Annotated in this window: 50 protein-coding genes; 22 read left to right on the top strand and 28 right to left on the bottom strand. The window is 65.9% G+C overall.

All coding sequences use genetic code 11. The annotated features are described in order from the left end of the window. From cysC to KGM94_RS02880, 3 genes are all read left to right on the top strand, one after another. The coding region (gene cysC / locus KGM94_RS02890; protein WP_300254806.1) for an adenylyl-sulfate kinase at window positions 1–1,786 on the top strand (1,786 nt) is incomplete at its 5' end. A gap of 315 nt (window positions 1,787–2,101) precedes the next feature. Next, window positions 2,102–4,264, top strand: coding sequence for a malate synthase G (locus KGM94_RS02885; protein ID WP_300254803.1), 2,163 nt, complete (start codon window positions 2,102–2,104; stop codon window positions 4,262–4,264). A gap of 201 nt (window positions 4,265–4,465) precedes the next feature. Continuing rightward, window positions 4,466–6,562: a methyl-accepting chemotaxis protein gene (locus KGM94_RS02880; protein WP_300254799.1), complete on the top strand. Its 2,097-nt coding sequence runs from the start codon at window positions 4,466–4,468 to the stop codon at window positions 6,560–6,562. Window positions 6,563–6,569: 7 nt separating this feature from the next. Here the strand turns inward: KGM94_RS02880 and KGM94_RS02875 are convergent, their stop codons facing one another. Beyond that, complete coding sequence (locus KGM94_RS02875) at window positions 6,570–7,214, bottom strand: DUF2865 domain-containing protein (RefSeq protein ID WP_300254796.1); 645 nt, start codon at window positions 7,212–7,214, stop codon at window positions 6,570–6,572. 10 nt (window positions 7,215–7,224) lie between these two features. Then, entirely contained in the window at window positions 7,225–7,992 is a 768-nt protein-coding gene (locus KGM94_RS02870) for a L,D-transpeptidase (protein ID WP_300254793.1), read from the bottom strand. Between the two features lie 219 nt (window positions 7,993–8,211). On the opposite strand from KGM94_RS02870, the gene KGM94_RS02865 reads away from it, so the two are divergent. From KGM94_RS02865 to KGM94_RS02855, 3 genes are all read left to right on the top strand, one after another. Next, the gene (locus tag KGM94_RS02865) at window positions 8,212–9,327 is read left to right on the top strand and encodes an AI-2E family transporter (protein ID WP_300254791.1); all 1,116 of its coding nucleotides are present in this window, start codon (window positions 8,212–8,214) and stop codon (window positions 9,325–9,327) included. Between the two features lie 76 nt (window positions 9,328–9,403). After that, window positions 9,404–9,775, top strand: coding sequence for a DUF883 family protein (locus KGM94_RS02860; RefSeq protein ID WP_300254788.1), 372 nt, complete (start codon window positions 9,404–9,406; stop codon window positions 9,773–9,775). Window positions 9,776–9,793: 18 nt separating this feature from the next. Next, window positions 9,794–10,237 (top strand): hypothetical protein, encoded by a 444-nt coding sequence (locus KGM94_RS02855; RefSeq protein WP_300254786.1) that lies wholly within the window; start codon window positions 9,794–9,796, stop codon window positions 10,235–10,237. Between the two features lie 12 nt (window positions 10,238–10,249). Here the strand turns inward: KGM94_RS02855 and KGM94_RS02850 are convergent, their stop codons facing one another. The 3 genes from KGM94_RS02850 to KGM94_RS02840 form a co-directional block, all read right to left on the bottom strand. Continuing rightward, on the bottom strand, window positions 10,250–10,636 hold the full coding sequence (locus KGM94_RS02850) for a hypothetical protein (protein ID WP_300254785.1): 387 nt from the start codon (window positions 10,634–10,636) through the stop codon (window positions 10,250–10,252). Window positions 10,637–10,849: 213 nt separating this feature from the next. Next, window positions 10,850–11,467, bottom strand: a complete 618-nt coding sequence (locus KGM94_RS02845; protein ID WP_300254812.1) for a nuclear transport factor 2 family protein — start codon at window positions 11,465–11,467, stop codon at window positions 10,850–10,852. Between the two features lie 151 nt (window positions 11,468–11,618). After that, window positions 11,619–12,425: a response regulator gene (locus tag KGM94_RS02840; RefSeq protein ID WP_300254782.1), complete on the bottom strand. Its 807-nt coding sequence runs from the start codon at window positions 12,423–12,425 to the stop codon at window positions 11,619–11,621. 224 nt (window positions 12,426–12,649) lie between these two features. Here KGM94_RS02840 and KGM94_RS02835 point away from each other — a divergent pair, with 224 nt between their 5' ends. Both KGM94_RS02835 and KGM94_RS02830 read left to right on the top strand, forming a co-directional pair. Next, complete coding sequence (locus KGM94_RS02835) at window positions 12,650–12,880, top strand: NepR family anti-sigma factor (protein ID WP_300254779.1); 231 nt, start codon at window positions 12,650–12,652, stop codon at window positions 12,878–12,880. Beyond that, the gene (locus KGM94_RS02830; protein WP_300254777.1) at window positions 12,880–13,428 is read left to right on the top strand and encodes a sigma-70 family RNA polymerase sigma factor; all 549 of its coding nucleotides are present in this window, start codon (window positions 12,880–12,882) and stop codon (window positions 13,426–13,428) included. The genes KGM94_RS02835 and KGM94_RS02830 overlap by 1 nt, the downstream gene beginning before the upstream one ends. A gap of 11 nt (window positions 13,429–13,439) precedes the next feature. Here KGM94_RS02830 and KGM94_RS02825 read toward each other — a convergent pair whose 3' ends face one another. From KGM94_RS02825 to urtA, 14 genes are all read right to left on the bottom strand, one after another. After that, entirely contained in the window at window positions 13,440–15,092 is a 1,653-nt protein-coding gene (locus KGM94_RS02825) for an HWE histidine kinase domain-containing protein (RefSeq protein ID WP_300254774.1), read from the bottom strand. A 279-nt stretch (window positions 15,093–15,371) separates the two neighbouring features. After that, a complete protein-coding gene (gene ureG / locus KGM94_RS02820; protein ID WP_300254771.1) occupies window positions 15,372–15,995 on the bottom strand; it encodes an urease accessory protein UreG in 624 nt (207 codons plus the stop codon). 32 nt (window positions 15,996–16,027) lie between these two features. Further along, window positions 16,028–16,750 carry an urease accessory protein UreF gene (locus KGM94_RS02815; protein WP_300254809.1) on the bottom strand — a complete coding sequence of 241 codons (723 nt, stop codon included), beginning with the start codon at window positions 16,748–16,750 and terminating at the stop codon, window positions 16,028–16,030. Continuing rightward, window positions 16,737–17,363, bottom strand: coding sequence for an urease accessory protein UreE (locus KGM94_RS02810; RefSeq protein ID WP_300254768.1), 627 nt, complete (start codon window positions 17,361–17,363; stop codon window positions 16,737–16,739). Before KGM94_RS02810 ends, KGM94_RS02815 begins: the two co-directional genes overlap by 14 nt. 14 nt (window positions 17,364–17,377) lie before the next feature. Further along, window positions 17,378–17,677, bottom strand: a complete 300-nt coding sequence (locus KGM94_RS02805) for a putative quinol monooxygenase (protein WP_300254765.1) — start codon at window positions 17,675–17,677, stop codon at window positions 17,378–17,380. Window positions 17,678–17,803: 126 nt separating this feature from the next. Further along, window positions 17,804–19,519: an urease subunit alpha gene (ureC, locus tag KGM94_RS02800; protein ID WP_300254762.1), complete on the bottom strand. Its 1,716-nt coding sequence runs from the start codon at window positions 19,517–19,519 to the stop codon at window positions 17,804–17,806. Between the two features lie 144 nt (window positions 19,520–19,663). Next, window positions 19,664–19,969: an urease subunit beta gene (locus KGM94_RS02795; protein WP_300254760.1), complete on the bottom strand. Its 306-nt coding sequence runs from the start codon at window positions 19,967–19,969 to the stop codon at window positions 19,664–19,666. A 50-nt stretch (window positions 19,970–20,019) separates the two neighbouring features. Next, window positions 20,020–20,322 carry an urease subunit gamma gene (locus KGM94_RS02790; protein ID WP_027553946.1) on the bottom strand — a complete coding sequence of 101 codons (303 nt, stop codon included), beginning with the start codon at window positions 20,320–20,322 and terminating at the stop codon, window positions 20,020–20,022. 25 nt (window positions 20,323–20,347) lie between these two features. Beyond that, complete coding sequence (locus tag KGM94_RS02785) at window positions 20,348–21,178, bottom strand: urease accessory protein UreD (protein WP_300254748.1); 831 nt, start codon at window positions 21,176–21,178, stop codon at window positions 20,348–20,350. Between the two features lie 36 nt (window positions 21,179–21,214). Then, window positions 21,215–21,910, bottom strand: a complete 696-nt coding sequence (urtE, locus tag KGM94_RS02780) for an urea ABC transporter ATP-binding subunit UrtE (protein WP_300254745.1) — start codon at window positions 21,908–21,910, stop codon at window positions 21,215–21,217. A gap of 109 nt (window positions 21,911–22,019) precedes the next feature. Beyond that, window positions 22,020–22,781 carry an urea ABC transporter ATP-binding protein UrtD gene (urtD, locus tag KGM94_RS02775; protein ID WP_300254742.1) on the bottom strand — a complete coding sequence of 254 codons (762 nt, stop codon included), beginning with the start codon at window positions 22,779–22,781 and terminating at the stop codon, window positions 22,020–22,022. 4 nt (window positions 22,782–22,785) lie between these two features. Continuing rightward, window positions 22,786–23,955 carry an urea ABC transporter permease subunit UrtC gene (gene urtC, locus KGM94_RS02770; RefSeq protein WP_300254740.1) on the bottom strand — a complete coding sequence of 390 codons (1,170 nt, stop codon included), beginning with the start codon at window positions 23,953–23,955 and terminating at the stop codon, window positions 22,786–22,788. Then, window positions 23,952–25,562, bottom strand: coding sequence for an urea ABC transporter permease subunit UrtB (gene urtB / locus KGM94_RS02765; RefSeq protein WP_300254737.1), 1,611 nt, complete (start codon window positions 25,560–25,562; stop codon window positions 23,952–23,954). Before urtB ends, urtC begins: the two co-directional genes overlap by 4 nt. 72 nt (window positions 25,563–25,634) lie before the next feature. Further along, entirely contained in the window at window positions 25,635–26,957 is a 1,323-nt protein-coding gene (gene urtA, locus KGM94_RS02760) for an urea ABC transporter substrate-binding protein (protein WP_300254735.1), read from the bottom strand. Between the two features lie 493 nt (window positions 26,958–27,450). Between urtA and KGM94_RS02755 the strand changes: the two genes are divergently transcribed. From KGM94_RS02755 to KGM94_RS02745, 3 genes are all read left to right on the top strand, one after another. Further along, window positions 27,451–28,974: a DEAD/DEAH box helicase gene (locus KGM94_RS02755; RefSeq protein WP_300254733.1), complete on the top strand. Its 1,524-nt coding sequence runs from the start codon at window positions 27,451–27,453 to the stop codon at window positions 28,972–28,974. 24 nt (window positions 28,975–28,998) lie between these two features. After that, window positions 28,999–29,289, top strand: a complete 291-nt coding sequence (infA, locus tag KGM94_RS02750; RefSeq protein ID WP_300254729.1) for a translation initiation factor IF-1 — start codon at window positions 28,999–29,001, stop codon at window positions 29,287–29,289. 261 nt (window positions 29,290–29,550) lie between these two features. Continuing rightward, the gene (locus tag KGM94_RS02745; protein WP_300254726.1) at window positions 29,551–29,763 is read left to right on the top strand and encodes a cold-shock protein; all 213 of its coding nucleotides are present in this window, start codon (window positions 29,551–29,553) and stop codon (window positions 29,761–29,763) included. 95 nt (window positions 29,764–29,858) lie between these two features. On the opposite strand, the gene KGM94_RS02740 is transcribed toward KGM94_RS02745, so the two are convergent. From KGM94_RS02740 to KGM94_RS02725, 4 genes are all read right to left on the bottom strand, one after another. Further along, a complete protein-coding gene (locus tag KGM94_RS02740) occupies window positions 29,859–30,437 on the bottom strand; it encodes a TadE/TadG family type IV pilus assembly protein (RefSeq protein ID WP_300254724.1) in 579 nt (192 codons plus the stop codon). A gap of 23 nt (window positions 30,438–30,460) precedes the next feature. Next, on the bottom strand, window positions 30,461–31,042 hold the full coding sequence (locus tag KGM94_RS02735; protein WP_300254722.1) for a TadE/TadG family type IV pilus assembly protein: 582 nt from the start codon (window positions 31,040–31,042) through the stop codon (window positions 30,461–30,463). A 201-nt stretch (window positions 31,043–31,243) separates the two neighbouring features. Continuing rightward, the gene (locus KGM94_RS02730) at window positions 31,244–31,735 is read right to left on the bottom strand and encodes a pilus assembly protein N-terminal domain-containing protein (protein WP_300254719.1); all 492 of its coding nucleotides are present in this window, start codon (window positions 31,733–31,735) and stop codon (window positions 31,244–31,246) included. 208 nt (window positions 31,736–31,943) lie between these two features. Further along, window positions 31,944–32,771: a sterol desaturase family protein gene (locus tag KGM94_RS02725; RefSeq protein ID WP_300254717.1), complete on the bottom strand. Its 828-nt coding sequence runs from the start codon at window positions 32,769–32,771 to the stop codon at window positions 31,944–31,946. 275 nt (window positions 32,772–33,046) lie between these two features. Between KGM94_RS02725 and KGM94_RS02720 the strand changes: the two genes are divergently transcribed. The 9 genes from KGM94_RS02720 to KGM94_RS02680 all read left to right on the top strand — a co-directional run bounded on the left by KGM94_RS02720 (window position 33,047) and on the right by KGM94_RS02680 (window position 41,989). Next, window positions 33,047–33,211: a Flp family type IVb pilin gene (locus KGM94_RS02720; RefSeq protein ID WP_300254716.1), complete on the top strand. Its 165-nt coding sequence runs from the start codon at window positions 33,047–33,049 to the stop codon at window positions 33,209–33,211. Window positions 33,212–33,560: 349 nt separating this feature from the next. Next, entirely contained in the window at window positions 33,561–34,085 is a 525-nt protein-coding gene (locus tag KGM94_RS02715; RefSeq protein WP_300254715.1) for a prepilin peptidase, read from the top strand. Window positions 34,086–34,212: 127 nt separating this feature from the next. Next, window positions 34,213–35,013: a Flp pilus assembly protein CpaB gene (cpaB, locus tag KGM94_RS02710; RefSeq protein ID WP_300254714.1), complete on the top strand. Its 801-nt coding sequence runs from the start codon at window positions 34,213–34,215 to the stop codon at window positions 35,011–35,013. A gap of 17 nt (window positions 35,014–35,030) precedes the next feature. Next, window positions 35,031–36,506: a type II and III secretion system protein family protein gene (locus KGM94_RS02705; RefSeq protein ID WP_300254712.1), complete on the top strand. Its 1,476-nt coding sequence runs from the start codon at window positions 35,031–35,033 to the stop codon at window positions 36,504–36,506. Between the two features lie 19 nt (window positions 36,507–36,525). Then, window positions 36,526–37,263, top strand: coding sequence for a CpaD family pilus assembly protein (locus KGM94_RS02700; RefSeq protein ID WP_300254710.1), 738 nt, complete (start codon window positions 36,526–36,528; stop codon window positions 37,261–37,263). After that, a complete protein-coding gene (locus tag KGM94_RS02695; protein ID WP_300254707.1) occupies window positions 37,260–38,528 on the top strand; it encodes an AAA family ATPase in 1,269 nt (422 codons plus the stop codon). The genes KGM94_RS02700 and KGM94_RS02695 overlap by 4 nt, the downstream gene beginning before the upstream one ends. 21 nt (window positions 38,529–38,549) lie before the next feature. Then, window positions 38,550–40,013: a CpaF family protein gene (locus tag KGM94_RS02690; RefSeq protein WP_300254706.1), complete on the top strand. Its 1,464-nt coding sequence runs from the start codon at window positions 38,550–38,552 to the stop codon at window positions 40,011–40,013. 14 nt (window positions 40,014–40,027) lie between these two features. Beyond that, on the top strand, window positions 40,028–41,005 hold the full coding sequence (locus tag KGM94_RS02685; RefSeq protein WP_300254704.1) for a type II secretion system F family protein: 978 nt from the start codon (window positions 40,028–40,030) through the stop codon (window positions 41,003–41,005). A gap of 9 nt (window positions 41,006–41,014) precedes the next feature. Continuing rightward, window positions 41,015–41,989, top strand: coding sequence for a type II secretion system F family protein (locus KGM94_RS02680; protein WP_300254701.1), 975 nt, complete (start codon window positions 41,015–41,017; stop codon window positions 41,987–41,989). A 60-nt stretch (window positions 41,990–42,049) separates the two neighbouring features. Here KGM94_RS02680 and KGM94_RS02675 read toward each other — a convergent pair whose 3' ends face one another. Then, window positions 42,050–42,856 carry a tetratricopeptide repeat protein gene (locus tag KGM94_RS02675; protein WP_300254698.1) on the bottom strand — a complete coding sequence of 269 codons (807 nt, stop codon included), beginning with the start codon at window positions 42,854–42,856 and terminating at the stop codon, window positions 42,050–42,052. 91 nt (window positions 42,857–42,947) lie between these two features. Then, window positions 42,948–43,151 carry a hypothetical protein gene (locus tag KGM94_RS02670; RefSeq protein ID WP_300254695.1) on the bottom strand — a complete coding sequence of 68 codons (204 nt, stop codon included), beginning with the start codon at window positions 43,149–43,151 and terminating at the stop codon, window positions 42,948–42,950. 199 nt (window positions 43,152–43,350) lie between these two features. On the opposite strand from KGM94_RS02670, the gene KGM94_RS02665 reads away from it, so the two are divergent. Both KGM94_RS02665 and KGM94_RS02660 read left to right on the top strand, forming a co-directional pair. Then, a complete protein-coding gene (locus KGM94_RS02665) occupies window positions 43,351–44,730 on the top strand; it encodes a M17 family metallopeptidase (protein ID WP_300254692.1) in 1,380 nt (459 codons plus the stop codon). Then, a complete protein-coding gene (locus tag KGM94_RS02660; RefSeq protein ID WP_300254689.1) occupies window positions 44,723–45,565 on the top strand; it encodes an NlpC/P60 family protein in 843 nt (280 codons plus the stop codon). The genes KGM94_RS02665 and KGM94_RS02660 overlap by 8 nt, the downstream gene beginning before the upstream one ends. A gap of 4 nt (window positions 45,566–45,569) precedes the next feature. Here the strand turns inward: KGM94_RS02660 and KGM94_RS02655 are convergent, their stop codons facing one another. The 3 genes from KGM94_RS02655 to yejB all read right to left on the bottom strand — a co-directional run. Beyond that, the gene (locus tag KGM94_RS02655) at window positions 45,570–47,207 is read right to left on the bottom strand and encodes an ABC transporter ATP-binding protein (protein WP_300254686.1); all 1,638 of its coding nucleotides are present in this window, start codon (window positions 47,205–47,207) and stop codon (window positions 45,570–45,572) included. 8 nt (window positions 47,208–47,215) lie between these two features. After that, window positions 47,216–48,394, bottom strand: a complete 1,179-nt coding sequence (locus KGM94_RS02650; protein WP_300254684.1) for an ABC transporter permease — start codon at window positions 48,392–48,394, stop codon at window positions 47,216–47,218. Beyond that, window positions 48,394–49,320: microcin C ABC transporter permease YejB (gene yejB / locus KGM94_RS02645; RefSeq protein WP_300254681.1), on the bottom strand; the 927-nt coding region annotated here is incomplete at its 5' end. The genes yejB and KGM94_RS02650, both read right to left, overlap by 1 nt.

Here is a 49,320-nt window from a genome sequence, read left to right as displayed (position 1 = left end):
CGGCAGCCTGCCGGACGGCAAGTTCGAAACGCTCAAGGCGGTCAGCGAGCGGCGCGGCATGCCGTTCGAATGGTCGTTCCTGCTCGACTCGCTGCAAACCGAGCGCGATCAGGGCATCACCATCGACACCACGCAGATCGGGTTCCGCACGCCGCATCGCGACGTGGTGTTGATCGACGCGCCTGGCCATGCCGAATTTTTACGCAACATGATTACAGGCGCGGCACAGGCCGATGCGGCGCTGTTGCTGATCGACGCGTTCGAAGGCGTGCGCGACCAGACCCGCCGCCACGGCTACCTGCTGCATCTGCTCGGCGTGAAGCAAGTCGCGGTGATCGTCAACAAGATGGATCGCGTCGGTTTCGACCAACAGCGCTTCCAGGCCATCAGCGACGAGATTTCCGCGCATCTCGACGGCCTCGGCGTGACGCCGACCGCGATCATCCCGATCTCGGCGCGCGAAGGCGACGGCGTCGGCGCGGCCTCAAAGAGGCTCGGCTGGCACGACGGACCGACCGTGATCGGCGCCATCGATCAATTCGAGCCGGCACGCGCGCTGGAGCAGTTACCGCTGCGGCTGCCGGTGCAGGCGATCTACAAGTTCGACGACCGCCGCATCGTGGCCGGCCGCATCGAGTCCGGAAGTCTCTCCGCCGGCGACGAGATCGTGATCATGCCGGCCGGCAAGATCGCCAGGATCAAGACGATCGAGAGCTGGCCGTTGACGCCGGTGGCGGGGCCGCAGGGCGCCGGCCGCTCGGTCGGCATCACGCTCGACCGCGAATTGTTCATCGAGCGCGGCGACGTCATCGCACATGCAAGCGCAAGCCCGCGCGAGACGCGGCGGCTGCGCGCGCGCATCTTCTGGCTGCACGACAAGCCGTTGTCCAAGGGCGATCAGATCCTGCTGCGCTGCGGACCGAAGGAAAGCCGCGCCACCGTGGTGGCGATCGAAAAGGCCGTCGATCCCGGCGAACTCGCGAGCGTCGAGAACGCGGCGATCGGCCGCAACCATGTCGGCGAGATCGACGTCTCGCTTTCGAAGCCGATCGCGACCGATCCCTACACCGAGAATTTGCGCACCGGCCGCCTCGTGATCGAAGTGTCCGGACGCATCGCCGGCGGCGGTCTGGTACTGTCGGTCGATGCCGGACAGCGCGCCGTTCCCGTCGACATCGTGCCGGTGGAATCGGCGCTGCGCGCCGACGAGCGCTCCGCACGCTATCGCCACAATGGCGCGGTGGTCTGGCTCACCGGCCTTCCCGCTTCCGGCAAATCGACGTTGGCAAGAGCGATCGAGCGGCGCCTGTTCACCGACGGCGGCTCGCCGATCCTGCTCGACGGCGACACGATGCGCGCCGGGCTGAACGGCGATCTCGGCTTCTCCGCCGCCGATCGCAGCGAGAACATCCGCAGGCTCGCCGAGGTCGCGACCCATCTGGCGCGCAACGGCCATATCGCCATCGTCGCCGCCGTCTCGCCTGCGCGCGAGGATCGCGCCGCAGCCCGCCGGATCGCCGATACGCTGTTCCGCGAAATCCACGTCGCGACGCCGGCGGAAATCTGCGAAAGCCGCGATCCCAAGGGCCACTACAAGAAGGCCCGCGCCGGCGCGCTGGCCTCGTTCACCGGCATCGGCAACGACTACCAGAGGCCCGAGGCGGCCGAGCTCACCATCGACACTTCGACCGGCACGGTTGCGGATGCCGCCAGCGCGATCGAGCTGATGCTGAAGACGAGCGGTGTGCTGTTCGACGAGGTGGTCGACCTCGCGGCAAATATCTGAGGCGCAGGTCTATCTCACCAAGCGTGATGGCCGGGCTTGTCCCGGCCATCAACACGTCACCGCGGTTGAGCAAGGACGTGAATGCCCGGGCCTTCGCCACGCCGAAGGAGCTTCGGCCCCGCAGGCGGGACAAGCCCAGTATGATGACGGTGCAAGCAGCTTGTCAGCCCCCTAACTCCCCCACTTCTAGCCCCTTCTCACGCCCCCGCTTTTGAGGCTAAAAGGGCCGCGAAAGCCGCCCTTCAGGGGTATTTTTTTGCTGTTTTCCGACCGAAATCAGCCCAAAAAGCGCCCCTTCCAACGAGAAAGCCCGCCATGAAACGCGTCGACGCCCACGGATTGAAGATCGCCCCGGTTCTCTTTGACTTCATCGCCAAGGAAGCAGCCCCGAAAACCGGGATCGCGCCTGACGCGTTCTGGGCCGGGCTCGCCGCCATCATCCGCGATCTCGCGCCGAAGAACCGCGAGCTGCTCGCGTTCCGCGACACGCTGCAGGCCAGGATCGACGACTGGCACCGCGCGGGCAAGGGCAAGCCGTTCGACATCAACGCCTACACCGCCTTCCTCAAGGAGATCGGCTATCTGCAGCCGGAGCCGGCGACGCAGAGGGTCGAGACCGCCAATGTCGACGAGGAGATTGGCAAGATCTGCGGTCCGCAACTCGTCGTTCCCCTCACTAACGCCCGCTATGCGCTGAACGCCGCCAACGCGCGCTGGGGCTCGCTCTATGACGCCTTCTACGGCACCGACGCGATCCCGCACGATGCGGCCGAGACCGGCAAAGGCTACAGCAAGGCGCGCGGCGACAAGGTGATCGCCAAGGCCAAGGCCTTCCTCGACGCAGCCGTCCCGCTCGCAACCGGCAGCCACACCGACGCCACCGCCTACAGCGTGGTCTCGGGCCAGCTCGCGGTCAAGCTGAAGAGCGGCAACGCCACCGCGCTGAAATCGGCGGCGCAGTTCGCCGGTTACCAGGGCGAAGGGGCCGCGCCGAGCGCAGTGCTGCTGGTCAACAACGGCCTGCACATCGAGGTGAAGATCGACCGCAATCATCCTATCGGCAAGGACGATCCTGCCGGCGTCGCCGACATGATCATGGAAGCCGCCGTCTCCACCATCCTCGACATGGAGGACAGCGTCGCCGCCGTCGATGCCGAGGACAAGGTGCTGGTCTACCGCAACACGCTCGGCCTCATGAACGGCACGCTGTCGGCCGATTTCGAGAAGGGCGGCAAGACGCTGACCCGCGCGCTCAATGCCGACCGCATCTACAAGACGCCGGCGGGCGGCGAGCTCAAGCTGCATGGCCGCAGCCTGCTGCTGATGCGCAACGTCGGCCACCACATGTTCACCGACGCCGTGCTCGACGACAAGGGCGAGGAGATTCCGGAAGGCCTGCTCGACGCCGCGGTGTCCGGGCTGCTCGCCATCCACGACCTCAAGGGCAACTCGAAGGTCAGAAACAGCCGCACCGGCTCGGTCTATATCGTCAAGCCGAAGATGCACGGCCCGGACGAGGTGTCGCTGACCTGCGAGATCTTCGGTCGCGTCGAGAAGATGCTGGGCCTGCCGGAGAACACGATGAAGGTCGGCATCATGGACGAGGAGCGGCGCACCACCGTCAACCTCAAGGCCTGCATCCAGCGCGCCTCCAAGCGCATCATGTTCATCAACACCGGCTTCCTCGACCGCACCGGCGACGAGATCCACACCTCGATGGAAGCGGGTCCGATGATCCGCAAGAACGAGATGAAGGCGCAAGCCTGGATCAAGGCCTATGAGGACTGGAACGTCGACATGGGCCTGATCGACGGCCTGCCCGGCCACGCCCAGATCGGCAAGGGCATGTGGGCGGCGCCCGACAAGATGGCAGACATGCTGGCGCAGAAGCTCGCCCATCCGCAGGCCGGCGCCACCACCGCCTGGGTGCCGTCGCCGACCGCGGCAACGCTGCACGCGCTGCACTACCACCAGGTCAACGTCATCGCCCGGCAACAGGAGCTCGCCAAGGGCGGTCCACGCGCGAAACTCTCCGACATCGTCACCATTCCCGTGTCGAAGTCGAACTGGGCGCCCGACGACGTCAGGCAGGAGATCGACAACAACTGCCAGGGTATCCTGGGCTACGTCGTTCGTTGGATCGACCAGGGCGTCGGCTGCTCCAAGGTGCCCGACATCCACGACGTCGGTTTGATGGAAGACCGCGCCACCTTGCGCATCTCCAGCCAGCACCTGGCGAACTGGCTGCACCAGGGCGTCATCACCAAGGAGCAGGTGATGGAATCGCTGAAGCGCATGGCCGTCGTGGTCGACAAGCAGAACGCGGGCGACACGCTCTACCGGCCGATGGCACCCGCGTTCGACGGAGTCGCCTTCAAGGCGGCCTGCGACTTGGTGTTCAAGGGCCGCGAGCAGCCGAACGGCTACACCGAATACATCCTCACCGCGCGCCGCCGCGAGGCCAAGGCGGCGGGCTGATCCGAGGGATCTCCCCAACACATCGAAGCCCCGGCTCGCGCCGGGGCTTCTTTGTCGAGACGGGTAGCCCGGACGAAGGGGAGCGAAATCCGAGGGCCCCGCTCCATGCCGCGGTAACGATCCGTTAACGCCCGGCCTCGCCGTTACAACTCTGTTTATTCCTTTTTGCGAAAAATCCCCCGGATTCGGGGGATTCCAATCATGCTGAAACGTCTGACCGTTTCAACGCTGCTTCAATCCGTCATCGCTTCGCTGGCCGTCTGCGTGGTGGCCCTGCTGGTGACGACCGCCTGGCAGTCGTGGGAACGGCTGCACTCGACCCGCCACATCTCGGCGGTCGCGCAAGCCTCGACCGACGCCTTCAAGGCCATGCACAATCTGCGCACGGACCGCTCCTCGACGCCGCGCGTGCTGAACGGCGAATCCCCGATCTCGCCCGAGATCGACAAGTTCCTCCGCGGCCTCCACGATGCCGAAATGCCGGCGATCCGCTCCACGGCGGCGCTGCTGCCGTCGATCCCATTCGCCGAGCAGGCGACGCTGCTCGCCGCGCTGAACCAGCAGGTCGACACGCTCTCCGGGCTGCAGACGCAAGCCTGGGACGAGATGCGAAAGCCGAAAAAAGCGCGGCGCGCAATCTTGTCCAGGGACTATACCGACGTCACCGGAGCGTTGCTCGCGACGCTGGAAAAGATCTCAGCCAATCTCACCGCATCCGTCAATCACAACGATCCGCTGATCGACCAGCTCCTGTCGATCAAGCACGCAGCATGGCTGCTGCGCAATACCGCGGGCGAAGCGTCCGATCTCGTCTCGACCGGGCTGGTCGCCACCGGCAGCCTGCCACTCGAGGCGCAGCAGACCTACACCAAGTCCGTCGGCGCGATCGAGAACGCCTGGAGCGGGCTGGAATCCTCGACGCTGGGCATGCAACTCTCGCCGAATCTCGTGGGCGCGATGAACGCGGCCAAGGCCGCCTATTTCAATCCGGACTATCTGGCGCTGCGCGACCGCCTGATCGACCAGATCATGGTCGGCTCGAAGACCGACATGACTTCCGACCAGTGGACGCCGATGACGGCGCAACGCATGGGCACCGCGGTCGCGGTGGCCGAGCGTGCGCTGGATGAAGCCAGGGACTACGCGGCCAGACAGTATGCGGCCGCCGGCCGCGCGCTCGCGCTGCAGCTCGCGATGCTGATCTTCGCCGTGGCCCTCGCGGTCGGGGCCATGATCGGCGTCACGCGGCGCGTCATCACGCCGCTGCACAACATCCGCGACGCCATGCTGAAGGTCGCCGGCGGCGATTTGCTCGTCGACAGCGGCTATCTCGACCGCCAGGACGAAATCGGCGCACTGGCCGGCGCGCTGGAGACCTTCAAGCAGCAGGCAAGCGACAAGCTCAGGATCGAGGCCCAGGAGCGCGAGCGCAACGCGGGCGCAGCGGCACGCCAGCGCGCGGTCGAGGGTTACGTCGGCGAGTTCGAGGGCATGGTCCGCAAGACGCTTGGCGAGCTGAACGAGGCGTCGGGTCAGATGCGCAAGACTTCGGGCGATCTCTCCACCGTGTCGCGCCAGACCAATGAACGGGTGCAGGTTGCCGGAAAGGCCTCCGGTGACGCCTCGATGAGCGTCGACAGTGTGGCGTCGGCCGCCGAAGAGCTCAGCGCCTCGATCAACGACATCAGCCAGCAGGCCGCGCACGCCGCAGGCATCGCCGGCCGCGCCGTGAGCCAGGCTCGCGACACCGACGGCACCGTGCAGGGACTGGCGCAATCTGCGGGACGCATCGGCGAAGTGGTCGGACTGATCAACAGCATTGCGGCGCAGACCAACCTGCTGGCGCTCAATGCCACCATCGAAGCTGCACGCGCCGGCGAGGCCGGCCGCGGCTTTGCCGTGGTCGCCTCCGAGGTCAAATCGCTGGCGACGCAGACGGCGAAGGCAACCGAGGAGATCTCCGAGCAGATCGCCGGCATGCAGAAGGTCGCGGGCGACGCCATCACCGCGATCCAGTCGATCGGCAGCATCATCGGCGAGGTCAACGAGGTGGCGACCGCGATCGCAGCCGCCGTGCAGGAACAGGGCGCCGCGACGCAGGAGATCACCCGCAGCACCCAATACGCGGCGCAGGGCACCAGAAACGTCTCCGACAGCATCACCGGCGTCAAGGCAGACGCGGACGCGGCGGCAGCGGCGGCGGATCACGTCAAGCACGCCTCCGAGATGCTGGAGACCCAGAGCCGACAGCTCGGCCAGGAGGTCACCGACTTCCTCGGCAAGATCAGGGCGGCGTGACGACGGACTATTCCCGCGCCACCACCGGTACGTGACGGAATTTTGCGCGCATCTTCTCCGGCAGCGGCGAGAAATTCATGGCCGCGCCTCGCCTGTCGCCGGCACTGCGATTGGCGACCATCAGGCCGTCGGAGCCGGCGACGATGTCGCCCTTGCGCAGCGTCGGATCGTTCTCGACCTTGACCCGCGCAAGCCCGACCGGATCCTTGCCGTTGCAGGTGCAGCCCTGCACGAGTTCATCGCGATAGCGGAAGGCATTGGGCAGTTCAGAATAGGGTTTTCCGTTCGCCGTCGTCGCATCCTCGATGTCGGATCCATAGACCAGCGTCGTCTCGCTCGCCGGGCAAAAACTCTTGCACGACTGCGCCTTGCTTTCGTTGTCGGCGCCCTGGGCCGGGAAATGGCGGCCGTCGCAATCGCGCACGCACCAGGCCTGCCCGCTGCCATGGACGCGCGTCGGGGGCACGTCGCCCCGCGGCATGTCGTCGCCGGGGAACGGCGTCCGGATCTGCGGCGGCGGCGGCCGAGCACCGAATGCGCCGAACAACGCCGAGAAGAAGTCCTGCGCGCCGGCCGGCGAGGCGACGCTCGAAATCGCGAGCAGTGCCGCTGCCACACCAAAGACCCACTTGCCCATCGAACGTTTCGCCATGCGACCTCGATCAGTTCAACGCGGAAGTCGAGATATTGAGGGCCTGGCGGCCCGAGGGCAGCGTCGTCACCGCGGGACGCGCCGGCCTGCGGACGGAATCCCCGCCCCGCGCCATCACAGGCGGGTTCTTCGGCAGCACCACGACCCTGGTTCCGACATTGACGCGTCCGAACAGGTCGATGACGTCCTCGTTGGTCATGCGGATGCAGCCGGAGGAGACGAACTTTCCGATCGTGGTCGGATCGTTGGTGCCGTGGATGCGGTACTCGCTCGAGCCCAGATACAGCGCGCGCGCGCCGAGCGGATTTCCGGGCCCGCCGGCCACGAAGCGCGGCAGGTATGGCTGCCGCGCGATCATTTGTGCCGGCGGGTGCCAGTCCGGCCACTCCGCCTTTCGGCTGATGGTCTGAACGCCCGACCAGGTGAATCCGTCGCGGCCGACGCCAACGCCGTAGCGAATGGCGCGGCCGTGACCCAGAACATAGTAGAGGACCGTATTGCCGGTATCGATGATGACGGTCCCGGCGGGCTCGCCGCCGTCGAAGCTCACGACAGTGCGGCGCAGGCGCTCCGGCAGCACCGCATCGTCGGGAGCCGCCGGCGTTTCCGTCACGTCATCCGGCGGAAAGGCCTGCTGCTGCATCGGCGCGTAGAACATCGTCTGCGCCTGCGACGAGCCGGCGAACGCAAACGGCGTCGCCAGCAAGGCCCCGGCGAAGACGAGCGTATTGACGACGCGCGGCGAGCGCCGGCGATGGACTGCAGATAACCGTGTCATGTGCTGCCCCTTGGGATGCCCGCATCACGATGATGCGCTGTTGGACCAAACGCCGATGGATCGCTGCGGGTTCCGACGCGGCATGCGGCGGCGGCATCACAGTCGAGCGCACTCGCGCTCACGTCTTCGAGACGGAACTTTCCGGCCATGCTGACGTTTCGGGTCGGGCAGTCCGGCAGGCGGAGGCAGCCTTTACCTCTCCGCACGGGGAGAACCATCGTGCGTGTCCTTCCCGGTGAACGTCTGCTCTCCAGCCAGGATCAAGGCACGCCCCTTCCCGACAGCCGAAGCGATCTGCCGCCGGTGATCCGCCGCGCCGAGTTCGTCGCCCTGTCGCTCGCCGGGCTGCTCGTGATCTCCGTCGTCGCGGTCCTCTATGTCGGCAAGCCGTTCTTCCTGCCTGTCGTGATGGCATTCGTCGCCGGCACGATGTTGTCGCCGGCGGCGACCTTTCTGGAGAAGCACCGGGTGCCGCGCGCGCTCGGTGCAGTGCTGATCGTCATTGCGGTGACCGCCGTGGTCTCGTTCATCCTGGCGCTGATCGTCTCGCCGGCCACGGAATGGAGCACGCGGCTGCCCGAGTTGGGCGCGCAGCTCAAGGACAAGCTGCATGTGTTCGACCGGCCGCTGGCGCTCTGGCAGGAGTTGCAGTCCATGGTCGGCGGCGGCTCGGACGGCCTGCCCATCTTCCCGACGCCCAAATTCGAGTGGGTCCAGCCGACCCTGGAATTCCTGACGCCGACCTTCACCGAATTCCTGCTGTTCTTCGCGACCCTGATCCTGTTCATCGCGAGCTGGCGCGACTTGAGGAGAGCCCTGATCCTGACCTTCGGCGATCACGACGCGCGGCTGCGCACCTTGCGGATCCTCAACGAGATCGAGATCCATCTCGGCAATTATCTGCTCACGGTGACGCTGATCAATGTCGGCGTCGGCATCGCCACCGGTCTCGTCTGCGCCCTTACCGGCATGCCCAACGCGGCCGGGCTCGGCGCGCTCGCCGCCGCGCTGAACTTCATCCCGATCATCGGACCGGTCGCGATGTTCGTGGTGCTGATCGGGGTGGGACTTCTCGCCTTTCCGACGATCGGCGGCGGACTGGTCGCGGCGCTCGCCTTCGGCGGCCTCACGTTCCTCGAAGGACATTTCGTCACACCGATGATCATCGGCCGGCGGCTGGCGCTCAATGCGCTGGCCGTATTCCTGGCGCTGGCATTCTGGACCTGGCTGTGGGGGCCGATGGGAGCATTCTTGTCGTCGCCGCTGCTCATCGTCGCGCTGATCCTGAAGGAGCATCTGCTGCCGACGGATGAGCCACAACTGCCGCAGGGCTGACGCGGTTTCCGGCAAGGGAACTTCCGCCATGGCGAAACGTTTGTCGCCTGTCTCAGCAAGAGTCTCGGGAGCTCGAATGTCGATGAAGAATGACGAGGGCGAAATGAGAGACTGGACCGACAAGGCGACCAGGGAACGTCTGGAGAAGGACGTCACCGCCGTAAAGAACGATATCGCAGCCTTGACCGATCAGATCACCGATGCACTGAACAGCTTTGCACGCTCGGCGAGCAAGCAGGCACGGCGCGGCTATCGCCAGGCACGCCAGAACATGGATTCGGCATTTGGCGACGTGTCGGAGCGCAGCAGTGCGATGATGGACACAGCGCAGGACACCGTCGGCTCGATCGAGGAGACGCTGGAGGACGCGATCACGCAGCGACCGCTCGCCACCGTCGGCCTTGCGCTCGGCATCGGCTTTTTGATCGGTGCCGCCTGGCGCCGCTGAGACGTGCGGAGACCAGCGATGTTCCAGCGCATCATCGACGGCATCAGCGCATCGACCGGCACGGCCATGCGGCTGACGTCGCTGGCGCTGGCTGCGGCCATCGCGCTGTTCGTCACCACGTCGTTCCTGTGCGCAGCGGCCTTCATTTTCGTGCTTCAGGCCTACGGACCGGTGCAGGCGTGCCTCGCCGGGGCGGGAATATTCCTGCTGCTGACGCTGATGGCGGCGGCGAGCCACTACGTCTACAAGAAGGAAGCCGAGAAACGCGCCGCTCGCGCTGCGCGGGCGGCGGCGCAGAGCGCGTTGGCCGATCCCATGCTGATCGCGACCGGCCTGCAGCTCGTTCGTGCCATCGGAATCAAGCGGCTGCTTCCGATCCTCGCGGTCGGCGGCCTGGCGCTGGGACTCATGGCGAGCCGCGCCGGCGCGCCCACCGACGGTTCGGCCGAACCGGCCGAGTGACGCCGTTTCCGATCAGGTCACGCAGCGGCCGGGCTGCAGCAGTCTTGCCACTTCCGTGAGCGAGCTGACGACGGGTTCGCAAGCCAGCGTCATCTTGCGGCGCGGAGCCTGCAGCAGCGCAGGCGGCCTGGTGTTACGTGCCTCCGCAAACGGAAGGCGCAGCAGCACAGAGGTTCCGGCGAGGTCGTTGAGGCGGAGCGAAACCGTTCGCGTCGGAGCGGCCGGGGACTTGGGTGCGGCGAGACGGTCGGCCTTGCCGGCCCGATTGACGAGGTGGACCGGCTTGCCCGACACCGCCTGCCAGCGGTCGATGAGATCGTGGCCAAATGCCAGTTGCACGGCGCCGAGCGTCAGCGATACCGCGACCGCGCCAAGAAATGCTTTGCTCGTCTGTGACATGGCTGCTCGTCCCCCGCCCCATGGCGATCGACGGAACAACGCCGGCGCAAATATCCCGGTTCTTGACCAGTGCAATCACTTAAGCGTGTGCGAAAATTTTTGAGCGGCTTCGGAACGAGTCTCGGGCCCCGGAGTCATGTCTGCAGCCGGTTATTCCCCCCTGCCCCATAAACCGGCGACGTAGGGCGCGACTGTGGTGATGCCAGTCGCGCCTTACTTTTGTCCGAGGCCCGTACCGGCCTTCCCCGCCAGCCAGTCGCGCCCCTGTGCATAGAGCGTCTCGACCTCGGCGCCGGTCAGCCCCGGCATGTCGCGCTTCACCTTGTAGCCGATCAGTTCCTGCATGTAGCCGAGATGGCGATAGCCCTCGGGAAACTGCGCCAGCCTGTCCGCGTCGAGCCGGATCACGGCAGCAGGATCGACCGGGTCGAGCCGGTCCTTCTCGTAGATCGGCTGTCGGCGGACGATGCCCCATCTGCCCTGCCGCTTCTCCAGGAAGTCGTAGAAGCGGCCGGTGCAGACGACGTCGCACAGCACGTCGTGGACCAGCGCCCGCTGCGAGATGGTCATCTTGGTCTGGGCGATGGCGCGCGAACCTTCGAGGTCGATGCTGCAGCCGCCGAGGAAATGCAGGATGCGGACACCCTTGGCAAAGCCCTCGCGGCTGACGCGGATGAAGTCGGCGGCGGGCGCCTGAAACCAGGTGGCGGACATCCAGCCCTCCTCGTGCCAGACGCCGGCAAAGCGCTCCCAGTCGCCGGCATCGCGCCAGACGGCCCAGTTCTCGATCAGGTCCCGGATGGCCAATCGGTCGAGCAGCGCGGGGTCCAGCATGCAGGTTCTCCTGTGTCCTGGGGCGTATCAACGGAGAATTCCCGACGTCGTCAAGCGCGGCCGGGCCGGCGCGGCCAGTCGTCGCGAAAAATCCGGCGCGCCTTGCGGCACGCCGGATCAATCCACGGTCAGGCTGCGGGCGGCCCCTTCAGGCCGCCGGCGCTTTGGGCGTGCGGTTGCGCGAGTTGCGCTGGAAGAACAGCGCCTGGCTCGCCACAGCCGAGACCATCGCCGGCTGGAACGGCTTTGAGATCAGGAAGGCCGGCTCGGGGCGCTCGCCGGTGAGGAAGCGCTCCGGATAGGCGGTGATGAACACCACCGGCACCTCGAAGCTCTTCAGGAGCTCGTTGACGGCGTCGAGACCGGACGAACCGTCGGCAAGCTGAATGTCGGCCAGGATCAGTCCGGGCCGCCTGTTCTTGGCGAGCGCCACCGCATCGGCATGGGTGCGGGCGACCCCGACCACGTTGTGCCCGAGGTTCTTGACCAGGCTTTCGAGGTCCATGGCGATGAAGGTCTCGTCCTCGATGATCAGCACGTCGGTGGCGATCTCGGCCGCCATCTCGCGTCCCGCGGCATCCGCAAGCCGGCGCGTCTCGGCGACGTCGGTGCCGAGGATGAAGGCGACCTCCTCCTCGGAGAAGCCCTCCAGCGACAACAGCAGAAAGGCCTGGCGCGGCAACGGGGTGATGTTGGAGAGCCGGCGCTCCGGAGGCATCGGCAGGGTCGTCACCTCCGAATCGTCATTGAGCGAGACCGAATTCCATATCTGCGTGAACAGCCGGAACAGACCGGCCCGCGGCCCCCGGCTCTCATCGAGCACCGACGGGTCGCCGAGCATGGCTTCCAGCATGGCTGCGACATAGGCATCGCCGGACGCCTGGCTGCCCGTCAGGGCGCGGGCATACCGGCGCAACAACGGCAAGTGCTCGGCAACAAGCTGTGAACGGGACATCCCCACTCCATTCTTCTTTGGGCCCACCCTTCCCTAGAACCAAGGCATGGCAGGGGCGGCCCTGACTCCCCCTCCCGCCAGACTACGCCCGAGTCCGAGAAAAGTTCCGGGGGCGGCCGGAACTTTTTGCCGAACTTCGCATTAGGTCCTTCTAGGGAACTGCACCCCTCGTGCGAATTTCTCGATTCTACAGTGACTTAATTCGGGGAAACGTGGAAAAGGTCATGAAAGATCTGAAGTCTCAAGCCAGCAAGAACACGACCCCCGGCAAGGGCGGCCTCACGCCGGAGATTCAATCCCGGATAGGTCATCAATTGCGCGCCATGTACGACGACGTCGTGCGCCAGGGGGTTCCCGACCGGTTCGCGGAACTGATCAAGAAGCTTGATGCGCCGGGGAGGACACCCCAAGTAGAAAATGATGGGGGATCCAACGACAACAACGGGAGGGACTAATGCCTCTCACCGATTCCCTGCGCGACGACATCCTGGCGACCGTCCCGAGCCTGCGCGCCTTCGCCATATCCCTCAGCGGCAATGCCGACCGCGCCGATGATCTGGTGCAGGAGACGCTGTTGCGGGCGCTGGCCAACATCGACTCGTTCCAGCCCGGCTCGAACCTGCCGGCGTGGCTGTTCACGATCCTGCGCAACCTGTTCCGCTCCGACTATCGCAAGCGGCGGCGCGAGGTGGAGGATGCCGAGGGCAACTACGCCAAGACCCTGAAGACGCAACCGGCGCAGAACGCGCATCTCGAATTCGAGGAGTTTCGCGCGGCGCTCGACAAACTGCCGCAGGACCAGCGCGAGGCCCTGATTCTGGTCGGCGCATCGGGCTTCTCCTACGAGGATGCCGCGTCGATCTGCGGCTGCGCGGTGGGCACGATCAAGAGCCGCGTCAATCGCGCACGCTCCAAGCTCGCCGCGTTGCTCTATGTCGACGGCGCCGAGGATTTCGGGCCCGACGACACGGTGCGCGCGGTGATGGGCGGCAGCGGCGGCTGAGACCGATCGCTTCACCGCGCCGGCCGGACCGGCGCGGAAAACTGCTCGGTGCGGTCGCGCTCGGTCATGTCGACGACGGTCTCCATGGGCGCGGTGAGCTCATAGACGTAGCTCGCGTCGGTGAAGTAGCGCTTGGCGGTGCCGCCGAGCGCCTCCGGCGCCACCCGATCGAGCAGGATCAGGCCGAAATCGGAATCGGGGCGGCGCGTCGCCTCGCTGGTGTTGAACTCCTCCCAGCGGAAATGGAAGGTCGCGTCGGGCTCCTCGCCCATCACCGTCCAGGTCGCGACGATGTTCGGATGCTTGCCGACCAGCGACAGTCCCTCGTCCGAATGCGAGGCAAGCTCGAAGAACAGCAGCGAGAGGCTTTGGGCGGCGCGCGCGCTCACTGCGATGTCCGGTCCGCTGACGGCGATGCGATCGGCATGCGGGATCGCGCGGGCCTCGAACAGACCCTTCAGCCTCACGCCCTGCCACTGGCTCTCGCTCAGCAGCGAAACCACGTTGGACATCGCATGGATGCGTCCGATCAGGAGCTCGCGCGCGACGTCGATGTCCGAGCCGTGGCGCAGCGTGCGCGTCACGATCGACTGGATCACCGCCAGGATGTTCTTGACGCGGTGGTTGAGCTCGTCGATGACCGCCGTCAGCCGCCGCTCGAACCCGATCCGCACCTGGATTTCGCGGCTGAGCCGCAGATTGTTGTAGGCGACGTAGCCGAACAGGCCGCACACCACCGCGGTGATGGCGAAGCCGATCGCGGCCACGATCGCCGAGGTCTGCTCGGCGCGACGCACCGAATTGGTCTTGGCATAGTAGCCGAGCTGCCAGTCGCGGCCGCCGAAGCTCACGGTCCGGATCGATGACGGCGCGGACCCCTCGGGCGCCGTGCGCATCGAGACGACGCCGCGATCGTTCGCGATCAGCTCGCGATCGGCCTTGCGGGGATCCTTCAGCGCCACGGAGAACAACGACATGTCGTCGTTGGTCAGCATCAGCGAGGCGAGCTCGTAGGAAAACGTGATGAAGCCGGCCGGCTCGGTCGCGCCTTCGGGAATGACGGGGGCGGCCACGATGATGCCGACCGGCCCGTCGGGCCGCAGCAGCGGAACGGGATCGGATGCCACCGACCGCTTCTCGGCCCTGGCCTGCGCCAGCATCGCGCCGCGCACGGGGTCCTGGTCATAGCTGCGGCCGGGCAGCGCCCTGGTCTCGTCGCTGCGCGGCTCGAGATCCATCAGCACGTCGATCGGCTTGCCGAACGCCGCGGGATCGAGCGGCTTGTCGTCGAAATTGCGAATGACCGGATTGAAGCCGGCGCTGGTCAGCGCCGTGCGCGCGGCGTCCAGTTCGCCGGGCTTGAGCCGGGCGATCCAGCTTGCGACCACGAAATCGGTCTTGAATGCGTAGATCGCCGAGCGCAGCGGCTCCAGCATGTTGGGCTTGACCACCGAGGGCATGCGGAACAGGCCGGAGGCGACGCGCGCGAGCAGCTCGCGCTCGGTCAGGCGGTCCTGCACCAGACTTGCATGGACGTCGATGGCGCGCGCCATTGCGATCCGGTCGAGCGCGAGTTCCTGGTCATGGACGCGATAGGCCGCGAGCCCGGAGAGCAGCACTCCAAGCAGCGCAATGAAGCCGATGATGAAACCCAGCCGTACCACTCGTCTGCTCAGGAAGTGAGAGGTCGGCGAAAGCCATGAAGCATGTGAACGCCGCTCGATCGGCCGAGGACGGCCAAGTGCCGAAACAGAATGAGAATCAGGCGGGCGGATAATGAAGGAGGAGGCATCGGCACGCAACTTGGGTCGCTCGGAAAGCTTAATCCGGCTCGTCGAAACACCAGCCAGACGGGTCTACGGCCAGCGAAGTAGGTTAATCGCCAGTCCCGCCGCGGGTTCCGCAGGCCACCGATTTGCCGCACCCGTCAGCGGCCGCCCGCGCTACGTCGAGGCACGCAGGCCGCCCTTGGCCTCGATGAAGCCGATGATGCGGTCGAGGCCCTCGCTTTTCTTCAGGTTGGTCATGACGAACGGCCGCTCACCCCGCATCCGCCTGGCGTCGGTCTGCATCTTCTCCAGGGACGCGCCGACATGGGGGGCGAGGTCGATCTTGTTGATGACGAGCAGGTCGGATCGGGTGATGCCCGGCCCGCCCTTTGAGGGGATCTTGTCGCCCGCGGCCACGTCGATGACGTAGATGGTGAGGTCGGCGAGTTCGGGGGAGAAGGTCGCCGCCAGATTGTCGCCGCCGGATTCGATCAGCACCAGATCGAGATCCGGAAACTTGGCCCGCATGTCCGCAACCGCCGCGAGATTCATCGAAGCATCCTCGCGGATCGCGGTATGCGGGCAGCCGCCGGTCTCGACGCCGGCAATGCGATCGGGCGTCAGCGAGCCCGAGCGCACCAGGAACTCGGCGTCCCATTTGGTGTAGATGTCGTTGGTGATCGCTGCGATCTCGTAGCGCTCGCGCATCGACTTGCAGAGCAGGTCCATCAGCGCGGTCTTGCCCGATCCGACGGGGCCGCCGACGCCGACACGCAGGGGACCGTGAGACTTCGTCATTTCGATTGCTCTTTCCCGAAATCGTCGATGCGCTAGGAGCGGAACAGCCGCGTGTATTGCGTCTCGTGCCTGAGGCTGGCGAGATCGGCACGAAAGGTCGCGCTGCCGAGATCGTCGAGCGTCGCCTGTAGCGCCCGATCCGCGGTCGCGGCAACCGCAGGCTCGAGCGAGGCGAGCACGCGCTGGCTGTCGGTCTGGCCCAGCGGAACGAGGCGGCTTGCCGCCGAAATCCAGTTGGAGACCAACGCGTGCAGGAAGGCGTGCAGTGTCGGCGCGAGCGGAACGCCGTGAGCCGCGGCCACGACGCCGACCGCGACGGGGTAGACGAGCGGCGCGGCACAGGCCGCGACCATCGCGTCCAGCCCCTCCGCATCCCACGCCGCACGCGCGATGTCGATGAAGGCGCGGCCCTGCGAGGTAGTCTCGAGTTGCCGCTCGCGCGACGGGACGAAAGCCGCCGCGAGTTCGGCGATCTCGCGCAGGCGAGCCTCCTCGCCCGCTTCCGCCGCGCGCCACGCATGGACCAGGAAGATCGCGTCGCAGAAGCCGGAGCCGTCGGCAAGCACGACATCGAGCCAATCGGACAGCGTCGCCGTATCGACGACGTCCCCCGCTTCGACCGCCCATTCGATGCCGCTGGAATAGGAGAAGCCGCCGACCGGAAAAGCCGGCGACAGCCAGGTCATCAGCCGGTAGAGCGCCGCGGCCTCGCGCTGTGTTGCCGCGGCAGAGTCCGCCGGCTCACTTGCGGTCATGAGCATGGGAGTGGTCGTGATGGTGATCGTGGCCGCAATGCTCATCATGGTGATGGTGACCGTGGCCATGATGATCGTGCGCAGTATGGTCGTGATGGTGGTGATCATGACCATGATGATCGTGGTGATGGTGCGCACGATCGTGATCATGGGCCTGATCGTCATGCCCATGCTGATGGACGGAATCGGCATAGGCACCGCCCTCGGGATCGAACGGCGCCTCGATCTCGATCACCCGCGCACCCAGCCCCTTGACCATCGCCTCGATGACATGATCGCGCCTGATGCGCAGGCTCTTGGGCATGATCTGTGTCGACAGATGACGGTTGCCGAGATGCCAGGCGACGCGAATGAGGTGGTGCGGGTCGTGGCCGCGGATCTCCAGGAGCGGCTCGGGCGCCGCAACCACCTCGACCAGCCTGCCGTCCTCCAGCACCAGCGCGTCGCCGCCGCGCAGCGCGACGGCGTTTTCCAGGTCGAGCAGGAATTGAAGCCCGCGCGTGCCGGTCATCGCCATGCGGCGGCGGTGCCGATCGTCAAAATCGAGCACGACGGTATCCGCGGGCGCTTGCGCGAAGCGGTGCTGTCCCTTGACCTGTGTCGCCCGGATCATGCGGCTCATTCCTGTCAGCGGGTCTCGACCTTCTCGGGCGTGATGATCTCGATCTTCGGTGGCGCCGCAAAGCACTTCACCGCGACGCGGCCGAACGTCTTCATGTGCTCCATGCCGCGATGCGGCACCAGCGCCTCGGCGTTCTCCCACTGCTCGACGAACACCATCCTGGCCGGATCGGTGACGCTCTCATGCAGATCATAGGCGATGTTGCCCGCCTCCTTGCGGGTCGCCTTGATGCAGGCGGTGGCCGCCGCAATGAATTCCGCGCGCGTTTCGGGCTTGATGGTCAGGGTGGCGACGACGTAGATCACGAGGAATCCTCCCGGCTCTTCTCTTGGTTTCAGATACCGGGCGCGACATTAGACCAAGCGGCAGCGGACGCAAAACCGTAAAATCCGCCTCGACCATGCTTCGAGAACATGCGTCTACACGCTATTTCAGTACATGAAATACCGTTGCGCCATCGGCAGCACTTCGGCCGGCGCACAGGTCAGAAGCTCACCGTCCGCGCGCACCTCGTACGTCTCCGGATCGACCTCGATGCCGGGCGTCGCGTCGTTATGGACCATGCTCTTCTTGGAGATGCGTCCGCGGGTGTTCTGGACCGCATAGAGCTTCTTGTCGATGCCAAGCTTGCGCTGCAGCCCGCCGGTCGCCGCAGCCTTCGAGGTGAACACCACCGAGGACGCCGTGCGCGCCTTGCCGAACGCTGCGAACATCGGCCGGTAGTGCACCGGCTGCGGCGTCGGGATCGAGGCGTTTGGATCGCCCATCGGAGCCGCCACGATCGAGCCGCCCTTGACGATGCAGTCCGGCTTGACGCCGAAGAAAGCCGGCGACCACAGCACGAGATCGGCAAGCTTGCCCTTTTCGACGGAGCCGATCAGCTTCGAGACGCCGTGCGCGATCGCCGGGTTGATGGTGTATTTGGCGATGTAGCGCTTGACGCGGAAGTTGTCGTTGTCGCTGCCCTTGTCCTGCGGCAGCGACCCGCGCTGCTTCTTCATCTTGTCCGCGGTCTGCCAGGTGCGGATGATGACCTCCCCGAGCCGGCCCATGGCCTGGGAGTCCGATGACATCATCGAGAGCGCGCCGAGATCGTGCAAAATGTCCTCGGCCGCGATCGTCTCCTTGCGGATGCGGCTCTCGGCGAACGCGAGGTCTTCCGCGATGGAGGGATCGAGGTGATGGCACACCATCAGCATGTCCAGATGCTCGTCGATGGTGTTGCGGGTGAAGGGGCGCGTCGGGTTGGTCGAGGACGGCAGCACGTTCTTCAGGCCGGCAACCTTGATGATGTCGGGGGCGTGACCGCCGCCGGCGCCTTCGGTGTGGAAGGCATGGATGGTGCGGCCCTTGAACGCCTTGATGGTGTCCTCGACGAAACCGGATTCGTTCAGCGTGTCGGTGTGGATCATTACCTGGATGTCGTGATCGTCCGCCACCGACAGGCAGTTGTCGATCGCGGCCGGCGTGGTGCCCCAGTCCTCGTGCAGCTTCAGCGCGCAGGCGCCGGCCTTGATCATCTCGACCAGGGCCGCGGGGCGCGAGGCGTTGCCCTTGCCGGAAATGCCGAGATTGACCGGGAAGGCGTCGAACGACTGGATCATGCGGGCGATGTGCCACGGCCCCGGCGTGCAGGTGGTGGCGAAGGTGCCGTGCGAGGGACCGGTGCCACCGCCGAGCATCGAGGTCACGCCACTCATCAGCGCGTGCTCGATCTGCTGCGGGCAGATGAAGTGGATGTGGCTGTCGAAACCCCCGGCGGTGAGGATCTTGCCCTCGCCCGCAATCACGTCGGTGCCGGGACCGATGATGATGGTCACGCCGGGCTGGATGTCGGGATTGCCGGCCTTGCCTACGCCTGCGATCATGCCGTCCTTGATGGCGACGTCGGCCTTCACGATGCCCCAGTGGTCGACGATCAGCACGTTGGTGATCACGGTATCCGCCGCGCCCTGCCGGTTGGTGACCTGCGACTGGCCCATGCCGTCGCGAATCACCTTGCCGCCGCCGAACTTCACCTCCTCGCCATAGGTGGTGAAATCCTTCTCCACCTCGATGATGAGGTCGGTGTCGGCCAGCCGCACCCTGTCGCCGGTGGTGGGACCGAACATGTCGGCATAGACGGAACGCTTGATCTTGACGGACATCACCAGCCCCGCTTGCGTTGGAATTCGTGGATGACGTTTGCATATGGCTCTGAAGGGGCCGTGCGCAGGTGTTTCCACGTCGTCATGGCCGGGCTTGTCCCGGCCTCACGAAAGGTCACGGCTCGCCTTCCTCGCCTTATGCACTCACAGCTTCCCCATCACGTCGCCGCGAAAGCCGTAGACGGTCTTCTTGCCGGCGAGCGCGACGAGTTGCACCTCGCGCGCCTGGCCGGGCTCGAAGCGCACCGCGGTGCCGGCGGCGATGTCGAGGCGCATGCCGCGGGCCTTCTTGCGGTCGAACTTCAGGGCCGGATTGGTCTCGAAGAAATGGTAGTGCGAGCCGACCTGGATCGGGCGGTCGCCGGTGTTGGCGACCGTGAGCGTCACGGTCTTGCGGCCGGCATTGAGCTCGATCTCGCCGTCCTGGATGAAGAGTTCGCCGGGGATCATGTCTTCCGCCTCCTCCTACTCTGCGCATCACGGCGAAGGCCTCGCGCATCTCATCTGATCGGCTCGTGCACGGTGACGAGCTTGGTGCCGTCCGGAAAGGTCGCCTCGACCTGGATGTCGTGGATCATTTCGGGAATGCCCGGCATCACCTGGTCACGGGTCAAGACCTGCGCGCCGGACTGCATCAGCTCGGCGACGGTGCGGCCATCGCGCGCGCCTTCGAGAATGAAATCGGAGATGATCGCCACGGCCTCGGGATGGTTGAGTTTGACGCCGCGATCGAGCCTGCGCCGCGCCACGATGGCCGCCATCGAGATCAGAAGCTTGTCCTTTTCGCGGGGAGACAGGTTCATGCGAAATCTCTCGCGTTGATGTCGGTCAATTGAGCCACAGCCTCGGCAATGCCGCGCCGGTGCGCGTCAGCACCGCCATCATGTCGGCACGCAGGACGGCGGCATCTTGGGCACAGAACCGCGCCATTGCAAAGCCGTTCCAGGCGGATATTCCGACCTCACCGCAGAACGACTCTGCGGCCTCGCGCAGCCGCTCGACCAGCGCCTCGTCGCCCGGCACGATCAGCACGGTGCCGATCGCGGCACCGCCGTTGGCGACCGCAGGCCGCGCGAACCTCGCGGCGATGTCGCCCGCAAGCCTGATCGTTTCGGCAAACACCAGGCGGCCGCCGCGGGAGAGACGCCAGCAATCGACGAATTCGCCCTGCTCCATGCGCTCGCCCATCGCGGTACGGCCGAACACCACGATTTCGCAGAGCAGGAGCGACGCGGTTTCGTCGAGCGCGATATCGAAGCGACGCCGAACCCGCGCCCGGTCGAACAGGATGGTCTCCTGCGGCAGCCATGCGAGACGCGCGCCGGCGGCGGCCTTGAGCGCGATGCCGATCTCCGCCGCCGGCCCCGGCGTGCGATAGACCTTTTCCGCGGCCGCCGTGGTCAGCGTCAGCCGCGCCGCCTCGTTCGCCGCGATCTCGATCTCGAAGCGATCGCCGCCGGCCACCCCGCCGGCCGTGTTGATGAAGACGCCGGACAGTCCCTCGCCTTCGGGCGAAGGAAAGCGCACGCGCAGCGAGCCGGACTCGTGCAAGATGCCGCAACGGGTGACGCCGTCCCGGGCGAGTACGTCGAAGCGGACCGCACCGCGGGCGCGGTTGGCCTCGAAGACCGTCGATGCCGTCGAGAGATCGCTGCGCATCCGCCCCCCAGCCGGTCGCGTCCAGAATTTTTGAACCTACAGCGCCATCTGGCGGCTGATCTCGCCCGAATCGAGATTGGAACGGTCGCAGGTGTATTTCACCGCGCCGCGATCCATGACTGCGAAACTGTCGCCGAGTTCGCAGGCAAAGTCGAGATATTGTTCGACCAGCACGATGGCGATGTTGCCGAGATTGCGCAAGTACGAGATCGCCCGGCCGATGTCCTTGATGATCGAGGGCTGGATGCCTTCGGTCGGCTCGTCGAGCAGCAGGAGTTTTGGCCGCATCACCAGCGCCCGTCCGATCGCGAGCTGCTGCTGCTGGCCGCCGGAGAGATCGCCGCCGCGCCGGCCCAGCATGGATTCCAGTACCGGAAACAGCGAAAACACGTCGTCCGGGATATGCCGGTCCTTGCGCTTCAGCGGACCGAAGCCGGTCTTGAGGTTCTCCTCCACCGTGAGCAGCGGAAAGATCTCGCGGCCCTGCGGCACGAAGCCGATGCCGCGCCGCGCCCGCTCGTAGGGTTTCAGCCCCGTGATGTCGTTACCGTCGAACCGGATCGCGCCGGACGAAATCGGATACTGGCCGACCATCGCGCGCAACAGCGAGGTCTTGCCGACGCCGTTGCGGCCGAGCACGCAGGTCACCTTGCCGGGCTCGGCCGAAATCGAGACACCGCGCAACGCCTGCGCCGCGCCGTAGAACAGGTTGATGTCCTTGACGTTCAGCATCCGCGACCTCCGGCCGCAACGCGGCGAATGGCGAATAGCTGGAAAGACGACCTTCATGATGCTTCTACCCTATTCGCTACTCGCCAATCACCATTCGCATCGTCTCGGTCTATCGGCCGAGATATACCTCAATCACCCGCTCGTTCGCCGAGACCTGGTCGATGGTGCCCTCGGCCAGCACGGTGCCATCGTGCAGGCAGGTCACCTTGACGCCGAGCTCGCGCACGAAGGTCATGTCGTGCTCCACCACCATCACGGTATGGTCGCGGTTGATCTCCTTCAGGAGCTCCGCGGTCTGGTGCGTCTCGACGTCGGTCATCCCGGCCACGGGCTCGTCGACCAGCAGCAGCTTCGGGTCCTGCGCCAGCAGCATGCCGATCTCCAGCCACTGCTTCTGGCCATGGCTGAGGCTGCCGGCGAGCCGGTTGCGCGCGTGCGTCAGCCGAATGGTCTCCAGCACCTTGTCGATACGTTCGGCCTCGGCCCGGTTGCCGCGCCAGAACAGCGTGCCGCGGACGGAGTGGGCGACATTGAGCGCGAGCAGCAGGTTGTCCTGCACGGTCTGGCTCTCGAACACCGTCGGCTTCTGGAACTTGCGGCCGATTCCGAGCTCGGCGATGCGGGTCTCGTCCAGCCGCGTGAGATCGGCGACGCCGTCGAACAGCACCACGCCCTCATCAGGCCTGGTCTTGCCGGTGATGATGTCCATCATCGTGGTCTTGCCGGCGCCGTTCGGGCCGATGATGGCGCGCATCTCGCCGGGCTCGAGCGCCAGCGAGAGATTGTTGATGGCGCGGAAGCCGTCGAACGAGACGTGCACGCCGTCGAGATAGAGCATTGCGGAGGTCGCGCGGGTATCCATCACATTCATGCCGCTACTCCGCCATCTTCGGCGCGCTGATGCCGTCCTCGCGCGCGGCGCTCGCGGCGTTGTCGTCGGCGCGCCGTGCCTTCCGGGGCTCCCACCAGGCGTTGAAGGTGCCGACGAGCCCCCTCGGCAGCAGCAAGGTGACGAGGATGAACAGCGCGCCCAGCATGAACAGCCAGTACGGCGCAAGCACGCCCGAGGTGAAGACGGTCTTGGCGTAGTTGACGACGACGGCGCCCAGCGCCGCCCCGACCAGCGTGCCGCGGCCGCCGACCGCGACCCAGATCACCGCCTCGATGGAATTGCCGGGCGCGAATTCGGACGGGTTGATGATGCCGACCTGCGGAACGTAGAGCGCGCCGGCGACGCCCGCCATGCAGGCCGAAACCGTGAACACGAACAGCTTGTAGGATTCGACCCGGTAGCCGAGAAAGCGGGTGCGCGATTCCGCGTCCCGGATCGCGATCAGGATCTTGCCGAGCTTGGAGGAAACGATGGCCCGGCAAATCACGAAGCCGACGATCAGCGCCAAACAGCTCAGCGCGAACAATGCAGCCCGGGTGCCCTCGGCCTGGACGTTGAAGCCGAGAATGTCCTTGAAGTCGGTGAGGCCGTTGTTGCCGCCGAAGCCGAAATCGTTGCGGAAGAAGCCGAGCAGCAGCGCGTAGGTCATGGCCTGCGTGATGATCGACAGATAGACGCCGGTGACGCGCGAGCGGAACGCGAGCCAGCCGAAGCAGAAGGCGAGCAGGCCAGGCACCACGACCACCATGAGGGCCGCGAACCAGAACATGTCGAAGCCGTACCAGTACCAGGGCAGCTTCTGCCAGTTCAGGAACACCATGAAGTCAGGCAGGATCGGGTTTCCGTAGACGCCGCGGGTGCCGATCTGGCGCATCAGGTACATGCCCATGGCGTAGCCGCCGAGCGCGAAGAACGCACCGTGGCCGAGCGACAGGATGCCGCAATAGCCCCAGATCAGGTCGATCGACAACGCGAGGATTGCGTAGCAGACATATTTGCCCCACAGCGCCACAAGATAGGTCGGCACCTGGAGGGACGAGTCCGTCGGCAGCAGCAGGTTGGAGAGCGGGATCAGGATGCCGCAGGCGGCGACGATGGCGAGAAACAGCGTCGCGCCGCGGTCGAGCGATCGGGTCAGCATGTGAGGGGTCATGCTTCCACCGCACGGCCCTTGAGCGCGAACAGGCCGCGCGGGCGCTTCTGGATGAACAGGATGATCAGCACCAGGATGGCGATCTTGCCGAGCACGGCGCCGGCGACCGGCTCCAGGAACTTGTTGGCGATGCCGAGGCTGAAGGCACCGACCAGCGTGCCCCAGAGATTACCGACCCCGCCGAACACCACGACCATGAAGCTGTCGATGATGTAGCTCTGGCCGAGATTGGGGCTGACGTTGTCGATCTGCGACAGCGCCACGCCGGCGATGCCCGCGATGCCCGAGCCGAGACCGAAGGTCAGCGCGTCGACGCGCGAGGTGGCAATGCCCATCGAGGCCGCCATGCGCCGGTTCTGCGTCACCGCGCGCATCTCGAGCCCCAGCGCGGTGTAGCGCAGCATGGCGAGCAGGATCGCGAACACGGCGAGCGTGAAGCAGAAGATCCAGAGCCGGTTGTAGGTGATCGTGATCTGGCCGAGTTCGAACGCGCCGCTCATCCAGGAGGGGTTGCCGACCTCGCGGTTGGTCGGGCCGAACGCGGTGCGCACCGCCTGCTGCAGCACCAGCGACAGGCCCCAGGTCGCAAGCAGGGTTTCCAGCGGCCGGCCGTAGAGGAAACGGATGATGCTGCGCTCGATCAGGACACCGATCGCGCCGGAGACCAGGAAGGCAAGCGGCACGGCGATCAGCAGCGAATAGTCGAAGAGAGCGGGATAGCGGGTGCGGATCATCTCCTGCACCACGAAGGTGGTGTAGGCCCCGAGCATCACCATCTCGCCATGGGCCATGTTGATGACGCCCATCACGCCGAAGGTGATGGCAAGGCCGATGGCCGCGAGCAGCAGCACCGAGCCGAGCGAGAGGCCATACCAGGCGTTCTGCACCATGGACCACACCGCGAGCGAGTTCTGGATCGAGCCGATCGCGCCCGCGGCGGCCTTGGTCACGGACGCCGGCTGATCGCTGCCGATGTCGGTCAGGAGCGCGAGCGCCTCCTGGTCGCCACGAGCCTTGATGATGGCGACCGCCTTGAGCTTGTCGACCTCGCTGGCATCCGCCTTGTACAGCAGGATCGCCGCCCTTGCTTCGCCGAGCGCGGCCTTGGCGGTCCTGCTGGTTTCCTTGGCGAGCGCCTTCTCGACGACGGGCAGCGCCGATTCTTCATGAGACTTGAAGACGGATCGCGCGGCCTGGATGCGCATCGCGACATCGGGCGACATCAGCGTCAGGCTGCCCAGCGCCGCATCGACGCTGCGGCGCAGCCGGTTGTTCAGGCGCACCGCGCTGGCGCTGTCGGGCACGTTCGCGACGGTCGCCCCGCTTGCGGCGTCGATCGAGTTGCCGTCGGTGCCCGTCACAAAGACCTTCTTGGTGTCGGGGTCGGCCATCAGCCGGCCGTCCTGCAGCGCGCTGATGATCGGATAGGCCAGCGGATTGCCGCTGGTCGCAACCGCACCGATCGCCTCTTCGGTGTCGGAAAATTCGTCGTTGGCGAATTTGGCGACCGCGTCCTCGAACGGACCGGCCAGGGCCGGCAGCGCGACGGCGATCAGGAACAGCGAGAGCACGAGCGTGCAGAGACGCGCAGGCAAATTGGCTGGCACTTGAATGACCCCGGCAGAATTCGGTGGAGAAGGCGGCGGAATGGCCGCCTTCTCCGGTCGTTCAGGTTCGGATCAGGAGCCCGAACCGAGGCACTTGTTGGTCTTGACGTTGTAGTTGCCGCACTTCTTCTCGACCCAGTCGCCGATCAGGTCCCTGGAGCCGTCAAGCTCCTTCGACCAGGCGTCGCCGGCCACCAGGCTCGGCGTCTTCCAGACCACGTCGAACTGGCCGTTGCCCTTGATCTCGCCGATGAACACCGGCTTGGTGATGTGGTGGTTGGGCAGCATCTTCGACACGCCGCCGGTGAGGTTGGCCGCCTCGATGCCGGGAAGCGCGTCGATGACCTTGTCCGGATCGGTCGACTTCACCTTCTCGACCGCCTTCACCCACATGTTGAAGCCGATCACGTGCGCTTCCATCGGGTCGTTGGTGGTGCGCTTCGGATTCTTGGTGTAGGCCTGCCACTCCTTGATGAACTTCTCGTTCGCAGGAGTCTTGATCGACTCGAAGTAGTTCCAGGCGGCGAGGTGACCGACCAGCGGCTTGGTGTCGATACCGGCGAGTTCTTCCTCACCCACCGAGAACGCGACCACCGGGATGTCCTTCGCCTTGATGCCCTGGTTGCCGAGTTCCTTGTAGAAGGGAACGTTGGCGTCGCCGTTGATGGTCGAGACCACCGCCGTCTTCTTGCCGGCCGAGCCGAACTTCTTGATGTCGGCCACGATCGTCTGCCAGTCGGAGTGACCGAACGGCGTGTAGTTGATCATGATGTCGTCCTGGGCCACGCCCTTCGACTTCAGATAGGCCTCGAGGATCTTGTTGGTGGTGCGCGGATAGACGTAGTCGGTGCCCGCGAGCACCCAGCGCTTCACCTTCTCTTCCTTCATCAGATAGTCGACCGCGGGGATCGCCTGCTGGTTCGGCGCAGCGCCGGTGTAGAACACGTTGCGCTCGCTCTCCTCACCCTCGTACTGCACGGGGTAGAACAGGATGTTGTTCAGCTCCTTGAAGACGGGGAGCACGGACTTGCGCGACACCGAGGTCCAGCAGCCGAACACGACGGCGACCTTGTCCTTGGTGATGAGTTCGCGCGCCTTCTCCGCGAACAGCGGCCAGTTCGAGGCGGGGTCGACGACGACGGCCTCGAGCTTCTTGCCGAGCACGCCGCCCTTCTTGTTCTGCTCGTCGATCAGGAAGAGGATGGTGTCCTTCAGCGTGGTTTCGCTGATGGCCATGGTGCCGGAAAGAGAGTGCAGGACGCCGACCTTGATGGTGTCGTCCGCGGCGCTGGCGCCGGTAAAGGAAGCCAGACCGAGCATCAGTCCGGCGGTCGCTGCGAGCCAGCGACGGCGGCTCAATGGCGCCGCTATGCCGTGAGTCGATTTCGTAAGCATGAGGTATCATCTCCCTGACGCAGGCGTGAAAACGCTGCGAAACGGCCCCACGGCCGCCTGCGGTCAAGGGAATCGCAAGAACCATGCCATGGCGGCCATGGTCATCTAACCAACTGTTCTCATGAATAAATTTCTTGCCGATCAGGAATTTTGTCGTCTTCGCGCAGCTTATTCTTTGAGCACAAGAAATGTATGCTTGCGTGGCAGGCGGTCTGTTTATTAGGCAAAGCCGCCCATTGGCTAAAATTCCGGCAGGCAATGAAATCCTTATCTTGCCAGGCCCGCCGCCTTGAAAGCGCCGTCTCGATGTTCCATATGGTGGCCAAGACCCCTTGAGTATCAACGGGTCGTCGCGAGCCGCGTGTTCTTAAGCCCCATTGGGCCTCTGGCTTGCCCCTCCAGCCCAACAATCCGACACCCCAAACACGCAGGTGTCCTTCCGACACCCCTTTGCGCGTGCCCCGCCGCGTGGCGCCGGGCGCCTGCTTTTGACATGGAAAGAACCCATCTTTTGACTTCCTTTCAGGACTTCGGCCTTGCCGATCCCATTGCGCGTGCCCTCAAAGAGGAAAATTACGTCACGCCGACCCCCATTCAGGCCCAGACCATCCCGCTCGCGCTCACTGGCCGCGACGTCGTCGGCATCGCCCAGACCGGAACCGGCAAGACCGCGTCCTTCGCGTTGCCGATCCTGCACCGTCTGCTGCAGAACCGGATCAAGCCGCAGCCCAAGACCTGCCGCGTCCTGGTGCTGTCGCCGACGCGCGAACTATCCGGCCAGATCCTCGACAGCTTCAACGCCTATGGCCGCCATGTCCGCCTGACTTCGGCGCTCGCCATCGGCGGCGTGCCGATGGGCCGCCAGGTACGTTCGCTGATGCCCGGTGTCGAGGTACTGGTCGCCACCCCCGGCCGACTGCTCGACCTCGTGCAGAGCAACGCGCTCAAGCTCGCCCAGGTCGAATTCCTGGTGCTCGATGAGGCCGACCGCATGCTCGACATGGGCTTCATCAACGACATCCGGAAGATCGTCGCCAAGCTGCCGATCAAGCGGCAGACCCTGTTCTTCTCGGCCACCATGCCGAAGGACATTGCCGAACTCGCCGAAGCCATGCTGCGCGACCCCGCCCGCGTGGCGGTGACCCCGGTCGCCTCGACGGCCGAGCGCATCCGCCAGCGCATCATCCAGGTCGACTTTTCCGCCAAACCGGCGTTCCTGACCGAGCTTCTGAAGCAGGAGCCGATCGACCGGGCGCTGGTCTTCACCCGCACCAAGCACGGCGCGGACAAGGTGGTGAAGACGCTGGCCAAGGCCGGCATCGCCGCCAACGCCATCCACGGCAACAAGTCGCAGAACCACCGCGAGCGGACGCTTGCCGCGTTTCGCTCCGGCGAAATCCGGACCCTGATCGCCACCGACATCGCGGCGCGCGGCATCGACGTCGACGGCATCAGCCACGTCATCAATTTCGACCTGCCCAACGTGCCCGAGACCTATGTCCACCGCATCGGCCGCACCGCGCGCGCCGGCGCCGAGGGCACTGCGATCTCGCTGGTCGCAGGCGGAGAGGAACTCGGCTGGCTCCGGGACATCGAGCGACTGATCCGCGTGGCGCTGCCCCGCGAGGATCGCCGCACCGACGCCGGCCGCGAGGCCGCTCACGCCCCCTCTCCGGCCGCCGCGCAGCGTCGGCATGGACGGCCGGGCCAGCGGCCACAGGGCGCCAGGCCGGACCACGCCAGGCCCCATCACGGCAAGCCCGATCATGCGAAGTCCGACCATGCCAAGGCCGACCATTCAAGGCCTGGCCACGTGCGGCCCGGCGAGGGCGCGGGCACTGCGAAGGGGTCTCGCCGTCGCCGTTCCGGTGGTAAGGTGAATTTCTCACCAAGTGATCGGCCGGAACAGCGTCCCGCGCATGGCGCCGGCAAACCTGATGGGATACAAGGCGTTGCGTTTTTGCGCCGCGAGAGTCGCCCGAACGGCCGGCCGAGCCGCAACCCGCATTCGCACTAGCCGCCTATCGATCTGGAGATAACCATGGCTAAGGAAGAGCTGATCCAGTTCGAAGGACTGGTCACCGAAATTCTCCCTGACGCACGCTATCGCGTGCAGCTCGACGCCGGGCACGAAATCGTCGCCTACACCGCCGGCAAGATGAAGAAGAACCGCATCAAGACGCTGGCGGGCGACCGTGTGACGGTGGAGATGTCGCCCTACGATCTGGAAAAGGGGCGGCTGATCTTCCGCCACAAGGACGAGCGTCCCGGTCCGGCCGGCGGCCCGCCGCGGGGCGGTGCCCAGCGCGGCGGCCAGTTCCGCCGCCGGTAAGACCGTCCCGTCCTGCGGGAAGGAATCGACCGACATGCATGGAATCCGCCGCGGCACGCGGCGGATCAAAAAATCGTGCGCGTCAGGATTGTTTTGGGGCCTCGCTTCCGATAAAATGAATTATCGATTTTCGGCCGGACGACATTAGCATCCACCGGTACAGCCGGTTCAGACACGCTGACGACCCTTCCAAAAATTCGATCTAACCCGCCCGCGCAAGTGGGCTTCGACACTGTATATCTTGAGAAGGGACTACCCCCCATGAGCATGGGAACCGTGAAGTGGTTTAACGCAACCAAAGGCTTCGGCTTCATCCAGCCCGACGACGGCGGCAAGGACGTGTTCGTTCACATCAGCGCCGTCGAGCGCGCTGGCCTCGGAACGCTCCGCGAAGGTCAGAAGATCTCCTACGAGATCGTGGCCGATCGCCGGTCCGGCAAGTCGGCCGCCGATAATCTCCGCGCCGCGAGCTAGGCCGTCTCCGGGCCCCCCGCGGCCCGGGACCGGCCACCAAACGAAAAGGCCGTGCAGGCGCACGGCCTTTTTTCATGCGCCGAGAACAGTGCCGTTCACGTGGTCGTGCAGGTCGTCGACGGGCTGTAGTAGACGCAAAGCGACTGACGCGGACGGGTATAGGAGACGTCGTTCAGCGTGATCCCGGTCTTGAGCACGAACTTGACCGACGGCGTGTAGGTGTAGCTGACCTCCGAGAAGATCAAATAGGTGCCGGCGACGGCGAGCGTCGAGGGGATGGCGACGATGCTCCCCGCGGTCCTCGGGCCCGCCCCCTTGCTCCACTGCACCCGCGCATTGAGCGTCGTGGGATCGACGTAGAGTTCGGAAATCGTCGCCGAGACCGGGCTGGGATCATAGGGCGTCATCACACCGGTCGACGCCGCGAAGAAATTGGTCATGTCGGCGTCGCCGACGGAGGTCGACTGCGACGTGAGGTCGGAAAGCGTCCGCGCCATCAGCGTGACCTTGCGGTCGACCGCCACCGCCGACGAGAATTCGACCGTGCCGAAGAACATCACCAGCATCAGCGGCATGATCACCGCGAACTCGGTCGCGGCGATCGCCCTGCTGTCGGCGAGAAAGCCCAATGAGGAGAAACGCGCCCGTCGCCAGATTTTCTCTATCGCCCGCATCGCTCGGATCCAATGGTTACGCACTAATTGTAGGGCTCGTTCTTGAACGCGGCCGTCGCCACCAGCAGACGCTTGTTGCCCGCGAGATTCGAGATGTTGTAGCCGAGCCCGGTGACGAACAACGGCCACTGATAGAACAGCCGCACCACCACGATGTCGCCCGGGCCGCCCGCAGCGTAGCCCGTGGTCTGGTCGAAATTGCCGGCCGCGTTGATGTGGCTCGGCAGCGTAACCGTCGAGAAGGACGTGAAGCTCGACACGTCGACATAAAGGCTGCTGCAGTCGAACAACGCCGGAATCTGGCTGCAGACGTAGGTCTTGAACGCCGCCTGGGTGCAGGGCGTGTTGACGCCGGCCACCTGGCAGACGGGCATCGCTCCGCTTTGCGCCTGCCCGGTCATGATCATGCGCGCGGAGTTCTGCGTGATGGTCTCGAGCACCTGGCTCGCGAAGAACATGAGCGCGGTCTCGATGATCGCGAACAGCAGCGCGAAGAACAGCGGCGCGACCAGTGCAAACTCGACCGCCGCCGAGCCACGGCCATTGCGGCGAAACCGGCGCAGCATGGTCCTGAATGTCAATCTCTTGGTGGCGGGCGACGGCATCGCGAGAAATCCCCAGCGGCAGCGATCTCTGCACCGTCGTTTAGCTGAAAGTAATTGTTGAAGTGTTTCGGGCGACCGCTGTACGGCGGCCCGGGCCGTCAAGGATCCGTTAACCTTCTCGCCGCGACACGGGGCACGCGGTCGAGCGCGCGCCCTTCACCGCTCGCGACGCGGGGATCGCTCCCGGTTTGCCGATGATGCCTAGTTCGTCTTGGCCGCGCCGGCGTTGCCGCTGGCCGTGCTGCTCAGGCTGCCGGCCTGGCCCATCGTCGCATTGAAATAGGATTCGCTGTCGCCGAGCGTCACGCGGCGCTGGCAGATCGGCATGCAGCTATAGGATTCCCGTTCGATGCCGCGATAGACCGTGACGAGCCGGTCGCTCGGTCCCTCGACCTGGATCTGCCGATCGACCAGGACCTCGCCGCCGCGGTCGAGAGCGATGAAGTTGGTGGCGCCATAGCCCTTGCCGGTCACCACGATCATGCCGCCGGGCTGCAGGGTCACGTCGGCGATCAGGGGATTTCCGACCACGATGGTCGCGACCTTGCCGGGCAGCCTGACGAGCTTGGCCTGGTCGACATTGACGGCAATGGTGTCTGCGATGGATTCGGCGAGGCCGGCCGCCGGCGCGATCAGCACGGCAGCTGCAACCAGACAAGCGCACGCCCGAAGGCACAGGAACTCTTTACGCATACTCTACCCCGGGACGTGAACTGGCCGACAGGAGCGATACGAAATCGAGCCGGCGCCCGACCCGGCTAACCTGCCCCCAATTCATGAACGTTCCGCAAACAACAGGCCTAAAGCCTGATGCTTCGGCGCGTTTAGTCCGGACCCGCACGTTTTTCGGGTGATCCGGTCGGACCGCGGTAAACGCCGTCTTCCGGATCGGGAGCAGTTTCTAGCGGCGGAAGGGATAGGCCAGTTGCCCGCCGAACTCGTTGGGCATGGTCGCTTCGTCCTTGCCGTACTCCTTCGGCAGCTCGTTCTCGGGCATATGGAACGTTCCAAACAGCACGTCCCAGATCGGGAAGGTGCCGGCAAAGTTGGTGTTGCCGCCCTCTTCGAGCGACGTGTGGTGCCAGCGATGGAATACCGGCGTCGCCAGCAGGTATTTGAACGGCCCGAACGTCCAGTTCAGGTTGGCGTGGACGAAGGCGGAATAGAAGGTGGTGAACGGACCGAGCCAGATCATGGTATTCGGCGAGATGCCGGCGGTCAGCAGCATGACGTCGACCGCGATGGTCCCCAGCAGCAGGTTCACGGGATGGAAACGCGCCGCCGAAATCCACTCCAGCTCCTCCGAGGAATGGTGGACCGCGTGATACTTCCAGAAGCCGCCGCCGTGAAACAGCCGATGCAGCCAGTACAGCATGAAATCGGACAGCACCAGGAACAGGATGCCCTGCAGCCAGAGCGGCAGCTGCGCGAGCGGACCGTGGCCGTCGTCGTAGAAGGCGATGAGCTCGTCGGGATCATGGATGTTGAAGAGGTAGCCGGCGGCGGCGATCAGCAGCCCGATCCGCATCGTGCGGGCGAACACCGGAACGAAGAACCAGTAGCAGACGTCGGTCACGATTTCCCGCTTACGCCACCACGGCCCTGCCGGATTGCAGGCCCAGAAATGCGCGAGCACGGAGAAGACGAGCCCGAGCACGATGGTGATGGGAATGACCTTCTCGATGGTCTCGCCGAGCATCAAGGCGACTTGCATGGGTAGGCTCGACATCGTCGCCTCCTCTTTCGATCCTGGTTCCACAGGCCTACTCCCGGAGATTTAAGGGAGCGTGAAGTCGCAGCGCCTCGGGCACTCCCTGCGCGAGACTGCAAACAAGATCGATTTACGGCGGACCCCTTAAGTCCAAATTCACTCTGGTCAGAAGCCGCGCGCCACGGCCCGCTTTCCGCGACCGAATTAACCCTACCGAAAGAGCTCGGCTCTCATGCTCGACGTGCTGGAGACAGCGCCGAACGAGGCCACCACATCCCAGAGGGAGTCAGCTCATGAAGAACCTTATTGCACGTTTCGCGAACGATGAATCCGGCGCCACCGCCATCGAATACGGACTGATCGCCGCCGGCATCGCGCTCGCGATCATCACCGTCGTCAACAATCTCGGCACTACGCTGAACGCCAAGTTCGGCTCGATCAGCAGTTCGCTGAGGTAAGCGAGTCCAACCCGCGTACAGCAAGAGCCCCGGACCTCCGGGGCCTTTGTTTTTCTCGAGGCTCGCAGTTCCAGTGGCGTTGCGTAAGATACACCGGTCCGCCGCGCCCGGCGCGGTCGCGGCAGAGGGAGCGCGGAGCGATGCGCCGGCCGGCTTGGTCTGCCTGGCCCTGCTGCTCGCGCTCGTCGCGCTGGCGGCGCGGATCGCAAGCGTCTGGTGAGACCGCCTCCGGCGGCCGGACCTCTCGCCCGCGTGGCCGTCCCGCCGTTTTCGGTTTGTTTAGCACTGACGGCTAAAATTCCGCGACGCTCCGATCCTGCGGCGGCCGCAAGGCCCGAAGAAGCAACCCATGATCCTCGACCTCGCGCGCCTTCTGATCTTCCCGGCCCTGATGGCGTTTGCCGCGGCGAGCGACCTGTTCACGATGACCATCTCGAACCGGGTGTCGCTGGCGCTGGTCGCCGGCTTCTTCATCCTCGCCTTCGCCGGCGGCATGGCGCCCCACGCCCTGCTGACCCATGTGGGCGCCGGGGCGCTGGTGCTGGCGGTGACCTTCACCTGCTTTGCCATGGGCTGGGTCGGCGGCGGCGATGCGAAAGTGGCAGCCTCCGTCGCACTCTGGTTCGGCTTTCCGCACCTGATGGACTTCGCGCTCTACGCCTCCCTGTTCGGCGGCGCGCTCACGTTGCTGCTGCTGCAGTTCCGGCAATGGCCGCTGCCGTTCGGCCTGGCCGGGCAGGCCTGGCTCGCGCGCCTGCACGCCAAGGAGACGGGCATTCCCTACGGCATCGCGATCGCGATCGGTGCGCTCGTGGTCTACCCGGAGACGGAATGGGTGAAGGCGATCGATCTCGCCCACCTCGCGCTGCGCTGACCGCGCCGGATAAACCAGGCGTTAAGGCGATTTAGATACGCCTTATTAACCATGCTTTGACGAATAGCTGGTCAACTGCCATCACGGCGGCGGCAGCGTCGCGGCGTTTTGTTGGAAAGTGAAGCGTATGAATACCGCACGCATTGTCGTCCTGACGGTCGCCATCGGTGCCGGCGGCATCGCTGCGTACCTGGCGAGCGGGTCCGACGGCCCGGCGCCGACGCCGGCCGCGCCGGTCGCCCAGCTTCCAACCGTCGACGTTCTCGTGGCCAAATCCGACATCGGCCTCGGCCAGACCGTCAAGCCCGAAGACGTGCAGTGGCAATCCTGGCCGGCCGCGACCGCCAGCGCCGCCTTCATCCGCCGCAACGAGCGCCCCGACGCGACCACACAGGTCGCAGGCTCGATCGTCCGCGTTCCCTTCATCCAGGGTGAGCCGATCCGCGACCAGAAACTGGTCAAGGCCGAGGGCTCGGGCTTCATGGCCGCCATCCTGCCGAGCGGCATGCGCGCGGTCTCGACCGAAATCTCGCCGGAAACCGGCGCGGGCGGCTTCATCCTGCCCAACGACCGCGTCGACGTGCTGCTGACGAAGCGCGACAAGAACCCCGATCGCGCCTCCAGCGGCAGCGACGTCGTCAACGCCGAAATCATCCTGTCCAACATCCGCGTGCTGGCGATCGATCAGGCGCCGAAGGAGAAGGACGGCCAGAACGCCGTGGTCGGCAGGACCGTGACGCTCGAGCTGAAGCCGGAGCAGACCGAGACGCTCGCGCGCGCGCGCCAGAGCGGCACGCTGTCGCTGGCGCTGCGCAGCATCGCCGACGTCAATGCCAAGAGCGACACGACAGACGAACCGCGCAGGCGCGGTGAGAACATCGCCGTCATCCGCTACGGCGTGCCGAGCCAGATGACCGCGCAGAAGTGACGATGGGGACCACCGATATGAAATGCAGGGTAACCACGATGAAGCTGCGGACCTTCACGGTCCGCGCCCTGTCGTTTTCGGCCCTTGCCGCGCTGGCGCTCACCCCGGCCCTGAGTCCGGTCACCGCCGCCGACTATCGGCCGGCGCCGCCGGCCGCCGCCGACGGCCAGATGAACGCGCGCTTCCTGTCGCTCGGCGTCGGCAAGTCCCTCGTGATCGACCTGCCGCGTGACATCAAGGACGTGCTGGTCGCCGACCCCAAGATCGCCAACGCGGTGGTGCGCTCGGCGCAGCGCGCCTACATCATCGGCGCCGCCGTCGGCCAGACCAACATCGTCTTCTTCGATTCCGCCGGCCAGCAGATCGCGGCCTACGACATCGCGGTGAAGCGCGACCTCAACGGCATTCGCGCCGCGCTGAAGCAGATCCTGCCCAATTCCGACATACAGATCGACGGCGTCGGCGAAGGCATCATCCTGAGCGGCACGGCGGCGAGCAACATCGAGGCGCAGCAGGCCAACGATCTCGCGACCCGTCTCGCCGGCGGTGCCGACAAGGTCGTCAACTCGATCATCGTCCGCGGCCGCGACCAGGTCATGCTCAAGGTGACGGTGGCCGAGGTCGCCCGGTCGATCGTCAAGCAGCTCGGCATCGACCTCACCGCCAACCTCAACTACGGCACCGCAGTGGTGAATTTCACCAACTCCAACCCGTTCACCGCCTATGGCCGCAATCTGGTGTCCGGCAACGCGCTGAGCACCTCGTTCGGCTCGACGCCCTCGGTGACGGCGACGCTGCGCGCGATGGAAGGCGCGGGCGTCGTGCGCACGCTCGCCGAGCCGAACCTCACGGCGATCTCGGGCGAATCCGCCACCTTCATCGCTGGCGGCGAGTTCCCGGTGCCGGCAGGATACGCCTGCGATCCCACCACGCACGTCTGCACCACCCAGATCAGCTTCAAGAAGTTCGGCATCTCGCTGAACTTCACGCCGGTGGTGATGACCGAGGGCCGGATCAGCCTCCGCGTGATGACCGAGGTCTCGGAACTGTCGAACGACAACTCGATCACGCTGTCGCAGGCCGTCACCCTGACCTCGGTGAACTCGCTGACGGTGCCCTCGATCAAGACCCGCCGTGCCGAGACCACGCTGGAGATTCCGTCCGGCGGCTCGATGGCGATGGCCGGGCTGATCGCGGACCAGACCAAGCAGGCGATCAACGGCTTGCCCGGGCTGATGCAGGTGCCGGTCCTGGGATCGCTGTTCCGCAGCCGCGACTTCGTCAACAACCAGACCGAGCTGATGGTGCTGGTGACGCCCTATATCGTCCGCGCGGTCGCACAGAAGGACCTGTCGCGACCGGACGACGGCTTCGCGGCGCCGGCCGATCCGCAGGCCGAACTGCTCGGCAACATCAACCGCATCTATGGCGTGCCAGGCCGGGTCGACCCGGCGCGGAATTACCGCGGCACCTACGGCTTCATCACCGATTGAGCGGAACGGGGATCTGACAATGACCACAAGACCACCCCTCGATCGCAGACGCGCCGTTCGCCTCGGCGGCGCGCTCGCCGGCATCGCCGTCGCGCTCGGAGCCTGCACGCATACCGACCAGGCCGTCACCGCCTCCATTCCGGACGACTACCGGCAGCGGCACCCGATCGCGATCGAGGAAGCCAACCGCTCCACCGTGATCTTCGTCGGCCAGGCCCGCGGAGGGCTGACCGCGTCCCAACGCGCCGACGTCATGGGCCTGGCGTCGACCTGGATGCGCGAGGGTACCGGCGCGATCCACATCGACCTGCCGACCAGCACGCCCAACGCACGGGCGGCCCAGGAATCGCTGCGCGAGATCGAGGCGATGCTGGCGGCTGCGGGCGTGCCGCCGCGCGGCGTCATCGTGCACCGCTATCATCCGGAGGATTCGCGCTTCCTGCCGCCGATCCGGCTGACCTACTCCAAGATCGCCGCCGTCGCCGGTCCCTGCGGATTGTGGCCGGAAGACCTGGGCCCGTCGATCAAGAACAAGAGCTGGTTCGAGAACAAGCCGTACTACAATTTCGGCTGTGCCTCGCAGCGCAACCTCGCCGCGATGATCGACAATCCGTCCGACCTCGTGCAGCCGCGTCCCGAGACGCCGGCCTACACGATGCGGCGCAACGCCGGCTTCGAGAAATATCGCAAGGGCACCTCGACGGCGACCATCTATCCCGAGGCCGACAAGGCCAAACTCAGCGACACCGGCAAATGATCAGCTACGCCCGCCAGACCCAGGAAGAGGAGCCGCAGGCCGCCCCGCCGCCGGTCGAGGAGCATATTGCACCCGCGCCGCGCGTTTCGGTCCAGGCCTTCTGCGAGACGGTGGAGACGGCCGCCGCCGTGCAATCGGCCGGCGAGGACCGCCGGCTCGGCAAGGCCCATCTGAAGATCCAGATGGGCGGGATGGCGGCCGCGATCGAAGCCTACCGCTCCGCGCCGACCCCGAACGTGATCGTGCTGGAGAGCGACGGCCGCAACGATCTCCTGGGCGGGCTCGACCAGCTCGCCACCGTCTGCGACTCCGGCACCCGCGTCGTCGTCATCGGGCGCATCAACGACGTCATGCTCTACCGCGAGCTGGTGCGCCGCGGCGTCAGCGATTACGTGCTGTCGCCGGTCACGGCGCTCGACGTGGTGCGGTCGATCTGCAACCTCTTCTCGGCGCCGGAAGCCAAGGCGGTCGGCCGCATCGTCGCGGTGGTGGGCGCCAAGGGCGGCGTCGGTGCCTCGACCGTCGCCCACAACGTCGCCTGGGCGATCGCGCGCGACCTCGCGATGGACGCCGTGGTGGCCGACCTCGATCTCGCCTTCGGCACCGCCGGGCTCGACTACAACCAGGACCCGACGCAGGGCATCGCCGACGCGGTGTTCTCGCCCGACCGCGTCGACACCGCCTTCATGGACCGCCTGCTGTCGAAATGCACCGACCATCTGAGCCTGCTGGCGGCGCCGGCGACGCTCGACCGGGTCTACGATTTCGGAACCGATGCCTTCGACGCCGTGTTCGACACGTTGCGCTCGACCATGCCCTGCATCGTGCTCGATGTCCCGCATCAATGGTCGGGCTGGACCAAGCGCGCCCTGATCGGGGCCGACGACATCCTGATCGTGGCGGCGCCGGACCTTGCGAACCTGCGCAACGCCAAGAACCTGTTCGACCTCCTGAAGGCCCAACGTCCCAACGACCGGCCGCCGCTCTACTGCCTGAACCAGGTCGGTATCCCGAAGCGGCCGGAAATCGCCGCCACCGAGTTCGCCAAGGCAATCGAGAGCCAGCCGATCGTGTCGATCCCGTTCGAGCCGCAGGTCTTCGGATCGGCGGCCAACAACGGCCAGATGATCGCGGAGATCTCCGCCAACCACAAGTCGATCGAGATGTTCCTGCAGATCGCGCAGCGCCTGACCGGGCGCAGCGAGACCAAGAAGCAAAGAACGTCCATCCTTTCACCCCTGATTGAGAAGTTGCGGCGAAAATAAGCCGCCGCATGGAGTCGTTAAGTGTTTGGTAAGCGTAGCGGAACGGACGACACCCGGGCCTTCAGGCCCGGCGCCGCGCCGCCGGAGCCCCAGCCGGCTCCGGCGCCGACGGTTTCGCGCGCGCCGCCGCCGCCGGCCGTCGCGTCCCCGCCGCTGGCGCCCGCCAGGCCGGCGCCGACCATGGAAAGCCGCCGCTCGGACAATTACTACGAGGTCAAGGCCACCATCTTCGGCGCGCTGATCGAGGCCATCGACCTCGCCCAGCTCGCCAAGCTCGATTCCGAATCGGCGCGGGAGGAAATCCGCGACATCGTCAACGAGATCATCGCGATCAAGAACATCGTGATGTCGATCGCCGAGCAGGAGGAGCTGCTCGACGACATCTGCAACGACGTGCTCGGCTACGGCCCGCTCGAGCCGCTGTTGTCGCGCGACGACATCGCCGACATCATGGTCAACGGCGCCAACACCGTCTACATCGAGGTTGGGGGCAAGATTCAGCGCACCGGCATCCGCTTCCGCGACAACCAGCAGCTCCTCAACATCTGCCAGCGCATCGTCAGCCAGGTCGGACGGCGCGTCGACGAATCCTCGCCGATCTGCGACGCGCGCCTCGCCGACGGCTCGCGCGTCAACGCCATCGTGCCGCCGCTGTCGATCGACGGCCCCGCCCTCACCATCCGCAAGTTCAAGAAGGACAAGCTGACGCTGGATCAGCTCGTCAAGTTCGGAGCGATCACGCCGGAGGGCGCCGAAATCCTGCAGATCATCGGCCGCTGCCGCTGCAACGTGCTGATCTCCGGCGGTACCGGCTCGGGCAAGACCACGCTGCTCAACTGCATGACCAACTACATCGAGCACGACGAGCGCGTCATCACCTGCGAGGACGCGGCCGAGCTGCAGCTCCAGCAGCCCCACGTGGTGCGGCTGGAAACCCGCCCGCCCAACATCGAGGGCGAAGGCCAGGTCACGATGCGCGAGCTGGTACGCAACTGCCTGCGCATGCGCCCCGAACGCATCATCGTCGGCGAGGTCCGCGGACCCGAGGCGTTCGACCTGCTGCAGGCAATGAACACCGGCCATGACGGCTCGATGGGCACGCTGCACGCCAACAATCCGCGCGAGGCGCTGTCGCGCTGCGAATCCATGATCACGATGGGCGGCTTCTCCCTGCCCTCGCGAACGATCCGCGAGATGATCTGCGCCTCCATCGACGTCATCATCCAGGCCGCCCGCCTGCGCGACGGTTCGCGACGCATCACCCACATCACCGAGGTGATGGGCATGGAAGGCGACACCATCATCACCCAGGACGTCTTCGTCTACGACCTGGTCGGCGAGGACGCCAACGGCAAGATCATCGGCCGGCACCGCTCGACCGGCATCGGCCGTCCGCGCTTCTGGGAGCGCGCCCGCTACTACGGCGAGGAGAAGCGCCTGGCCGCCGCGCTCGACGCGGCGGAAGTGGACGCGAACAAGGGTTGAGGGCCAGCCACGCCATGAAGATTCAAGTGCTCGCCCTCGCCTTCCTCGCCACCGCCGCGGTCGGCGGCATTGCGTGGGTCTTCATCTATCCGCTCCTGTCCGGCGAGCGCAAGGCGGAGAGCCGCCGCGCCTCCGTGGCGCGCGCCGAGCCTACGGCGGCGCGTCAGGCCGAGAAGACCCAGCGCTCGCGCCGCGAGCAGGTCGAGGGCACGCTGAAGGATCTCGAGGCGCGGCGCCAGAAGGAAAAGAGCGTTCCGCTCTCCGTGCGCCTCGCGCAGGCCGGGCTGGACTGGACGCCGCAGAAGTTCTGGATCGCGTCGGGCGTGCTCGCCGGCGCCTGCTTCCTGCTCGCCATGCTCGTCGGCGGCGGGCTGCTCGGGGCCGCGGGGCTCGCCTTCGCCGCCGGCTTCGGCCTGCCGCGCTGGACGCTCGGCTTCCTGAAGAAGCGCCGCGAAGCGAAATTCCTCAAGGCGCTGCCCGACGCCGTCGACGTGATCGTCCGCGGCATCAAGGCGGGCCTGCCGCTGTTCGAGTCCATCAAGGTCGTCGCCGCCGATTCGCCCGAGCCCCTGCGCAGCGAGTTCCTGGCCATCATCGAGACCCAGGCGATCGGCATGCCGCTCGGCGAAGCCTGCGCGCGGCTCTACGACCGCATGCCGCTGCCCGAGGCCAACTTCTTCGGCATCGTCGTGTCGATCCAGCAGAAATCGGGCGGCAACCTCTCGGAGGCGCTCGGCAACCTCTCCAAGGTGCTGCGCGACCGCAAGAAGATGAAGGAGAAGATCCAGGCGATGTCGATGGAGGCCAAGGCTTCCGCCGGCATCATCGGTTCGCTTCCGCCGATCGTCATGCTCCTGGTCTACCTCTCGACGCCGCAATACATCTCGCTGCTGTGGACCCATCCGACCGGCCAGCTGATGCTGGTCGGCTGCGTCATCTGGATGTCGATCGGCGTGATGGTGATGAAGAAGATGATCAACTTCGATTTCTGATGGTGCCCCATGGTCGACTTCCTCATCGCGAAGCTGCATGACGTCCACTTCCTGACGATGCTGCTGGCGGCCATCGCCGCCAGCGCCACCGTCTACACCCTGGTGATGCCGCTGTTCGCGGGCGAAGGCCTTGCCAAGCGTATGAAGGCGGTGGCCAACGAGCGCGAGCGCATCCGCCAGCGCGAACGCGACCGGCTGGCCAAGAGCGAGAAGGTCTCGCTGCGCCAGACGCCGAAGCAGCTCGTCTCCAAGGTGGTCGAGGACTTCAACCTCACCAAATGGCTGGCGCAGGAGGCCGCGCGCGAGAAGCTCGTGATGGCGGGCTATCGCGGCCACGCGCCCTACGTCACCTTCCTGTTCGCCCGCGGCGTGACCCCGATCGTGCTGTTCGTCGGCGCGGTCCTCTACGTGTTCCTGATCGCGAAGATGCAGCAGCCGATGCCGATCAAGATCGGCATCTGCGTCGTCGCCGCCTATCTCGGGCTGCAGGCGCCGATGCTGTTCCTGAGGAACGCGATCTCCAAGCGCCAGCTCTCGATCAAGCGCGCCTTCCCCGATGCGCTCGACCTCTTGCTGATCTGCATCGAGTCCGGCATGTCGGTCGAGACCGCGTTTCGCAAGGTCGCCGCGGAGATCGTCGGCCAGTCGATCGCGCTGTCGGAGGAGTTCACGCTGACGACGGCGGAACTGTCCTATCTGCAGGACCGCAAGGTGGCCTATGAGAACCTGTCGCGGCGCACCGGCCTCGAAGGCGTCAAGTCGGTCTGCCTGGCCCTGCAGCAGGCGGAGCGCTACGGCACGCCGCTCGGCCATTCGCTGCGGGTGATGGCGCAGGAAAACCGCGACATGCGCATGAACGAGGCCGAGAAGAAGGCGGCCGCGCTGCCGCCGAAGCTGACCGTGCCGATGATCCTGTTCTTCCTGCCGGTCCTGTTCGTCGTCATTCTCGGACCGACTGGCATCAAGATCTCGGAGCTGCACTGACCGGGCGCGGCCACGCGGGCCGCGGCGACAGCCGCGCTCGACACACGCGAAAAGTCCAGATCAATCGGGCTGGCTGAGGGAGGCGACCGGCATCCGGCGGGAGGCCGCGCGGGGCGCATCCTTGCGGTTCAGCATGTCCTTCAGATAGGCGACGTTGGCGGCGGCCTCTTCCGGCGGCAGGTCGGCCTTGACGATGGTCTCGGCCTCCGCGAAGCGACCCTGCAGGCCGACCACCAGAGCGAGATTCTGCCGTACCCGCGGCCCCGCGTTCGGCGCGGCATAAGCCTGCCGCAGCGTCTCCTCCGCCTTGGGCAGCTCCTTCGAGAGCATGTAGGACAGGCCGAGATTGGAGAGCACGCCGGGCTCGCCGGGCGCAATCTTCAGCGCGCTCGCATAGTAGCGGCGCGCGTCCTCGTGCCGACCCATCTGGTCGAGCGCGGTGCCCTGCACCGAGAGCAGGCGCCAGTCCGGATTGTCGGGCGAATGGGCCTTCGACAAGACGTCGAAGGCCTGCTGGAAATTGCCGTTGTCGGCGAGCGCACGGCCGTAAGCCGCCAGCAGCGCCTTGTTGCCGGGATGGGCGATGGTGGCCTGCTCGAGCACGGCTGCGGCCTGCGCACGCTGACCGTTGGCGCGCAAGGCCTGGCCGTAGGCCAGCGCCGCATTGGGGTCCTTGGGGTTGGCGCGATAGCGCTCGCCATAAACCTCGGCGGCGCGCACCGGATCGGTCGGCGGCGCGGCATCCGCGCGCTGCGTCAGCGACCCCGTGATGTCGGCCATGGTCTGGCAGCCGCCAAGCCCCGCAGCCAACAGCGCGACCAGCGAGGCGGACGCGAGAAGTCGGGCAGGACTGAACCGCTGACGCATGACGCTTTGACTCTCGAGCCGATTGATCGAGCCGAACGCGCCAGCAATAGACCGTTAACCCTAACGGGCGGTTAACGGCCGCTCGCCCGGCTCAATATTCGACGGCGAGCCGCTTCCTGATCTCGTCGATCCGCTTGTCGAGCGCGTCGAACCGCGCATGGACGGCGCGGTCGTGGAGATAGAAGACATAGCCGCCGGCAAGGAAGGCGAAGATCCAATGATGATGCTCGACATAGTCGAACACCGCCTCGATGGCCTGGCCGAGAAACCCGATCACGTTCCACAGAACGTCCATTGCAATCCTCCCGGCACGCTTGATTGGCTGACCTCCGGACGCGTCACGCCGCAGGCGGTCTTGCCGGAACCTAGCATGACGCCGGGCCAGCGAGTAGCCGACCGCATCCTGCAGCAAAGCCGATTGCAGGCGCGGCCAAACTCTGCGAAGTCTTCCGGCATCCCGCGCGATCCGCTCGCGCCCGCGCCCGAGCCAGCCCATGCCCTCCGTCTTCGAGACCTCCTCCCCCGCATCCGCCATCCCCATCACCTTCGTAACCAGGTCGCGCTGGGATGCTCTGCGGGAAACGCTGTCGCCGCCGCAGCGTCAGTTCGCGGTGGCCAACGGCTTCACCGCCAAGCCGGGCGCATGGCTCGCTTTGCCCGCGCCCGACGGCGCGATCGCGCAGGTGCTGTTCGGCTTGGAGGATGACGGCGCAAAATCGCGCGACCCGTTCCGGCCGGGCGCGCTGCCGGGATTGCTGCCGCCCGGCACCTACCGCTTCGCCAATGCGCCGCATGATGCGCGCCTCGCCGCCCTCGCCTTCGCGCTCGGCAGCTACCGCTTCGGCCGCTACCGCAAGCCTGATCGTTCCGACGTCCGGCTGGTTCCACCCGACGGCGTGGATGTCGCCGAGACCGCAGCAATCGCAGAGGCCGCGGCGCTGGCGCGCGACCTCGTCAATACGCCCTCCAACGACATGGGGCCCGGAGAACTCGCGGCCGCCGCGCAAGCACTCGCGGAAGAATTCGGCGCCAACTGCACCTGCGTCGTCGGCGAGGAACTGAAGCGGAGTTTTCCGCTGATCCACGCTGTCGGGATGGCCTCCAGCCGCGCGCCGCGCCTGATCGATCTCGGCTGGGGCGATCCCGACCATCCCAAGGTGACCCTGGTTGGCAAAGGCGTCTGCTTCGACACCGGCGGGCTCGACCTCAAGCCGTCGAGCGGCATGCTGATCATGAAGAAGGACATGGGCGGTGCCGCCAACGTGCTGGCGCTCGCGCGCATGGTGATGGCCGCGAAGCTGAAGGTGCGCCTGCGGGTGCTGATCCCCGCCGTGGAGAATGCGGTCTCCGGCAATGCCTTCCGCCCGCTCGACATCTTCCGCTCGCGCAAGGGCATTTCCGTGGAGATCGGCAACACCGACGCCGAGGGCCGGCTGGTGCTCGCCGACGCGCTGGCGCTGGCCGACGAGGAGAAGCCCGACCTGCTGATCGATCTCGGCACGCTGACGGGCGCGGCGCGCGTGGCGCTCGGGCCGGATTTACCGCCCTTTTACACCAACGATGAGACGCTTGCCGCGGACGTCGCGCGATGCGCCGTCGCGGAGAACGATCCGTTGTGGCGCATGCCGCTGTGGCCGGCCTACGATTCCTGGCTGGATTCGAAGACCGCCGACATCACCAATGCACCCTCCGGGGGCTTTGCCGGCTCGATCACCTGCGCGCTGTTCCTGCAGCGCTTCGTCGAGCAGGCGAAGTGCTGGCTGCATGTCGACATCTACGCCTGGACGCCGTCCGCAAGACCCGGGCGTCCCGAGGGCGGCGAGTGCCAGGCGGCGCGCGCCCTCTACAAGCTGCTGAGCGAGCGCTATGCATGATCCGCGGCTGACGCCAGCACGAGGCGACCTCGCCGCGAAATATCTCGAGGGCAAGGTCACCGCCGACCGTTTCGTCACCGGCGAGGAGTTCGAGGTGATCGAGCCGATCGCGCCGCTGCGCGAGCAGCCGTCGTCCGGCGCCACGCTGATGACGGAGGCGCTGCTCGGCGAGCGCGTCACCGTCTACGACCGCAACGGCGAGGGTTTCGCCTGGGGCCAGCTTGCCAGCGACGGTTACGTCGGCTGGCTGCCCGATGCGGCGCTCGCAAGACCCGCGGCCGCGCCGACGCACAAGGTCACGACGCTGCGAACGTTTGCTTTTCCCGGCCCCTCGATCAAGCTGCCGCCGGCGGACGCGCTGGTGCTGGGATCAAGGGTGACGGTAACGCGCGAGGATGGCAGCTTTGCCGTGACGCATGGCGGTCGCTACCTGCCGAAAGCGCATCTCGGCGAACTCGACGATCGCGAGCCGGACTTCGTCGCGGTTGCCGAACGTTTCGTCGGCACGCCCTATCTCTGGGGCGGCAAGAGCAGCCTTGGCATCGATTGCTCGGGCCTGGTGCAGGTCTCGCTGACCGCCGCCGGCATCGGCTGCCCGCGCGACAGCGACATGCAGCAGGACGGGCTCGGCCGTGCGCTCGAAGCGCATGAGAGAAGGAAGCTGCAGCGCGGCGACCTGATCTTCTGGAAGGGCCACGTCGCGATCGTGCGCGACGGCAGCAGCATCGTGCACGCCAACGCCCATCATATGGCAACCGTGATCGAGAACACCGCGCAGGCGATCGCCCGAATCAGCCAGGCCGGCAGCGAAGTGGTCACGATCAAGCGGCTGTAGGCCCTTACGTCGCCACCGCTCCGTTGCCGGCCGTCTCCAGCCGGAACGCGGCGGCGAACAGCGCGCGGGTGTAGTCGGTCTTCGGCGTCTTGAACAGCTCGGCGGCCGGCCCCTCCTCCACCACCTTGCCGCCGCGCATCACGATCAGATGGCTGGCGAGCGAGGCGACCACGCGCAGATCGTGCGAGATGAACATGTAGGTCAGGTCGCGCTTGCGCTGCAGTTCGCGCAGGAGGTCGACCATCTGGGCCTGGAGCAGCATGTCGAGCGCGCTGGTCGGCTCGTCCAGCACGACGAAATCGGGCTCCAGCACCACGGCGCGCGCGATGCTGATGCGCTGGCGCTGGCCGCCGGAGAACTCATGTGGATAGCGGAAGCGTGTCTCCGGATCGAGCCCGACATCCTGCAACGCCTGCACCACGCGCGCCTCGCGCTCGTCCTGCGAGAGCTTTGGCTGATGCACCGAGAGGCCTTCGCCGATGATGTCCGAAACCGACATGCGCGGGCTAAGCGACCCGAACGGGTCCTGGAACACGATCTGCATGTCGCGCCTGAAGGGACGCATCTCCTTGAAGCGCAGACCCTGGATGTCCTTGCCCAGGAATACGATGCGGCCGTTGGAGGAGATCAGGCGCAATAGCGCGAGCCCCAGCGTGGTCTTGCCCGAGCCGGATTCGCCGACGACGCCGAGCGTCTCGCCCTTGCGCACGGCAATGGTGACGCCGTCGACTGCCTTGATATAGCCGACCGTCTTGCGCGTCAGGCCGCGCTTGATCGGAAACCATACCTTCAGATCGCTCGCCGACATTACCACCGGCGCCTGCGGCTGCGGCGGCGCCGGATCGGGCTTCGGCTCCGCAGCCAGCAGATCGCGCGTGTAGGGGTGCTTCGGGCGCGTAAACACTTCCTCCACCGGGCCCTGCTCGACGATCTTGCCGCCGTTCATGACGCAGACGGTATCGGCGATGCGGCGCACGATGCCGAGATCATGGGTGATGAAGAGCAGACTCATGCCGAGCCGGGCGCGGATGTCGGCGAGCAGCGCAAGGATCTGCGCCTGCACGGTGACGTCGAGCGCGGTGGTCGGCTCGTCCGCGATCAGCAGGTCGGGTTCGTTGGCGAGCGCCATCGCGATCATCACGCGCTGGCGCTGGCCGCCGGAGAGCTGGTGCGGATAGCTCTTGAGCCGCGTCTCCGGCTCGGGAATGCCGACCTGCGTCAGCAGTTCCAGCGTGCGCTGGCGCGCCAGCGCGGTGCTGGTGGGATTGTGCAGCTGGATGATCTCGCCGATCTGCGCCTCGATCGTATGCAGCGGATTGAGCGAAGTCATCGGCTCCTGGAAGATGATCGAGATCTCACCACCGCGAATGCCGCGCATTTCGCGCTCCGGCAGGCCGAGGACGTCGCGCCCCTTGAAGCGGATGCTGCCGGAGGGATGCGAGGCGCTCGGATAGGGCAAGAGCTTCAGGATCGACAACGCGCTGACCGATTTGCCCGAGCCGGACTCGCCGACCAGCGCCACGCACTCGCCGCGCTTGATCTGGAACGAGACCCTGTCGACCGCAAGCGTCGTGCCTCCGCCCTGGTGGAACGCCACGGAGAGATCGCGCACGGCAAGCAGGGGCTGGTTGATCGCGTCCATCGCGGCCCTCACCTGAACGTCTTGCGCGGATCGAAGGCGTCGCGCACGGCTTCGCCGACGAAGATCAGGAGCGAGAGCATGATCGCGACCGAGAAGAAGCCGGTGAAGCCGAGCCAGGGCGCCTGCACGTTGGACTTGCCCTGCGACAGGAGCTCGCCGAGCGACGGCGATCCCGGCGGCAGGCCGAAGCCCAGGAAGTCGAGCGCAGTCAGCGTCATCACCGAGCTCGAGACGATGAACGGCAGGAAAGTCATGGTCGCCACCATCGCATTCGGCAGCAGGTGGCGGAACATGATCACCGCGTTGGAAACGCCGAGCGCGCGCGCCGCCTGGATGTACTCGAAATTGCGCCCGCGCAAGAATTCCGCGCGCACGAGGCCCACCAGCGACACCCAGGAGAACAACAGGAGGATGCCGAGCAGAACGAAGAAGCCGGGCACCAGCACCGAGGACAGGATCAGCAGCAGGTAGAGCGAGGGGATCGCCGTCCAGATCTCGATGAAGCGCTGGAACGAGAGATCGATCCAGCCGCCGAAATAGCCCTGGATGCCGCCCGCCGCGATGCCGACGATCGAGGAGACGATGGTGAGACAGAGACCGAACAGCACCGAGATGCGGAAGCCGTAGATCAGCCGCGCCACCACGTCGCGGCCCTGGTCATCGGTGCCGAGCCAGTTGTATTCGAGATCCCGGCAGCTCTTCAGGCCCTTCTTCTCGACGACCGGCGCGCACTGCTTCTCCGTCAGCATCCAGGTCGGCGGCGACGGCGCGGGCGTCGGCAGATCGAGATTGTGGGTGTCGTAGGAATAGCGGATCAGCGGCCAGACGATGGTGCCGCCCTTCTCCTTGATCAGCTTCTGCAGGTAGGGATCGCGATAGTCGGCCGCGGTCTCGAAATCGCCGCCGAACGTGGTCTCCGAATAGGTGACGAAGGCCGGCCAGTAGAGATGGCCGTCGAACTTGATCAGGAACGGCCGGTCGTTGGCGATCAACTCGGCAAACAGCGACACCGTGAACAGCACCAGGAAGATCCAGAACGACCAGAAGCCGCGCCGGTTGGCCTTGAAGCTCTCCCAGCGCCGCCTGTTGAGCGGCGACGGGCTGAACGCCTTGCGCGTGACCGGCACGGCTTCGCCGAGCGGCGACTTCGTCGTGGTCTCGATCGGGGTGGGGGCGGTGACGGCCATCAGACCTCCCGCGCCTCGAAATCGATCCGCGGATCGATCCACATGTAGGTGAGGTCCGAGATCAGGTTCACCACGAGGCCGACCAGCGAGAAGATGTAGAGCGTGCCGAACACCACGGGATAGTCGCGGTTGAGTACGCTCTCGAAGCTGAGCAGGCCGAGCCCATCGAGCGAAAAGATGGTCTCGATCAGCAGCGAGCCCGAGAAGAAGGCGTGGATGAAGGCGCCGGGGAAGCCGGCGATCACGATCAGCATCGCGTTGCGGAAGATATGGCCGTACAGCACCTGGTTCTCGCTGCAGCCCTTGGCGCGCGCGGTCATGACATATTGCTTGCGGATCTCGTCGAGAAACGAGTTCTTGGTGAGCAGCGTCATGGTGGCGAACGCGCTCAGGCCCATGGAAAGCAGCGGCAGCGTCAGGTGCCAGAAATAGTCGATGACCTTCCAGTACCAGGGAAATTGCGACCAGCCGTCCGAGGTCAGCCCGCGCAGCGGGAACCAGTTGAAGAACGAGCCGCCGGCAAACAGGATGATCAGGAGGATCGCGAACAGGAAGCCCGGGATCGCGAAGCCGACGATGATCACGGCCGAGGTCCATGTGTCGAAGCGCGAGCCATCCTTCACCGCCTTGCGGATGCCGAGCGGGATCGAGATCAGGTAGGTCAGCAGCGTCATCCAGATGCCGAGCGACATCGAGACCGGCAGCTTCTCCTTGATCAATTGAACGACACTGACGTCACGAAAATAGCTCTTGCCGAAATCGAAGCGGGCAAAATTCCACACCATCAAGGCGAAGCGCTCCGGCGCCGGCTTGTCGAAGCCGAACTGTTTTTCCAGGCTCTTGATGAAGTCGGGGTCGAGGCCCTGCGCGCCGCGATATTTCGAATTGACGGCGTCGGCGCCGGCGCCGACCAGCCCCGGCGCGCG

Origin of the sequence: Bradyrhizobium sp. (genome assembly GCF_028868675.1) — a bacterium.
Classification (GTDB): Bacteria; Pseudomonadota; Alphaproteobacteria; order Rhizobiales; family Xanthobacteraceae; genus Bradyrhizobium.
This window is presented reverse-complemented; position numbering and strand designations above follow the sequence as displayed.

Coding starts and splice junctions, on each gene's coding strand:
- KGM94_RS02885 (WP_300254803.1), top strand. CDS start 2,102: ATGAAACGCGTCGACGCCCACGGATTGAAGATCGCCCCGGTTCTCTTT.
- KGM94_RS02880 (WP_300254799.1), top strand. CDS start 4,466: ATGCTGAAACGTCTGACCGTTTCAACGCTGCTTCAATCCGTCATCGCT.
- KGM94_RS02875 (WP_300254796.1), bottom strand. CDS start 7,214: ATGGCGAAACGTTCGATGGGCAAGTGGGTCTTTGGTGTGGCAGCGGCA.
- KGM94_RS02870 (WP_300254793.1), bottom strand. CDS start 7,992: ATGACACGGTTATCTGCAGTCCATCGCCGGCGCTCGCCGCGCGTCGTC.
- KGM94_RS02860 (WP_300254788.1), top strand. CDS start 9,404: ATGTCGATGAAGAATGACGAGGGCGAAATGAGAGACTGGACCGACAAG.
- KGM94_RS02855 (WP_300254786.1), top strand. CDS start 9,794: ATGTTCCAGCGCATCATCGACGGCATCAGCGCATCGACCGGCACGGCC.
- KGM94_RS02850 (WP_300254785.1), bottom strand. CDS start 10,636: ATGTCACAGACGAGCAAAGCATTTCTTGGCGCGGTCGCGGTATCGCTG.
- KGM94_RS02840 (WP_300254782.1), bottom strand. CDS start 12,425: ATGTCCCGTTCACAGCTTGTTGCCGAGCACTTGCCGTTGTTGCGCCGG.
- KGM94_RS02835 (WP_300254779.1), top strand. CDS start 12,650: ATGAAAGATCTGAAGTCTCAAGCCAGCAAGAACACGACCCCCGGCAAG.
- KGM94_RS02830 (WP_300254777.1), top strand. CDS start 12,880: ATGCCTCTCACCGATTCCCTGCGCGACGACATCCTGGCGACCGTCCCG.
- ureG (WP_300254771.1), bottom strand. CDS start 15,995: ATGACGAAGTCTCACGGTCCCCTGCGTGTCGGCGTCGGCGGCCCCGTC.
- KGM94_RS02815 (WP_300254809.1), bottom strand. CDS start 16,750: ATGACCGCAAGTGAGCCGGCGGACTCTGCCGCGGCAACACAGCGCGAG.
- KGM94_RS02810 (WP_300254768.1), bottom strand. CDS start 17,363: ATGATCCGGGCGACACAGGTCAAGGGACAGCACCGCTTCGCGCAAGCG.
- ureC (WP_300254762.1), bottom strand. CDS start 19,519: ATGTCCGTCAAGATCAAGCGTTCCGTCTATGCCGACATGTTCGGTCCC.
- KGM94_RS02795 (WP_300254760.1), bottom strand. CDS start 19,969: ATGATCCCCGGCGAACTCTTCATCCAGGACGGCGAGATCGAGCTCAAT.
- KGM94_RS02790 (WP_027553946.1), bottom strand. CDS start 20,322: ATGAACCTGTCTCCCCGCGAAAAGGACAAGCTTCTGATCTCGATGGCG.
- KGM94_RS02785 (WP_300254748.1), bottom strand. CDS start 21,178: ATGCGCAGCGATCTCTCGACGGCATCGACGGTCTTCGAGGCCAACCGC.
- urtE (WP_300254745.1), bottom strand. CDS start 21,910: ATGCTGAACGTCAAGGACATCAACCTGTTCTACGGCGCGGCGCAGGCG.
- urtD (WP_300254742.1), bottom strand. CDS start 22,781: ATGAATGTGATGGATACCCGCGCGACCTCCGCAATGCTCTATCTCGAC.
- urtC (WP_300254740.1), bottom strand. CDS start 23,955: ATGACCCCTCACATGCTGACCCGATCGCTCGACCGCGGCGCGACGCTG.
- urtA (WP_300254735.1), bottom strand. CDS start 26,957: ATGCTTACGAAATCGACTCACGGCATAGCGGCGCCATTGAGCCGCCGT.
- KGM94_RS02755 (WP_300254733.1), top strand. CDS start 27,451: ATGGAAAGAACCCATCTTTTGACTTCCTTTCAGGACTTCGGCCTTGCC.
- infA (WP_300254729.1), top strand. CDS start 28,999: ATGGCTAAGGAAGAGCTGATCCAGTTCGAAGGACTGGTCACCGAAATT.
- KGM94_RS02745 (WP_300254726.1), top strand. CDS start 29,551: ATGAGCATGGGAACCGTGAAGTGGTTTAACGCAACCAAAGGCTTCGGC.
- KGM94_RS02740 (WP_300254724.1), bottom strand. CDS start 30,437: ATGCGGGCGATAGAGAAAATCTGGCGACGGGCGCGTTTCTCCTCATTG.
- KGM94_RS02735 (WP_300254722.1), bottom strand. CDS start 31,042: ATGCCGTCGCCCGCCACCAAGAGATTGACATTCAGGACCATGCTGCGC.
- KGM94_RS02730 (WP_300254719.1), bottom strand. CDS start 31,735: ATGCGTAAAGAGTTCCTGTGCCTTCGGGCGTGCGCTTGTCTGGTTGCA.
- KGM94_RS02725 (WP_300254717.1), bottom strand. CDS start 32,771: ATGTCGAGCCTACCCATGCAAGTCGCCTTGATGCTCGGCGAGACCATC.
- KGM94_RS02720 (WP_300254716.1), top strand. CDS start 33,047: ATGAAGAACCTTATTGCACGTTTCGCGAACGATGAATCCGGCGCCACC.
- KGM94_RS02715 (WP_300254715.1), top strand. CDS start 33,561: ATGATCCTCGACCTCGCGCGCCTTCTGATCTTCCCGGCCCTGATGGCG.
- cpaB (WP_300254714.1), top strand. CDS start 34,213: ATGAATACCGCACGCATTGTCGTCCTGACGGTCGCCATCGGTGCCGGC.
- KGM94_RS02705 (WP_300254712.1), top strand. CDS start 35,031: ATGAAATGCAGGGTAACCACGATGAAGCTGCGGACCTTCACGGTCCGC.
- KGM94_RS02700 (WP_300254710.1), top strand. CDS start 36,526: ATGACCACAAGACCACCCCTCGATCGCAGACGCGCCGTTCGCCTCGGC.
- KGM94_RS02695 (WP_300254707.1), top strand. CDS start 37,260: ATGATCAGCTACGCCCGCCAGACCCAGGAAGAGGAGCCGCAGGCCGCC.
- KGM94_RS02685 (WP_300254704.1), top strand. CDS start 40,028: ATGAAGATTCAAGTGCTCGCCCTCGCCTTCCTCGCCACCGCCGCGGTC.
- KGM94_RS02680 (WP_300254701.1), top strand. CDS start 41,015: ATGGTCGACTTCCTCATCGCGAAGCTGCATGACGTCCACTTCCTGACG.
- KGM94_RS02675 (WP_300254698.1), bottom strand. CDS start 42,856: ATGCGTCAGCGGTTCAGTCCTGCCCGACTTCTCGCGTCCGCCTCGCTG.
- KGM94_RS02670 (WP_300254695.1), bottom strand. CDS start 43,151: ATGGACGTTCTGTGGAACGTGATCGGGTTTCTCGGCCAGGCCATCGAG.
- KGM94_RS02665 (WP_300254692.1), top strand. CDS start 43,351: ATGCCCTCCGTCTTCGAGACCTCCTCCCCCGCATCCGCCATCCCCATC.
- KGM94_RS02660 (WP_300254689.1), top strand. CDS start 44,723: ATGCATGATCCGCGGCTGACGCCAGCACGAGGCGACCTCGCCGCGAAA.
- KGM94_RS02655 (WP_300254686.1), bottom strand. CDS start 47,207: ATGGACGCGATCAACCAGCCCCTGCTTGCCGTGCGCGATCTCTCCGTG.
- KGM94_RS02650 (WP_300254684.1), bottom strand. CDS start 48,394: ATGGCCGTCACCGCCCCCACCCCGATCGAGACCACGACGAAGTCGCCG.